The sequence below is a fragment of the Xenorhabdus sp. PR6a genome (genome assembly GCF_028599065.1).
Taxonomy (GTDB): Bacteria; Pseudomonadota; Gammaproteobacteria; order Enterobacterales; family Enterobacteriaceae; genus Xenorhabdus; species Xenorhabdus doucetiae.
In genome coordinates this window covers 1-57671 of the sequence record NZ_JAQRFJ010000005.1, presented here as the reverse complement: position 1 = coordinate 57671, position 57671 = coordinate 1, and the positions used below count along the sequence as shown (strand labels likewise).

At 43.8% G+C, this 57671-nt stretch carries 49 protein-coding genes, 1 tRNA gene, 1 CRISPR repeat array and 1 other annotated feature (1 of these 52 running past the window's edge); of the genes, 24 read left to right on the top strand and 26 right to left on the bottom strand.

Annotated elements, in window-relative coordinates; translation table 11 throughout:
• A protein-coding gene (locus tag PSI15_RS02655; RefSeq protein ID WP_273582177.1) for a YciK family oxidoreductase crosses the window boundary here: on the top strand, positions 1-477 show its 3' portion. The gene continues 288 nt to the left of window position 1, outside the view; 477 of the gene's 765 nt are visible here — the last part of the coding sequence; the start codon falls outside the window, past its left edge; its stop codon occupies positions 475-477.
• A gap of 116 nt (positions 478-593) precedes the next feature.
• On the opposite strand, the gene rluB is transcribed toward PSI15_RS02655, so the two are convergent.
• The 3 genes from rluB to rnm all read right to left on the bottom strand — a co-directional run bounded on the left by rluB (position 594) and on the right by rnm (position 3095).
• Positions 594-1517 carry a 23S rRNA pseudouridine(2605) synthase RluB gene (rluB, locus tag PSI15_RS02650; protein ID WP_045970899.1) on the bottom strand — a complete coding sequence of 308 codons (924 nt, stop codon included), beginning with the start codon at positions 1515-1517 and terminating at the stop codon, positions 594-596.
• 64 nt (positions 1518-1581) lie between these two features.
• Positions 1582-2202 (bottom strand): L-threonylcarbamoyladenylate synthase, encoded by a 621-nt coding sequence (locus PSI15_RS02645; RefSeq protein WP_273582176.1) that lies wholly within the window; start codon positions 2200-2202, stop codon positions 1582-1584.
• Positions 2199-3095, bottom strand: a complete 897-nt coding sequence (gene rnm, locus PSI15_RS02640) for an RNase RNM (RefSeq protein WP_273582175.1) — start codon at positions 3093-3095, stop codon at positions 2199-2201. Before rnm ends, PSI15_RS02645 begins: the two co-directional genes overlap by 4 nt.
• 214 nt (positions 3096-3309) lie before the next feature.
• Positions 3310-3410: a sequence feature (Trp leader region), on the top strand.
• A gap of 55 nt (positions 3411-3465) precedes the next feature.
• On the opposite strand from rnm, the gene PSI15_RS02635 reads away from it, so the two are divergent.
• The 6 genes from PSI15_RS02635 to trpA are packed head-to-tail and all read left to right on the top strand — an operon-like array spanning position 3466 to position 10021.
• On the top strand, positions 3466-5025 hold the full coding sequence (locus tag PSI15_RS02635) for an anthranilate synthase component 1 (protein ID WP_273582174.1): 1560 nt from the start codon (positions 3466-3468) through the stop codon (positions 5023-5025).
• A complete protein-coding gene (locus PSI15_RS02630) occupies positions 5025-5603 on the top strand; it encodes a glutamine amidotransferase-related protein (RefSeq protein ID WP_273582173.1) in 579 nt (192 codons plus the stop codon). Before PSI15_RS02635 ends, PSI15_RS02630 begins: the two co-directional genes overlap by 1 nt.
• Before the next feature lie 26 nt (positions 5604-5629).
• Positions 5630-6634: an anthranilate phosphoribosyltransferase gene (gene trpD / locus PSI15_RS02625; RefSeq protein ID WP_273582172.1), complete on the top strand. Its 1005-nt coding sequence runs from the start codon at positions 5630-5632 to the stop codon at positions 6632-6634.
• Entirely contained in the window at positions 6631-7995 is a 1365-nt protein-coding gene (gene trpCF / locus PSI15_RS02620) for a bifunctional indole-3-glycerol-phosphate synthase TrpC/phosphoribosylanthranilate isomerase TrpF (protein WP_273582171.1), read from the top strand. Before trpD ends, trpCF begins: the two co-directional genes overlap by 4 nt.
• A gap of 29 nt (positions 7996-8024) precedes the next feature.
• Positions 8025-9215 carry a tryptophan synthase subunit beta gene (gene trpB / locus PSI15_RS02615; RefSeq protein WP_273582170.1) on the top strand — a complete coding sequence of 397 codons (1191 nt, stop codon included), beginning with the start codon at positions 8025-8027 and terminating at the stop codon, positions 9213-9215.
• Positions 9215-10021 carry a tryptophan synthase subunit alpha gene (gene trpA, locus PSI15_RS02610; RefSeq protein WP_273582169.1) on the top strand — a complete coding sequence of 269 codons (807 nt, stop codon included), beginning with the start codon at positions 9215-9217 and terminating at the stop codon, positions 10019-10021. The genes trpB and trpA overlap by 1 nt, the downstream gene beginning before the upstream one ends.
• Positions 10022-10143: 122 nt before the next feature.
• On the opposite strand, the gene ompW is transcribed toward trpA, so the two are convergent.
• Positions 10144-10785, bottom strand: coding sequence for an outer membrane protein OmpW (ompW, locus tag PSI15_RS02605; RefSeq protein ID WP_273582168.1), 642 nt, complete (start codon positions 10783-10785; stop codon positions 10144-10146).
• Positions 10786-11285: 500 nt separating this feature from the next.
• Between ompW and PSI15_RS02600 the strand changes: the two genes are divergently transcribed.
• The gene (locus PSI15_RS02600) at positions 11286-12044 is read left to right on the top strand and encodes a YciC family protein (RefSeq protein WP_273582167.1); all 759 of its coding nucleotides are present in this window, start codon (positions 11286-11288) and stop codon (positions 12042-12044) included.
• A 50-nt stretch (positions 12045-12094) separates the two neighbouring features.
• On the opposite strand, the gene PSI15_RS02595 is transcribed toward PSI15_RS02600, so the two are convergent.
• On the bottom strand, positions 12095-13801 hold the full coding sequence (locus PSI15_RS02595; RefSeq protein ID WP_273582166.1) for a SulP family inorganic anion transporter: 1707 nt from the start codon (positions 13799-13801) through the stop codon (positions 12095-12097).
• Positions 13802-13924: 123 nt separating this feature from the next.
• Between PSI15_RS02595 and PSI15_RS02590 the strand changes: the two genes are divergently transcribed.
• The gene (locus PSI15_RS02590; RefSeq protein ID WP_045970922.1) at positions 13925-14461 is read left to right on the top strand and encodes a septation protein A; all 537 of its coding nucleotides are present in this window, start codon (positions 13925-13927) and stop codon (positions 14459-14461) included.
• A gap of 77 nt (positions 14462-14538) precedes the next feature.
• Entirely contained in the window at positions 14539-14976 is a 438-nt protein-coding gene (yciA, locus tag PSI15_RS02585; protein ID WP_045973483.1) for an acyl-CoA thioester hydrolase YciA, read from the top strand.
• 85 nt (positions 14977-15061) lie between these two features.
• Here the strand turns inward: yciA and tonB are convergent, their stop codons facing one another.
• Both tonB and PSI15_RS02575 read right to left on the bottom strand, forming a co-directional pair.
• Positions 15062-15733: a TonB system transport protein TonB gene (gene tonB / locus PSI15_RS02580; protein WP_443256064.1), complete on the bottom strand. Its 672-nt coding sequence runs from the start codon at positions 15731-15733 to the stop codon at positions 15062-15064.
• Between the two features lie 138 nt (positions 15734-15871).
• Positions 15872-16051, bottom strand: coding sequence for a YciY family protein (locus PSI15_RS02575; RefSeq protein ID WP_071827263.1), 180 nt, complete (start codon positions 16049-16051; stop codon positions 15872-15874).
• A 163-nt stretch (positions 16052-16214) separates the two neighbouring features.
• Here PSI15_RS02575 and cls point away from each other — a divergent pair, with 163 nt between their 5' ends.
• Entirely contained in the window at positions 16215-17675 is a 1461-nt protein-coding gene (gene cls / locus PSI15_RS02570) for a cardiolipin synthase (protein WP_273582164.1), read from the top strand.
• A 135-nt stretch (positions 17676-17810) separates the two neighbouring features.
• Positions 17811-18140: an HI1450 family dsDNA-mimic protein gene (locus tag PSI15_RS02565; RefSeq protein ID WP_273582222.1), complete on the top strand. Its 330-nt coding sequence runs from the start codon at positions 17811-17813 to the stop codon at positions 18138-18140.
• A 100-nt stretch (positions 18141-18240) separates the two neighbouring features.
• Here PSI15_RS02565 and oppF read toward each other — a convergent pair whose 3' ends face one another.
• The 6 genes from oppF to PSI15_RS02535 all read right to left on the bottom strand — a co-directional run bounded on the left by oppF (position 18241) and on the right by PSI15_RS02535 (position 25627).
• Positions 18241-19272: a murein tripeptide/oligopeptide ABC transporter ATP binding protein OppF gene (oppF, locus tag PSI15_RS02560; protein ID WP_273582221.1), complete on the bottom strand. Its 1032-nt coding sequence runs from the start codon at positions 19270-19272 to the stop codon at positions 18241-18243.
• Positions 19273-19283: 11 nt separating this feature from the next.
• Positions 19284-20282 carry an ABC transporter ATP-binding protein gene (locus tag PSI15_RS02555; protein WP_045970928.1) on the bottom strand — a complete coding sequence of 333 codons (999 nt, stop codon included), beginning with the start codon at positions 20280-20282 and terminating at the stop codon, positions 19284-19286.
• Positions 20283-20291: 9 nt separating this feature from the next.
• Positions 20292-21200 (bottom strand): oligopeptide ABC transporter permease OppC, encoded by a 909-nt coding sequence (oppC, locus tag PSI15_RS02550; RefSeq protein ID WP_273582163.1) that lies wholly within the window; start codon positions 21198-21200, stop codon positions 20292-20294.
• A gap of 15 nt (positions 21201-21215) precedes the next feature.
• Positions 21216-22136 carry an oligopeptide ABC transporter permease OppB gene (oppB, locus tag PSI15_RS02545; RefSeq protein WP_273582162.1) on the bottom strand — a complete coding sequence of 307 codons (921 nt, stop codon included), beginning with the start codon at positions 22134-22136 and terminating at the stop codon, positions 21216-21218.
• Positions 22137-22218: 82 nt separating this feature from the next.
• On the bottom strand, positions 22219-23862 hold the full coding sequence (oppA, locus tag PSI15_RS02540; RefSeq protein WP_273582161.1) for an oligopeptide ABC transporter substrate-binding protein OppA: 1644 nt from the start codon (positions 23860-23862) through the stop codon (positions 22219-22221).
• A 124-nt stretch (positions 23863-23986) separates the two neighbouring features.
• Complete coding sequence (locus PSI15_RS02535) at positions 23987-25627, bottom strand: ABC transporter substrate-binding protein (RefSeq protein WP_273582160.1); 1641 nt, start codon at positions 25625-25627, stop codon at positions 23987-23989.
• Positions 25628-26645: 1018 nt separating this feature from the next.
• Between PSI15_RS02535 and adhE the strand changes: the two genes are divergently transcribed.
• Positions 26646-29309 (top strand): bifunctional acetaldehyde-CoA/alcohol dehydrogenase, encoded by a 2664-nt coding sequence (gene adhE, locus PSI15_RS02530; RefSeq protein WP_273582159.1) that lies wholly within the window; start codon positions 26646-26648, stop codon positions 29307-29309.
• A gap of 64 nt (positions 29310-29373) precedes the next feature.
• Here the strand turns inward: adhE and PSI15_RS02525 are convergent, their stop codons facing one another.
• Positions 29374-29970, bottom strand: coding sequence for a thymidine kinase (locus tag PSI15_RS02525; RefSeq protein WP_273582158.1), 597 nt, complete (start codon positions 29968-29970; stop codon positions 29374-29376).
• Between the two features lie 643 nt (positions 29971-30613).
• On the opposite strand from PSI15_RS02525, the gene PSI15_RS02520 reads away from it, so the two are divergent.
• A complete protein-coding gene (locus tag PSI15_RS02520) occupies positions 30614-31015 on the top strand; it encodes an H-NS family histone-like protein (protein WP_045970940.1) in 402 nt (133 codons plus the stop codon).
• Positions 31016-31258: 243 nt separating this feature from the next.
• Here the strand turns inward: PSI15_RS02520 and PSI15_RS02515 are convergent, their stop codons facing one another.
• Genes PSI15_RS02515 through galU form a run of 3 tightly spaced genes read right to left on the bottom strand, consistent with a single transcriptional unit; the run spans position 31259 to position 34566 of the window.
• Positions 31259-32269, bottom strand: a complete 1011-nt coding sequence (locus PSI15_RS02515) for an NAD-dependent epimerase (RefSeq protein ID WP_273582157.1) — start codon at positions 32267-32269, stop codon at positions 31259-31261.
• Between the two features lie 8 nt (positions 32270-32277).
• Complete coding sequence (locus tag PSI15_RS02510; protein ID WP_273582156.1) at positions 32278-33627, bottom strand: UDP-glucose dehydrogenase family protein; 1350 nt, start codon at positions 33625-33627, stop codon at positions 32278-32280.
• Positions 33628-33651: 24 nt separating this feature from the next.
• Positions 33652-34566, bottom strand: coding sequence for a UTP--glucose-1-phosphate uridylyltransferase GalU (galU, locus tag PSI15_RS02505; protein ID WP_273582155.1), 915 nt, complete (start codon positions 34564-34566; stop codon positions 33652-33654).
• Positions 34567-34901: 335 nt separating this feature from the next.
• On the opposite strand from galU, the gene PSI15_RS02500 reads away from it, so the two are divergent.
• From PSI15_RS02500 to PSI15_RS02490, 3 genes are all read left to right on the top strand, one after another.
• On the top strand, positions 34902-35363 hold the full coding sequence (locus PSI15_RS02500) for a YchJ family protein (protein ID WP_273582154.1): 462 nt from the start codon (positions 34902-34904) through the stop codon (positions 35361-35363).
• Positions 35364-35446: 83 nt separating this feature from the next.
• A complete protein-coding gene (gene purU / locus PSI15_RS02495; RefSeq protein WP_045970948.1) occupies positions 35447-36295 on the top strand; it encodes a formyltetrahydrofolate deformylase in 849 nt (282 codons plus the stop codon).
• A gap of 133 nt (positions 36296-36428) precedes the next feature.
• A tRNA-Tyr gene (locus PSI15_RS02490) sits at positions 36429-36513 on the top strand.
• Between the two features lie 349 nt (positions 36514-36862).
• Here PSI15_RS02490 and PSI15_RS02485 read toward each other — a convergent pair.
• Entirely contained in the window at positions 36863-37726 is an 864-nt protein-coding gene (locus PSI15_RS02485) for a helix-turn-helix domain-containing protein (protein ID WP_045970949.1), read from the bottom strand.
• 651 nt (positions 37727-38377) lie between these two features.
• Between PSI15_RS02485 and xthA the strand changes: the two genes are divergently transcribed.
• Entirely contained in the window at positions 38378-39184 is an 807-nt protein-coding gene (gene xthA / locus PSI15_RS02480) for an exodeoxyribonuclease III (protein WP_045970951.1), read from the top strand.
• Between the two features lie 62 nt (positions 39185-39246).
• On the opposite strand, the gene PSI15_RS02475 is transcribed toward xthA, so the two are convergent.
• From PSI15_RS02475 to PSI15_RS02465, 3 genes are read right to left on the bottom strand one after another with little or no spacing between them, the layout of a single operon-like run.
• Positions 39247-41193, bottom strand: coding sequence for a DNA topoisomerase III (locus PSI15_RS02475; RefSeq protein WP_273582153.1), 1947 nt, complete (start codon positions 41191-41193; stop codon positions 39247-39249).
• Between the two features lie 4 nt (positions 41194-41197).
• Positions 41198-42256 carry a selenide, water dikinase SelD gene (gene selD / locus PSI15_RS02470; RefSeq protein ID WP_273582152.1) on the bottom strand — a complete coding sequence of 353 codons (1059 nt, stop codon included), beginning with the start codon at positions 42254-42256 and terminating at the stop codon, positions 41198-41200.
• Between the two features lie 27 nt (positions 42257-42283).
• Positions 42284-42835, bottom strand: a complete 552-nt coding sequence (locus tag PSI15_RS02465) for an NAD(P)H nitroreductase (RefSeq protein ID WP_045970955.1) — start codon at positions 42833-42835, stop codon at positions 42284-42286.
• Between the two features lie 167 nt (positions 42836-43002).
• On the opposite strand from PSI15_RS02465, the gene sppA reads away from it, so the two are divergent.
• Together sppA and ansA are read left to right on the top strand one after the other, a co-directional pair.
• A complete protein-coding gene (gene sppA, locus PSI15_RS02460; RefSeq protein WP_273582151.1) occupies positions 43003-44880 on the top strand; it encodes a signal peptide peptidase SppA in 1878 nt (625 codons plus the stop codon).
• A 141-nt stretch (positions 44881-45021) separates the two neighbouring features.
• On the top strand, positions 45022-46041 hold the full coding sequence (gene ansA / locus PSI15_RS02455) for an asparaginase (RefSeq protein WP_273582150.1): 1020 nt from the start codon (positions 45022-45024) through the stop codon (positions 46039-46041).
• Positions 46042-46104: 63 nt separating this feature from the next.
• Here ansA and PSI15_RS02450 read toward each other — a convergent pair whose 3' ends face one another.
• Together PSI15_RS02450 and msrB are read right to left on the bottom strand one after the other, a co-directional pair.
• A complete protein-coding gene (locus tag PSI15_RS02450) occupies positions 46105-46386 on the bottom strand; it encodes a YeaC family protein (RefSeq protein ID WP_045973489.1) in 282 nt (93 codons plus the stop codon).
• Between the two features lie 152 nt (positions 46387-46538).
• Entirely contained in the window at positions 46539-46952 is a 414-nt protein-coding gene (gene msrB, locus PSI15_RS02445; protein WP_045970961.1) for a peptide-methionine (R)-S-oxide reductase MsrB, read from the bottom strand.
• A 342-nt stretch (positions 46953-47294) separates the two neighbouring features.
• On the opposite strand from msrB, the gene gapA reads away from it, so the two are divergent.
• Both gapA and PSI15_RS02435 read left to right on the top strand, forming a co-directional pair.
• Positions 47295-48290, top strand: coding sequence for a glyceraldehyde-3-phosphate dehydrogenase (gene gapA / locus PSI15_RS02440; protein ID WP_273582149.1), 996 nt, complete (start codon positions 47295-47297; stop codon positions 48288-48290).
• Between the two features lie 128 nt (positions 48291-48418).
• Positions 48419-49300, top strand: a complete 882-nt coding sequence (locus PSI15_RS02435) for a D-hexose-6-phosphate mutarotase (protein ID WP_273582148.1) — start codon at positions 48419-48421, stop codon at positions 49298-49300.
• 58 nt (positions 49301-49358) lie between these two features.
• Here the strand turns inward: PSI15_RS02435 and alr are convergent, their stop codons facing one another.
• From alr to fadR, 3 genes are all read right to left on the bottom strand, one after another.
• The gene (alr, locus tag PSI15_RS02430; protein WP_273582147.1) at positions 49359-50426 is read right to left on the bottom strand and encodes an alanine racemase; all 1068 of its coding nucleotides are present in this window, start codon (positions 50424-50426) and stop codon (positions 49359-49361) included.
• 27 nt (positions 50427-50453) lie between these two features.
• Positions 50454-51755: a D-amino acid dehydrogenase gene (locus tag PSI15_RS02425; RefSeq protein WP_273582146.1), complete on the bottom strand. Its 1302-nt coding sequence runs from the start codon at positions 51753-51755 to the stop codon at positions 50454-50456.
• 574 nt (positions 51756-52329) lie between these two features.
• A complete protein-coding gene (gene fadR, locus PSI15_RS02420) occupies positions 52330-53043 on the bottom strand; it encodes a fatty acid metabolism transcriptional regulator FadR (RefSeq protein WP_273582145.1) in 714 nt (237 codons plus the stop codon).
• A gap of 270 nt (positions 53044-53313) precedes the next feature.
• On the opposite strand from fadR, the gene nhaB reads away from it, so the two are divergent.
• Both nhaB and dsbB read left to right on the top strand, forming a co-directional pair.
• Complete coding sequence (gene nhaB / locus PSI15_RS02415; protein WP_273582144.1) at positions 53314-54858, top strand: sodium/proton antiporter NhaB; 1545 nt, start codon at positions 53314-53316, stop codon at positions 54856-54858.
• A gap of 89 nt (positions 54859-54947) precedes the next feature.
• A complete protein-coding gene (dsbB, locus tag PSI15_RS02410) occupies positions 54948-55466 on the top strand; it encodes a disulfide bond formation protein DsbB (RefSeq protein ID WP_045970973.1) in 519 nt (172 codons plus the stop codon).
• Between the two features lie 357 nt (positions 55467-55823).
• A CRISPR array of direct repeats spans positions 55824-57624; the repeat unit is 29 nt; unit sequence GTGTTCCCCGTAGGTACGGGGATAAACCG.
• Positions 57625-57671 lie beyond the last annotated feature (47 nt).

Genomic DNA, 57671 nt, shown 5'->3' with positions numbered 1-57671 from the left:
GTTTTGCACAACGCCGGGCTGCTTGGCGTTGTTGCCCCAATCGTAGAACAACCCGTTCAGCTTTGGCATGACGTGATGCAAGTGAATGTCAATGCCACTTTTATGCTGACTCAGGCATTACTCCCTCTATTATTGAAATCCACCCGCGGCTCTTTGGTATTTACCAGTTCCAGTGTCGGCCGCGAAGGCAGAAGTGGTTGGGGAGTCTATGCGGTTTCCAAATTTGCCACAGAAGGCTTAATGCAGGTTTTGGCACAAGAATATCGGGACACTTCCCTGCGCATTAACTGCATCAATCCGGGTGGAACACGCACCAATATGCGAGCCAGCGCCTTTCCTGATGAAAACCCGGCTAAGTTAAAGACCCCCGCGGATATTATGCCAATCTATCTTTATGTGATGGGAGATGACAGCCGAAATGATTCCGGCATCAGTTTTGATGCCCAACCCGGCCGCAAAGCGGGGCCGGCCGAATAATGAGAAAAGTCGATGCCCGCATTATTGAAGCAAGGCGTTGATTGGTAAATGAATCCGCTGTTTCAATATTGATTAGCATCAATGCTGATACAGACTGAAACAGCGGCTTAAGCGTGTTAACGACCTTTAGCTGTCGTCTTCTTCCCGGCATTCTGACGAGAACTGCTTGCAGGGCGTTTCCCCGCCGGGCGGGATGCAACCTGGGCATGTCGTTTTACTGCACGACGGATCTGGTTAGCCTTGACGCGACGTTGATCGCGTCCAACAGCAACCTTGGTCACCATCTCTTCACCCAAACCTACCAACTGACGTAAATAGTTAGTCTGTTCCAACCCCAACTCAGTCCAGCCACCACGCGGCAGACCTTTCGGCAGATCAATATCGCCATAACGCACCCGGATCAGACGGCTAACCTGCACACCAACCGCTTCCCATAACCGTCTGACTTCGCGGTTACGACCTTCTGTCAACGTGACGTTGTACCATTGGTTGATACCTTCCCCACCTTTAAACGCGATAGTTTTAAATGAAGCCGGACCATCTTCCAGTTGTACACCTTGCGTTAATTGACGAAGTTTTGCACTATCCACTTCACCAAACACACGAACAGCATACTCACGTTCAACTTCCTGGCTTGGGTGCATCAAACGGTTAGCCAATTCCCCATCGGTCGTAAACAGTAACAACCCGCTGGTATTGATATCCAAACGCCCTACCGCAACCCAGCGTGCGCCTTGCATTTTGGGCAGACGATCAAACACCGTCGGACGACCTTCAGGATCGTGGCGGGTACACAATTCACCTTCCGGTTTGTAATAAGCCAAAACACGGCAAACGGTTTTCTGTGGTTCCTTGATATTTAAGACTCGCCCATCCAGACGAACTTTAATTGAGGGCTTAACTTCGATTCGATCACCCAACGTTGCGATCTTACCATCAACGCTAATACGTCCTTGTTGGATATACCCTTCGATTTCGCGACGGGAACCATGACCAGAACGCGCGAGAACTTTTTGTAACTTTTCTGTTTTATCGCTCATTGAGCAACCTCTACTGTCGCCTTCACAGGCGTCGTGATATTAAATAAAAATTAAATCGTATGCTTTATAAAAACGGGGTTACATCCCCTTCGCCTTCGCGAAGAATGACGGGTGAATCCCCGGTTAAATCCACTACCGTCGTCGGTTGCTGCCCAAGATAACCACCGTGAATAATTAAATCAACTTGTTTACCCAAGGTATCCTTAATCTCTTCAGGATCAGACTCCGCAAAATCATTGCCGGGTAGAATCAAGCTACATGACATCAGTGGTTCACTCATCTTTTCCAATAGTGCCAACGCGATAGGATTGGAAGGAACACGCAGGCCGATGGTTTTGCGTTTTTCATTCATTAAGCGACGCGGAACTTCTTTTGTCGCCTGTAAAATAAAGGTGTAATTGCCCGGCGTATTATTTTTAATCAACCTGAACGCCTGATTATCCACATGGGCATAAGTGGCAATTTCAGACAAATCACGGCACATCAATGTAAAATTGTGGCGCCCTTCCAATTGGCGAATACGGCATATACGGGTCATAGCCTCTTTATTTTCAAGGCAACAACCGATGGCATAACCTGAATCCGTAGGATAGATGACAGTTCCGCCCTTTTTCAGTACCTCCACACTCTGGTCGATAAGGCGAGCTTGTGGATTGTCAGGGTGGATATAAAAAAACTGACTCATAACATAACCTCTACACTTCTATGCAGTCCAATCCGTGACCAATCGTGCCATATCGGTACAACATCACCGGGTAACCACAAATTGCGTCCAAGTTCTATCCATGAACAAGGTTGGTGAAAATCCGATCCTAATGATACCCTCAATCCATATTCTCTTGCCAATTGACCAAGTTGCTGCCTTTCATTAGGGGCTTGCTGGCACTGTGCAACTTCCATTGCATCACCGCCATGTTGTTTAAACCAGGCTGTTAATCGTTTCAGCCATTTCATAGACAAATCATATCTGCCCGGATGAGCAATGACAGCCTGCCCTCCTGCTTGGTGAATGGTTTCAATCGCCTGCTCAATTGTACACCATTGCGGTGGGACATAACCGATTTTTCCCTTTGCCAGATATTTTTTGAACACTTTCTGGATCGTGGGTTCAATGCCGGCTTCTATCAGATAACGGGCAAAATGGCCGCGAGTGACTTGCCCACCATTAGCTAATTGAGATGCCCCTTCCCAAGCGTCAGGTATCCCTGCTTTGGCTAATCGACGCCCAATTTCAATGCCACGCTGTTTTCTTAAATCAACCTGATTAGCCAAAAGCTTTCTTAAGGAGATAGCATTGATATCAATATCTAAACCAACGATATGAATTTCCAGATTTTGCCATAATGTCGAAATTTCAACGCCGGATACCAACGTCAACGGCAAATTATTTTGCTGAATGTGGTTTAAGGCAGGTGGAATACCTGCCGTCGTATCATGGTCGGTGATTGCTAACACATCAACGCCCATAGCAATAGCTCTATCCACGAGTTGCTCAGGTGATAAAACGCCATCTGAAGCTGTCGTATGGCTATGCAAATCATAGCGTTTTGTCATTTCACTGGCGGCTTCAGTAGTCATTGTTTTTTACCTGTCTTAAGCACAAAGTGGCGATAATAACCCTCACCTTATTTCATTGCTACAGACATAAGACATAAAAAATCATTGACAAGTGAATATCGATCCAGTTTACTAGTACAAGGGGTTAACTAAAACACCCTTCATCTTTCATCAAAAAAACATTGAACAGGCAGGGCACTCAAAAATGCGCGTATTTATGCAAACTCTACAAGTCAGTCGTTGGTGGCACAACTTCCCATTCCGGGCGGTTGGCTCACGCACATAAATGCAGATACGCAAGTGCCAAAACCCGCCCAAAGAGGCGGGTTTTTTTATAACGGTTTTTCATAACGTAAAGTTTGCGGATAAAATTAAAAACGGGATTATGAAGATGACTGACAAAGAATTCAATATCACTATAAATCAGATAAATACTCGCTATCTGACAGATCCAACACTACTTTTTCACCAACTTTGCAGTGATCGTCCAGCTACGTTATTGCTGGAGTCGGCTGAAATTCGCAGTAAAAATAATATCAAAAGCATCCTGGTCATTGATAGTGCCATGCGTATTACCGCCAACGGGCGTCAAGTGACTTTTGAAGCGCTCACCGAAAATGGCCAGAACCTGATCCCTATGCTCGCTAAATTACTTTCAGGCAAAGCCCAATTAGTTGAAGAATCGCAAGTTATGCGAGCACAATTTCCTGCTGTTGAGCATAATCTGGACGAAGACAGTCGGCTAAAATCTGATTCCATTTTTGACGCCTTGCGTGCTCTGGCAGCATTGGCATCCTTCTCGACATCACCCGATGCCATTTTTGTAGGTGGACTGTTTGCTTATGATTTAGTCGCCGGATTTGAACAATTACCCACCGTAAAAAATCACCAAAGCTGCCCCGATTTCTGTTTTTATCTCGCCGAAACGCTATTGGTGATCGACCATCGGAACGAACATTCACGTCTGCAAACGACATTATTTGGCACAGCCGATTCAGAAAGAGAACGCCTTAAGGAACGTTTAGCCACCTTAGCCTCAGCTATTTCAGACCCCCTTCCGCCACTCTCATCGGCCACATTGCCCGACGTCATAATTGATTACAATCAAAGTGATGAGCAATACGCCAATATCGTGCGGAAACTACAGCAATCTATCCGTCAAGGCGATATTTTTCAGGTGGTGCCATCACGTCGCTTCACCTTGCCATGCCCTTCACCACTGAACGCTTACCATGCTTTGAAGCAACAAAATCCAAGCCCTTATATGTTTTTTATGCAAGACCAGGATTTTTGTCTGTTTGGTGCTTCACCGGAAAGCGCGCTTAAATACGATGCCAGTAACCGCCAGATTGAAATCTATCCGATAGCCGGGACTCGACCGCGCGGGCGAAATGACAATGGGGAATTGGACGCCGATCTCGATAGCCGAATTGAGTTGGAAATGCGAACAGATGCCAAGGAAATGTCTGAACACGTGATGCTGGTTGATCTGGCCCGCAACGATTTGGCGCGTATCTGTGAACCGGGCAGTCGATATGTTGCCGATTTAACCAAAGTCGATCGCTATTCATTTGTTATGCATCTGGTTTCCCGTGTTATCGGTACACTTCGCCATGACTTGGATATTTTTCACGCCTATCAAGCCTGCATGAATATGGGCACGCTGACAGGGGCACCTAAAGTTCGGGCGATGCAGCTTATCGCAGAATATGAAGGCGAACGGCGTGGCAGCTACGGCGGAGCCGTCGGCTACTTCACTGGCAAGGGAGATTTTGATACCTGCATTGTGATCCGTTCTGCTTATGTGGAAAACGGTCAAGCGACAGTTCAGGTCGGTGCTGGTGTGGTCTTGGACTCCGTTCCCCAGTCAGAAGTTGATGAAACTCACAGCAAAGCCAGAGCCGTTATTCACGCGATAGTCCAAGCCCACCATGTGGAGGTGACATTCTAATGGCTAATATTCTCCTGCTCGATAACATCGATTCTTTCACTTATAACCTCGTGGATCAGTTACGCACTCATGGCCACCATGTCGTTATTTACCGTAATACCGTGCCGGTAAACATCATTATTGCCAAGCTGAGCGAAATGGAATCACCGCTTGTAATGTTATCCCCTGGTCCGGGAAAACCCTCAGAGGCTGGCTGTATGCCTGCATTGATCAAACAAGTCACAGGCCAGATGCCTATCATCGGCATCTGTCTTGGGCATCAGGCGATTGTTGAATCTTATGGAGGAAAAATCGCTGCCGCCCAAGAGATCCTGCATGGCAGAGCGACGCCGGCTATCCATGATGGAAAAAGAATGTTTTCCGGCCTGCCAAATCCTTTGCCGGTCGCTCGTTATCATTCCCTTACGGCGATGGACGTTCCTGCCACGTTGACGGTCTCAGCATCATGTGGTGATACCGTAATGGCGGTGCGCCATGATGAACACAAAGTCTGTGGATTTCAGTTCCACCCCGAATCTATTTTGACGACACGGGGCGCCAAACTGCTTGAACAAACACTGACATGGGCTTTGAGCTAATCATGTGAATTTAAAGGAATAGCAAAATGCAGTTGATTTTTGACAAATTATTCAGTGCCCAGCCACTGACCCAACAAGAAAGCCAGCAGCTATTCACCGCCGTAATCCAAGGGGAATTGAGCGATGCACAATTAGCCGCGGTATTAATTAGCCTGAAACTGCGGGGTGAACAGCCACAAGAAATTGCCGGCGCAGCCCAAGCGTTCTTGGCGAACGCCGCCCCCTTCCCTCGTCCTGATTACCCATTTTGTGATATCGTCGGCACCGGTGGAGATGGCACAAATAGCATCAATATTTCAACGGCCAGCGCTTTTGTTGCTGCTGCCTGTGGCCTTAAAGTGGCAAAACATGGCAACCGCAGTATTTCCAGCCGATCCGGATCATCTGATTTATTAGCCGCATTCGGCATTGCCTTGGATGCCCAAGCGGAAGCATCACGCCGGGCTCTGGATGATATTGGTGTCTGTTTTCTGTTTGCCCCGCAATATCACAGTGGATTCCGGCATGCGGTGCAGGTTCGCCAGCAATTAAAAACGCGAACCTTATTTAATGTACTTGGCCCGTTGATCAATCCAGCCCGCCCTGCGGTGTCACTGATTGGGGTCTATAGCCCTGACTTAGTTAAGCCTATCGCCCATACTTTACAAGCCTTGGGTTATCAGCGTGCCGCTGTGGTACACAGCGGTGGCATGGATGAAGTTGCCTTACACGCCCCCACCTTGGTTGCAGAACTTAATCAGGGTGAAATTAGCCAATATCAGTTAACGGCAACCGATTTTGGTTTACCGAGCCACCCCATCTCTTCACTGAAAGGCGGAACACCGGAAGAAAATCGCAATATGTTGGCGATGTTATTGCAAGGTCACGGTAACCAAGCCCATGCCCATGCCGTCGCCGCCAACGTGGCTCTGTTGATGAAAATGCACGGGCAAGAAAATCTACGGGAAAACACTCAATTGGCACTCAATACTATTGACAGCGGTCAGGCTTATAAAAAAGTAACCGCTTTGGCAGCAAGGACCCAATCATGAAACCCAGCGTGTTACAAAAAATTGTTGATGATAAGGCGACGTATCTGATCACTCGTAAGGCAGAGCAACCGCTGGCGAGTTTTATTGATACTATTGTTCCCAGTCACCGCCGTTTTTATCAGGCGTTAACCCATCAGCAAACGGTGTTTATTTTAGAATGCAAAAAAGCGTCCCCGTCAAAAGGGGTCATTCGTGAAAATTTCGATCCAGTTCGCATTGCTAAAACTTATCAACCTTATGCTGCCGCCATCTCTGTCCTGACCGATGAAAAATACTTTCAGGGCAGTTATGATTTTCTCGCGATGGTCAGTTCTGCCGTACACCAGCCTGTTCTGTGCAAAGATTTTATTATTGATGCCTATCAGGTTTATCTCGCGCGTTATTATCAAGCCGATGCCATTTTATTGATGCTTTCCGTCCTCGACGATGATACGTATCGCGAACTGTCATCACTGGCGCATAGCCTTGAGATGGGTGTTCTTACCGAAGTCAGCAATGAAGATGAGCGGCAACGGGCGATAGCACTGGGAGCAAAAGTGATCGGTATCAATAATCGGGATTTACGTGATTTGTCCATTGATTTAGAACGTACGCGCAAACTGTCTGTGGGTTTGCCGGAAGGGACTATCATTATCAGTGAATCCGGCATTCAGCAGCATCGCCAGGTGCGGGAATTAAGCCGATTTGCCGATGGTTTTCTTATTGGCAGCGCTTTGATGGCACAACAAAATTTAGACCTCGCTCTACGTCGTCTGATTTTTGGGGACAATAAAGTTTGTGGCCTGACTCGCCCACAAGATGCCAAAGCGGCGTTGCAGATGGGGGCCGTTTATGGCGGTTTAATTTTCGCCGAGAAATCACCACGCAGGATCAGCCTGCAAAAAGCCCAACAGATCATCAATGAAGCTTCTCTGCAATACGTTGGTGTATTTCAAAATCAATCCCTCGATTTTGTCCAGGATACCGCCCAAGCCCTTTCACTCACCGCCGTTCAACTGCATGGGCATGAAGATGAAAATTACATCAACGCCCTGCGTTCCGTATTACCTGAACATTGTGAAATTTGGCAAGCCATTGATATGTCCAGAGCCACGAAATTTTCCGACCTTCCTAATGTGGATCACTTATTGCTGGATAACGGTTCAGGAGGAACGGGAAAACCGTTTGACTGGCAGTTAATCAATCCACAAATTCAACATAACAGCCTTTTGGCTGGTGGCCTGAATGCTGAAAATTGCCAACAAGCGGCAACACTTGGTTGTTATGGACTGGATTTTAATTCAGGGGTGGAAGTGTCTCCCGGCATTAAAAGCCGCCAAAAACTCAAGCAGGTATTTCAGCAACTACGCTGTTATCACTAATCTTTCAGACAAAATGGATGAGTAAAATAATGAGTCAATTGAATCCTTATTTTGGCGATTTTGGTGGGCAATTCGTTCCACAAATTTTGGTTCCGGCACTTAACCAGTTAGAAGAAGCCTTTATTGATGCACACAAAGATCCTGAATTTCAGCGTACTTTTCAGGATCTCTTAAAAAATTATGCCGGCAGACCGACCGCCTTAACGCTGTGCCAAAACCTGACTAAAGGGACAAAAACACGTTTGTACCTAAAGCGTGAAGATTTGCTCCACGGGGGTGCCCATAAAACCAATCAGGTGTTAGGGCAAGCCTTGTTGGCAAAACGCATGGGAAAAAATGAGATCATTGCTGAAACCGGTGCAGGTCAACACGGTGTAGCAACCGCGCTGGCTTGTGCCCTGTTGGGGCTGAAATGCCGTATTTATATGGGAGCGAAAGATATTGAACGACAATCACCCAACGTCTTCCGTATGCGTTTAATGGGGGCTGAAGTGATCCCTGTCCACAGCGGTTCAGCAACCCTGAAAGATGCGTGTAACGAAGCCATGCGAGACTGGTCTGGTTGTTATGAAAAAACCCACTACTTATTGGGAACCGCTGCCGGCCCTCACCCATATCCGACCATGGTACGGGAGTTCCAGCGCATGATTGGGGAAGAAGCCAAAGCGCAAATTCTGGAAAAAGAAAGTCGTCTGCCCGATGCCGTCATTGCCTGCATTGGTGGTGGTTCAAATGCCATCGGTTTGTTTGCTGAATTTATTCCAGAAGAGCGTGTTCGTCTGATCGGTGTTGAACCTGCGGGGCATGGCATTGAAACAGGAAAGCATGGCGCGCCATTGAAACACGGAAAATCAGGCATTTACTTTGGCATGAAAGCGCCAATTATGCAGACAGAAGACGGCCAGATTGAAGAATCTTATTCTATTTCGGCGGGTTTGGATTTTCCTTCTGTTGGCCCTCAGCACGCCTATTTAAATAGTATCGGCAGAGCCGATTATGTTTCAATCACTGACAATGAAGCGCTGGAAGCCTTTCAAGCACTTTCCCGCAATGAAGGCATTATTCCTGCCCTGGAATCCTCTCATGCGTTGGCTTACGCTTTGAAAATGATCCGTCAGTCTCCAGACAAAGAGCAATTATTGATCGTCAACTTATCTGGCCGTGGTGACAAAGACATCTTTACCGTTCACGATATTTTAAAATCAAGGGGAGAAATCTGATGGAACGTTACGAACATCTGTTTAAAAAGCTGCAAAACCAACATCAAGGCGCTTTTGTTCCTTTTGTGACTCTCGGCGATCCTCACCCTGAACTGTCGTTGGACATTATTGATAGCTTAATTGCCGGGGGTGCCGATGCGCTTGAATTGGGTATTCCATTCTCAGATCCCCTTGCCGATGGCCCAACGATCCAAAATGCCAATCTGCGTGCGTTATCATCGAAGGTGACGCCCACATTATGTTTTGACCTGCTGGCTAACATTCGGGCTAGACATCCCGATACACCGATTGGCCTGTTAGTGTACGCTAATCTGGTCTTTCACAATGGCATTGATGAGTTTTACCGCCGCTGCCAAGAGGCTGGTATTGACTCCGTGCTTATCGCGGATGTGCCATTATCCGAGTCATCACCTTTCCGTTCCGCCGCCATAAAGCATGATATTGCGCCGATCTTCATTTGCCCTCCCAATGCAGATGATGATTTACTGCGTGAAATCGCTTCGTTTGGACGTGGATATACGTATCTGCTATCAAGGGCGGGAGTTACCGGTAGTGAAAATCGCGCCAAACAGCCATTAAATCATATTGTCAATAAACTCAAAGAGTATCACGCAGCCCCTGCACTGCAAGGTTTTGGCATTTCAGAACCTGAACAGGTTATGACCGCTCTCAATAGCGGCGCTGCTGGTGCAATTTCAGGTTCAGCCATCGTCAAAATCATTGAAGATAACTTGCATCAACCGAAAATCATGCTGGAAAGATTAATCGATTTTGTGCATACCATGAAAAACGTCACGCAATTATGACCCTGCGGAGGTCTTATACAAAAAACAAAAATGGGGCAGTCACGCCCCATTAGTTCTCTCTTATGTCAACGTCAAACACACACGTCGCTTTCTGTTAGAAGCTATATATCAAAAACTATATATCAAAAACTATAACCAACACCAAACATAAAGACCCATGGATCAAGACGGGTTTTATATTCTTTATTGACATCACCGGCTTTAAATTTCACATCCGTTTCAATATTCATCCACCAAAGTGAAGTATTCAACATCCAGTTTTTGTCCAGTTTATAATCCAGACCAACCTGTCCGGCGATCCCCCAGGAATCTTTCAGATCCAGACTATTTAAATCAGCCGCTTTTACCGTTGCATTATTATTAAATTTTTCACTAAAGAATGTCGTGTAGTTTACACCAATGCCAACATAAGGACGTAAATTATCCTCTGTAGCGCCAAAATAATATTGTGCCATTAGCGTCGGTGGTAGATGTTTAACTTCAGCAACTTCACCCACGCCCGGCAAACTGACTTTATGTTGGAATGGTGTCGCCGCCAATAACTCAACACCAATATTGTCGGTGATCATGTAACCAAAAGTTAAACCCAGCTGGGTATTATTATTGACATCAAAAGATCCCAACCCCAATACATTATCAGAACCGGCATGTGGCCTTACCGTTGCGGTACCTGCCCGAAGCAGGAAGTCACCTGCTTCATGAGCAAAAGTCAATGACGGAGCTAACGTCGCAGCAGCCAATACAAGCGCAGAAATCTTTTTCATTATCCATCCCATTTATGTGGTTTTAGAACAGTCAGAAATATACCCGTTTGTTTACTGTTGTGATCTAAGACAGATCACATCTTTTAAAGATTTTTGGCAAAGTAAGGTATTTACTCTTTTATTATTCCATTTGCTGGATATTTTAAATTGATCCAAGTCAAAATTCGCTGTGTATTAATTTTACTGCCAACCATGATTTATATTCTGATATCAAATTTTGAATGGCTAACGACAAGTAATAATAGCAATCCTATGCTAATAACTTTTATTTAACACTCCCATCCATTATCAGTTTATTAACACAAAATTAATGAATTATTCATTTTTATAAAATCCACCATCAGGGCTTTTAGGCAAGATTTTTTTACTCCCTGCCGGTCTCAGAATGCAAGATCAGGTGCAGAAGTAAATCTTAGGTATCCAACAATCCGTCGGACAAGGTACAATTGCGTGCTATTGTTGTTCTATTTGTGTTGTTTTATTTGATAGGAGCCATTTTCATGCCCATCACGGCAAATACCCTGTATCGTGACAGCATCAACTTTTTAAAGCATCAACTGTTGAATATTGTCATCCTCTCTGTTTTGGCCGCGTTGGTAACAACCCTGCTAGGGCATGTATTCATGCCGAACGATGAACAACTCAATTTATTGGCCGAGATGCAAAATATCGTCAGAGAGTCAGGCAATACCGGAATCCAACGTTTTGTGGGGCAATTAACGCCAGATGAGATATCAATGTTAGTACACACAGTGTTTGGGATTTTCTTTATCAACGTCTTTGGTAATGCCTTGCTGGCAGCCAGTATATTGGTACTCATCAATGCCATCTCTGGCGGTCAGCAAACTAATGCGCTGCATGCCTGCACTTCATCAGTCACCCTACTGCCTAAAATGTTTTTGTTAATGTCCATCTGTACTCTGTTGGTTCAGATTGGTTACGCTTTAATGGTCTTACCCGGGATACTCTTTTCTATTGCATTTGCACTGGCTCCTGTTTTTTTGTTTGAAAAAAGCAAAAGCATTTTCGCAGCCATGCAGAGTAGCTGGAAGCTGGCATTCAATAATATGCGCTTGTTAATCCCGGCTATGCTGTTATGGCTGGCCGCCAAGCTAATACTGGTTCTGGTGCTGGCAAAAATGCCGGATATGTTGCTGTCCATGCTGGACAACCTACTATCATCCTTGTTGCTGATTTATCTATTCCGTTTGTATATGTTGGCCAGACCACAAAATAAAACCGCAAACGGTATGCAATAAACATCCCTCAAGAGTTCACCTCGCTGCATAGGCGGCGAGATGAACGGCAATTACCCTTCCTGTCTTTCCTCAACTTGCTGCTTACTTTGAATTAAACGAATGGCAAAATAGAGATCCGGCACCACAATCAAATCTTCATCGCTGCGACTCAGTTTATTTTGTTTAATCCACCGATTCAGTTCTGTTCTGCGCCCCGCCAAGACTAATGTCACACCTCTCTTTTTTAATTCTGTGATTAACTCATCCAGCACGGCAAAAACACTGACATCATCGTAAGTAAAACTGACTGTCGCATCGACAACTAACCAGACCGGGCTAATGGCAGCATTGTTCACATGCTGTAAGACCCGCCTTTTGAAATACCCGGCGTTAAAATAGGTGAGGGGGGAGTTAAAGCGATACATCATAATGCCATCCGCAGGTTTGATATCATTATGTTGATGGATGGAACGCACCATGCCTTGATCATTCACGCCCAGCAATTGATCCGAAGGCCGGAAAACGACCTGCAAAAATTGCAATAGCCCCAACAAAACAGCAAAACCGATACCATCGATCACGCCCACCAGCAGGACGGCGATTAAGGTGAACATTGACAGGATAAAAGCCTGCCGGTTACGTTTTCGATAAGCCCAAAGATTCTTCAAACCCAATAAAGACCATGCGGAAAAAATTAAGACAATACCCAGTGATGACAGCGGGATATAGACCAGAAATTCTGTCATAAACAGCAAAACCAGCAAGATGGTGCAACCCGCAATCACAGACACCATTTGCGTTTTACCACCCTGTGCATCATTGACGGCGGTACGGCTGCCGGCAGCACTGACAGCAAAGCCTTGTGATAATGACGCCGCGATATTAGCAATTCCCAATGCCCTGAGTTCTAAATCGGCATCAACTTGATAGCCATTTTTACTGGCAAAGCTACGGGCAGTCATCATAAAGCTGACGAAGCTGATCACCGCTAAATTAATGGAAGGAACAACCAAATCACGGATGATACCAAATTCAAATTCAGGCATTGGCACAATGGGCAAACCGTTCCCCATACTCCCCACAATCTGGATACCATATTGGCTGAGTTCAAATTGCCAACTGAGATAAGTCGATACGATCATTGCCACCAGCGGTGCAGGCCAACTTGGGCGGAGGAAGTGTATACTAAGCAGCACCAGCAACGTTATCACTGACATCACCACCGTTGGCCAATGAGATGCTAATAACGTATGGGGAAGTGCAATTAATCGTTCAATCAATTCCGCAGGCAAACCAGACAACCCAAAAACTTTAGCCAACTGATCCGCCATAATGGTAATTGCAACACCATTAATGAAGCCTTTCAAAATGGGGCGGGATAGAAAATCAGCGAAGGCGCCCAGTCGAAAATGGCTGGCCAAGATGCACCAAAACCCGGTCATTAGGGTCATAATAATAGCAAGCTGCCAGCGAACATGTTCATTTCCCAATGCCAGCGGTGTCACAACCGCAGCAATCACAGCACAGGTTGCTGCATCGGGTCCAACGATCAACTGCCGCGAAGTACCGAACAGCGCATAAGCGAACATGGGTAAAATACAGGCATATAAGCCAATAATGGCGCTAATTCCCATTAATTCGGCATAAGCAATCGCAACAGGCAGTGCGACCGCGGCGACAGAGAGTCCTGCCCGCATATCATGGCTAAAATAATCTCTACGATAATGACAGATATTCCCCAAGCCTGGCATCCAGCGATGCAATCTTTCCCACAACATGGCTTTTATGTCCTTTTGTGAAAATGTTTTTTACCTGATAAATAAACCATTTCATTAAGATCTGATACACTCTGGCACAAATTCAGAAACATGCCATCATTGACTTCACAATGGGTTCAACTTATGAAACAACTTTTAGACTTTTTGCCGCTAGTCATTTTCTTTGTCGTCTACAAAATGTATGACATTTTCTATGCATCCGGCGCGTTGATTGCAGCAACCGGGTTAGCTGTTGTCATCACTTACCTCATTTATCGTAAAGTTGAGAAATCCTCCTTAATTACCTTTGTTATGGTTGCTGTTTTTGGCACGCTGACGCTGGCCTTCCATAGTGATTTATTTATTAAATGGAAAGTCACTGTCATTTACGCCATTTTTGCTCTGGTTCTGCTTATCAGCCAATGGGTGATGAAAAAACCCCTGATTCAACGGATGCTAGGCAAGGAATTAGTGTTACCGGATTTTGTCTGGAACAAACTGAACATGGCCTGGGCCATCTTCTTTATTGCCTGTGCGTTGGCAAATATTTATGTCGCTTTCTGGCTACCTCAGGATATTTGGGTAAACTTTAAAGTGTTCGGGTTAACGGCATTGACACTGGTCTTTACGGTATTGAGTGTGGTATATATCTACCGTCATCTGCCTCGCGAACAAGAATAATATCATGACCTTCATATGGATACCTGCCGATGCAGCGGCAGGTATTGTTGTATTCACCAAATAAAGCAAGTTTTCTAATGACACAACAACAATGCTTACCAAACGGAGAATTGGTTCTCCGTACACTGGCCATGCCTGCTGATACTAACGCTAATGGGGATATTTTTGGGGGCTGGCTGATGTCTCAAATGGATATTGGCGGCGCAATTTTGGCAAAAGAGATTGCTCTGGGGCGTGTAGTCACTGTTAGCGTGAATGGCATCAGTTTCCTGAAACCGGTTGCGGTAGGTGACGTCGTATGCTGTTATGCCCGTTGTCTTAAAACGGGAAATTCATCGATCACTATCCATATTGAAGTCTGGGTGAAAAAAGTCGCTTCTGAGCCAGTCGGCCAGCGCTACTGTGCAACAGAGGCCGTTTTCACGTATGTTGCCGTGAATGAAAATAATACTTCCCGCCCTTTGCCTGAAGATAAAAGGAATTTTAAATTGGAGAGCAGTGATCCAACGTTATGATTCATTAGAAAAATAACTCACTCAAAAATTAAAGGGTATCTCTTTTGAGTACCCTTTTTTATTCAGTCAAATACCGTTTAGTGCGTTAAGATTGCGAAATACCCGTCGTTCGAAACTCAATCGTCGTTATATGCCCGGTAGCAGGGATCTTTTCATAACGCCATTTTCTCATGGCATTTCTCACTTCACGCTCAAAGAGATTTCTGGGTGTTGCCGAGATAACTTCAATATTTTTAACTCGGCCATTTTCATCAATATCAAATTTCACCTTTACCGTCCCTTCTGTTCCCAACTGTAGCGCTCTGGATGGGTAGACGGGGTTTGGCCTGCTCAGTGCTTTGGGTCCCTTTTGTACGTGACCTTTCTCACTAATGGCAAGCTGCTCTGATTTTTGATCGTCCAAGTTCTTTGCCATCTGAGGTTCCTGATCAGAAATAGATTTCAGCGGTTGTTCTGAAACTTTTTCTGCTTTTTTCTCTTTTGGCTTCAGTTCCTTTTTAACAATTTTTTTCTTTTCAGGTTTGGGTTTAGGCAGAGCAATTTCCGCAACAGGTTCGGGCTCTGGTTCAGGTTCAGGTTCTGGTTCAGGCATGGCAGGTTTAGAGACAGGTGCCTCTTCAGCAGCCAACTGGATCATAGCAACAGATATAGGGGCGGCTTGCACCTGCTTTTCAGGTTTAATGACATGGAAGAGCGCCGCAGCAATAGAAACATGTAAACAAACGGAAAGTAATATCGGCCAATGTATCCAACGCATAAGAGAATTCTTGCTTAACAGCATGATAGTCAGTTTTCAGATAATATTAGTTTAAATGCAAATGACTATCATATTCAATAAAGATTCAAAAACATCTCTATTTTTACCTTTCAGATACCTATCATGCTGAACATCAGGTTAAATCCATTCTGCATTCTGGGCGAATAGAATCGATCGACGACGTTTATGGGCATCAACCTTACGTAGTGCGTAGATGCGTAAATTACGGCGTGACTGCCCTTCCAACCAACGACGGCGACGACAAATACCTTGACGGAGCATTCTCCAGCGCCCTACTTCCCTTCTGCTGTGTTTCATAAGATATTCCAGGCTACCTTTCCCATTAATGAATGGCATTATTCTTAATCGTCACTATTAGCAATGTCAACCAATTGCCAATCCGGTTTGCAATTTTGCTAAAATTGTTCTCTATTCAATTAATGATATTAATTACTTAAATAAACAGGATTGATTGCCACGTATGACAACTTTCTACTCTGTACTGAGCTGGCTGGCGATTTTTTTCTACTGGCTGATTATTGCCGGTATCACCATTCGAGTTTTGATGAAACGTCGTCCTGTGACATCAGCAATGACTTGGTTACTCATTATTTATATCTTTCCTTTAGTCGGCATCGCTGCTTATTTGTCATTCGGCGAATTGCACCTTGGTAAACGCCGGGGTGAACAAGCCAGACAAATGCGCTCATCTGTCGCCAAGTGGTTAGCAGAGTTAAAAAAATCCCCGCAAATTTTTGCCGATGAAAACAGTGAAGTGGCTACCCCACTGTTTCAACTGTGTGAACGACGACAAAAGATTAAAGGTGTCAGAGGCAATAAAATGCAATTAATGACATCTTATGACAATTCGCTGAAAGCGATTGTGCATGATATTGAAAACGCCAAGTACAATATTGAGATGGTGTTTTATATCTGGCAATCCGGCGGGTTGGTTGATCAGGTCACGGATGCCCTGATGCGCGCGGCCAAACGCGGTATTAAATGCCGGATTATGGTGGATTCGGCAGGAAGCTGGCAATTTTTCCGCAGCCCTTATCCTGATATTATGCGCAAAGCAGGTATTGAGTTTGTCGAATCGTTAAAAGTGAATATCTTCCGTTTATTCCTGCGGCGCATGGACTTACGCCAGCATAGAAAAATTATTCTGATCGATAATCATATTTCATACACCGGCAGTATGAATATGGTTGATCCCCGTTTTTTTAAACAAAATGCCGGGGTCGGTCAGTGGGTCGATATCATGGTGAGAATGGAAGGCCCGGTGACGACAACACTGGGGATTATTTATGCCTTTGACTGGGAAATGGAAACCGGGCAACGTCATCTTCCTCCCCCGCCTGACAGTGTTACTATACCGTTCGAGCAAACCAGCGGTCATACCGCTCAAGTTATCGCTTCCGGGCCAGGGTTCCCTGACGAATTGATCCAACAATCCTTAATGACCGCTATTTTTGCGGCCCGCAAACAGCTTACCCTTACTACGCCCTATTTTGTTCCCAGTGATGATTTAATGCATGCGATTTGCACGGCGGCGATGCGCGGAGTGGATGTCAGTATCATCGTGCCAAGTCAAAACAACTCATTTCTTGTTCGCTGGGCCAGCCGTGCATTTTTTGCAGAATTGCTGGAAGCGGGAGTGAAAATTTATCAATTTGAAGATGGCTTGTTACATACCAAGAGTGTCTTGGTCGATGGGCAATTGAGTATGGTCGGTTCTGTCAATTTGGATATGCGCAGCTTGTGGCTGAATTTTGAAATTACGGTTGTGATTGATGATGAACTTTTTGGTCAGGATTTAACTCTGGTTCAGCAGGACTATATTATGCGTTCCACATTGCTGGCAAACATTCAATGGGAAAAACGCCCGATGTGGCACCGTATCCTTGAGCGTATCTGTTATTTTTTCAGCCCGCTTTTATAATTCATTTATCATGAATAAAAGGGCATGAATAAAAGAGCACGAATAAAAGTATTCATTCAATACAGAACATGTTTTAATTTCACCCAGTGATTAATATTGGATATTGCCACCATGGAAAATCAATCGACACATCCTATGCAATTGGACTTAAACAACCGAATGACTGAAGATGAAGCGCTTGAAAAGGCTTACGATATCTTTTTGGAACAAGCACTCTCTCATCTCGATCCGGCTGATAGCTTGTTGTTTAACCTGCAATTTGAAGAGCGCGGCGGTGCTGAATTATGGGAACCTTCAAACGTCTGGTTTGAACATGTTGATTTTGATTTAGATCCAGACTTTTTTTCGGAAGTTATTATTGGATTGGCAGCATCAGACGATGCCGAAATTGATGATATCTTTGCCCGTATTTTGATCTGCCGGGAAAAATCTCACCCTATCTGCCAGATATTGTGGAAAAAATAATCATCCCGCCCTGCCTTTAATCTCGATTAAAATGCCCTCATAATGGTGAGGGCATTGAATTTAAATTCGTGACGGTGTCACATTGGCCACATATCATTGATTAGAGTGGATCAACCTTAAGGCAAGACACTGCATGTTTAAAACTGCCCTCAAGTAATGGCCGGGTTCTGGCGCATTCAGCATCTGCCATTGGGCAGCGCGTGCGGAATACACATCCGGACGGAGGGTTAATGGGGGAAGGCAATTCGCCCTCTAACAATTCGATATGTTTGTTGCGCTCTTTGTCTGGATCAGGGATCGGCACCGCCGACATAAGCGCTCTGGTATAGGGATGCAACGGATTATGATAAACCTCGTCGTAAGTGCCCAGTTCTACCGCATTGCCCAAATACATGACCAATACGCGGTCCGATATGTGTTTTACGATCGACAAGTCATGTGCAATAAATATCAGGGAAAGCCCCATTTCCCGCTGCAATTCCTGTAATAAATTAACAACTTGTGCCTGAATGGAAACATCCAGCGCTGAAACCGGTTCGTCACAGATAACCAACTTAGGTTCGAGGATCAAGGCGCGGGCAATCCCGATACGCTGGCACTGACCGCCAGAGAATTCATGAGGGTAACGGTTGATCAGGTTCGGTAATAACCCTACCTTCATCATCATCTTTTTGACTTTTTCTTTTATTTCCCCTTCTTTCATTTTGGGGTAATACGTTTTCAACGGCTCTGCGATAATATCGCCAATGGTCATACGCGGATTCAGTGATGCCAACGGATCTTGGAAGATCATCTGAATATCATTGCGAATATCCCGCCATTGTTTGTCATTCATATCCAACAAGTTTTGACCAAGCCAAGTCACTGCACCACCAGACGCTTTCACTAACCCAATTACTGCCCTGGCAAGCGTTGACTTCCCGCAGCCAGATTCGCCCACAACACCCAGTGTCTCACCTTCATAAAGCCTTAAGGTTACGCCATCTACCGCTTTTAAGCTTTTTGCCGGCTGCCAGAACCACTGTTTTCCGTCTTTAATATCAAAATAAACTTTGAGATCGTCAACTTCCAATAAGACCCGCTTTTCAGCTATTGTCTTCACATCAATTGTCTTCACATCGCTCGTGTTCATGCTAGTTGTGTTCATACCAATTCCTCCTGGCGTTTAAAGCAGGCACGCAAGCGCCCAAGGCCAAATTTTTCCAACTGGGGTTCCTCGCGAACACAATGCTCAGTGGCAAATTGACAACGTGGCTGGAATGGGCACCCCTTTGGCAAACGCAATAAATTGGGAGGATTGCCTTGAATCGTTTCCAAGGCTTCCTCATCACCGTCCAGACGAGGAACCGCATTCAATAATCCAATAGAGTATGGATGGGTAGGATGATAAAACACGTCACGCGCTGTACCATATTCCATCGTCCTTCCCGCATACATCACTAATACCTTGTCACAAATACCTGCAACCACTCCCAAATCATGGGTAATCATGATAATCGCGGTGTTAAACTCTTTTTTTAGCTCATTAAGCAGCGTCATGATTTGTGCCTGAACGGTGACGTCCAAGGCCGTTGTCGGTTCATCGGCAATCAATAACTTAGGCTGACACAACAACGCCATAGCAATCATCACCCGTTGACGCATTCCCCCAGAAAATTCATGTGGATACATTTTCATGCGTTTACGCGCCTCTGGCATCTTAACCGCATCCAACATACGGACGGCGCCCTCAAAAGCCTCGCTTTTACTGATGCGCTTATGCAGCATCAAGACTTCCGTTAATTGATCACCCACTCGCATATAAGGGTTAAGGGACGTCATGGGATCTTGAAATATCATCGAGATTTCTTGTGCCCGCATCCGGTTTAACTCTTTTTCTCGCAGGTTAAGAATTTCTCGTCCGTTAAACGTGGCAGAACCACTGACAGAACCGTTACTGGCCAGTAATCCCATTAACGCAAATGCGGTCTGTGATTTACCCGAACCCGATTCTCCCACGATCCCCAGTGTTTCTCCGGCCTGTAAGTCAAAATTCAATTTATTCACGGCAGTCACATTGCCGTCAGGTGTGTTGAATACCACATTCAGGTCTTTGACCGATAAGAGTGACTCAACATTTTTCGACGTTTCTACGTTGTTCATAGGCTCTCCTTAACGGTCTTTCGGGTCGAGGGCATCTCGCAGGCCGTCACCAATAAAGTTAAAACAAAACAGGGTCATGACCAGAAAGCCGGCCGGAAATAACAATAACCACGAGGCCACTTCCATTGAGTTGGCACCATCACTTAACAGAGCGCCCCAACTGCTCAGGGGTTCCTGAGTTCCCAAGCCAAGGAAGCTCAAGAAAGATTCAAACAGGATCATACTCGGTACAAGTAATGAGGCATAAACCACCACAACGCCCAAGACGTTTGGCACGATATGGCGCAAAACAATATGGCGGGTGGAAACACCGCAAACCAACGCGGCTTCAATAAACTCCTTGCGTTTTAAACTCAATGTCTGACCACGGACAATACGTGCCATGTCCAGCCATGACACCATGCCTATCGCAACGAAAATCAGCAGGATATTTTGACCAAAGAAAGTCACCAAAAGAATAACGAAGAACATGAATGGGAAAGAGTTAAGGATTTCCAGCAAACGCATCATCACCATGTCCGTTTTGCCGCCAAGATAACCTGACATCGCACCATACAACGTGCCAAACAGTACGGCAATCAGGGCCGCGGCAATCCCGACCATTAATGAAATACGCCCGCCAATGGCAACTCGCACCAGCAGGTCACGCCCTGATGAATCGGTGCCGAAATAGTGTTTGGATTCAAAATCCGGCGGCATCGTCATCATATTCCAATCGGTATCATCGTAAGCAAATTGGGACAGCATCGGCGCTAAGATAACAAAGAGTGTGATCAGGAGGAGAATACATAAACTTGTAATCGCTGCCTTGTTGTGTATAAAACGACGGCGTGCATCCTGCCACAAACTGCGGCCTTCAATTTCCAGTTGCTCAGAAAAATTTTCCAGAGCTTCGCTATTTTTTTTATTCAGTAACATTGCGTGCTCCAAGTTTTAATAACGAATTTTCGGATCAATGACGGCATACAGCACATCAACGATAGCATTAAACATAATGGTTAAGCCCCCGACCAGGATCGTCAGACTCAGTACCAGTGAGTAATCACGGTTTAATGCGCCATTCACAAACAATTGCCCCAAACCCGGTAAACCGAAAATCGTTTCAATCACCATTGAGCCTGTAATAATGCCGACGAAAGCAGGCCCCATATAGGAGATAACCGGTAATAAGGCGGGTTTTAACGCATGACGGAAAATAATCGTTCGCAATGGCAAGCCTTTGGCCCGTGCGGTACGAATAAAGTTGGAATGTAAGATTTCTATCATGGAACCGCGGGTGATACGGGAGATACTGGCAATATAAGCGAGGGAAAGTGCCACCATTGGCAAAAGCATATATTTAGGTGCCCCGCCATTCCAGCCTCCTCCCGGCAACCATTTTAGGGTAATGGCGAATATCAACACTAATAAGGGGGCGACTACGAAACTGGGGATAACAACCCCGGTCATGGCAAACCCCATCACCGTGTAATCCCATTTGGTGTTCTGGTTCAATGCCGCAATCACCCCGGCACTGACACCAAAAATGACTGCCATAATAAAGGCAGCAAATCCCAATTTAGCCGAAACTGGCAGCGCTTCTGCAACCAGATCATTGACGCTGTAGTCTTTGTATTTGAATGAAGGACCAAAATCCCCTTTGGAGAGTTGAATTAAGTAATTGAAATATTGTTTATAGATAGGATCATTCAAGTGGTATTTCGCTTCAATATTTGCCATCACTTCCGGCGGTAGTTTCCTTTCCCCGGTAAACGGGCTACCCGGCGCAAGCCGCATCATAAAAAACGAAATTGTAATCAGGATAAAAAGTGTCGGGATCGCCTCTAAGCAGCGGCGTAAAATAAATTTTAGCATTGCCCGTTCCTACTGTTTAGCCAAGCCGTGGCTTTTAATTATTTGACAAGCGGGTGACCCCTATCGGATCACCCTCTCATTCCTAGTGTTTTATGATGTAGAGATCTTTGGTATGAAAGTTATCCAATGGATCTTTGCCGGTGTAACCCCCTACATAAGGTTTTACTAAACGGGCGTTGACATAGTAATAAATGGGCACAATCGCCGAATCTTTATCCAATTGCGCATTGGCTTTGGCATAAATTTCAGCACGTTCTGCATCAGTTTTGACTTGCAGCGATTGTTTCATCAAAGCATCAAATTCTTTGCTCTTATAGTGAGAGGTATTATTACTACTGTTGGATAACATGGGATTCAAGAAGGTCGAAGCTTCGTTATAATCAGCACACCATCCGGCACGGGCGATGTCATAGTTGCCTTGGTGGCGAGAATCGAGGAAAGTTTTCCACTCTTGGTTTTCGAGAGTCACTTCAATGCCGATATTCTTTTTCCAAAGGGAAGCCGCGGCAATGGCCAGCTTTTTATGCAGATCAGACGTATTGTACAGTAGGGTAATTTTCAGCGGATTATCTTTGGTAAATCCAGCCTCCGCCAAAAGTTTTTTCGCTTCTTCGTTGCGCTGCTGCTGATTTAGTTTGGTATACCAATCGGGTTTTTCATCTTTAAAATCGGCGATATAAGGCGGGGTATAGCCATAGGCAGGTGTATCCCCCTGATTTTTTACCTTATTGGCCATAATATCCCGATCTATCCCCAGTTTTAGTGCGGTACGTACACGGGGATCATTGAATGGGGGTTTCTGATTGTTTATTTCATAATAATAAGTGCATAAATACGGACTTACACGCAACTGATCGGGGATCTCTTTTTTCAGTTTTTGGAATAGTTCGACGGGTAAGTTGTTATAAGTCATCTCAATTTCGCCCGCACGATAACGGTTAACATCCGTGACCTCGGAAGAAATAGGTAAAACAGTGACTTGGTTAATGACGGTGTTTTTATTATCCCAGTAGGTCGGACTCCGTTCGAAAACCAGCCGTTCATTGATCACCCAACTTTTCAGTTTATAAGCCCCATTACCAACAAAATTCTGTGGCTGTGTCCATCTCTCACCGTATTTTTCAATTGTTGCACGATGGACGGGTGATGTCGTTGGATGAACGAATAACCTGACCAAATAAGGGACGGGTTCGCTGAGGGTTAATTGTAATGTATGGTCATCTAATGCTTTGACACCCAATGTTTCCGGTTTCTGTTTACCTCTGATGATATCGTCAACATTAAGCAAATGGGCATATTGGAGAAAACTGGCATAAGGGGAGGCGGTATTGGGATCGACTACACGGCGCCAACTGTACACAAAATCCTGCGCAGTGACAGGGTCACCATTGGACCATTTGGCGTCTTTACGCAAATGGAATGTCCAAACTTTAAAATCCTTATTCTCCCAGCTCTCTGCCACGCCCGGTATAATTTTGCCGTCAGGATCATTGATCACCAGCGTTTCAAACAGATCACGAGCGATATTCGATTCGGGTACGCCTTCGATTTTATGCGGGTCCAGGGATTGCGGTTCAGAGGCATTATTGCGAACCAGCACCTGTTTTGCCGCGTCTGCCAGTTGCACGCCAGCAGGCACTTGCGCGGCAAAGGCCTGCCATCCTACCATCATGCCTAACGCTACCGTAATACCAGTAGCCAGTTTTTTCTTTGTTGTGTTTATCATCTTATACTTACTCCAATTGATATCATTTGACCCATAAAAGTCATATTCACGCATTAGGATGGTTATTATCCGTATCCAAAAGGAACTATTTTGTTTACGGTAAGACAATATTTTGTGACGGTGATCAGTTATTCACCTTTTTAATATACAGATTTTTTAAATCAACATAATCCAGGGGATCTTTTCCGGTTATTCCGCCAACCGTCGGGCGAATGAGGCGCACGCTGACACGGTAATAAACCGGTATCAAGCCTGAATCTTTATCAAGTTGGGCTTCAGCTTGCTGATAAAATTCTTTACGTGTCGCGTCATCTTTAGCAATCAGAGTCTGCTTAAGGGCATGGTCAAAAGCCGCACTCTGATAAAAACCGGTATTATTGCTACTATTTGACTGCAATATATTCAAGAAAGAAGAAGGCTCGTTATAGTCGCCACACCATGTTGCTCGCGCGACATCATAATTTCCCTGATGGCGGTTTTGGGTAGAGGTTTTCCATTCCTGGTTTTGCAAAGTGACTTGGGCGCCAATATTTTTCTGCCACATAGAGGCTGCGGCGATGGCTTGTTGTTTATTTTGCTCGGATGTGTTGTACAACAAGGTAAATTTGAGAGGATGACTGGCATCAAAACCCGCTTCTTGCAACAATTCCCTTGCCCGTTGATTACGCTGTTCCTGTGTCCAACTTGCCCATGCAGGGTTAATGGTCAAGCCCCCGTCAATATAAGTCGGTGTAAATCCATACGCCGGTATTTGCCCCTGCCCCATAATCTTTTCAGTGATAATATCGCGGTCAAGGCTCAGTTTTATGGCTTCACGCACCCGTTTATCTTTAAACAGTGGCTTCTGGTTATTAATTTCGTAGTAAAACGTGCACAGAAAAGGTGAAACTCGCAATTGCTCAGGAATATCTCGTTTCATTTTTTTGTATAGATCGGGGAGAATGGCATTGCTAGTGATATCAATTTCCCCACTACGATAACGGTTAACATCACCAATGCCTGAGACAACTGGCAGAAAAGTGCCTTTTTCAATGATGGATTCTTTATCATTCCAATACTGAGGATTACGCGTTAAAACAATTCGCTCATTGACCACCCAGTCTTTCAATCTATAAGCGCCATTGCCGATATAATTTTCGGGTAATGTCCATTTATTCCCCCATTTCTCCACCACATCTTGCCTGACAGGTTTCATCGATGTATGGCTCAACATGTCAACCAGATAAGGAAGCGGCTGACTAAGTGTGACCTGGAGACGGTGATCATCCAGCGCCTTAACGCCCAATTGTTCTGGTGACTTTATTCCTTTCAGAATATCGTCAGCATTCTGAATATAAGCATATTGCAAATAACTGATATAAGGCGACCCCGTGCCTGGATCAGCGAGACGACGCCAACTGTAGACAAAATCTTGCGCAGTAACAGGCTTACCATCACTCCATTTAGCATTGTTACGTAAATAGAATGTCCAGACTTTATAACCTTCATTTTCCCATCTTTCTGCCACGCCAGGCACGGTTTCACCATTTGGCCCAGTGGTGACCAGCCCTTCCAGCAAGTTGCGGATAATGTTAGTTTCTGGAGCACCTTCAACTTTATGAGGGTCTAATGAAGTGACTTCGACACCATTGTTAACGGTGATTTCTTGTTTTTCAGCGAGCGTAACACCTGCCGGAACAGTTGCAGCAATACCCTGCGCAGCAGGAAAAGAGAGTAAAATGATACACGAAATCAACTGGCCTGACTGTGATGTTTTTTTTCTCATTCTTTACTCCAAGTTATAAACAGTAAATAAATCGTTTTTAATCTACTGACTCGAATAATTTACTTATCACGTTAACAAAGGTCATTAACCTACTAAAAACCTCTGCCTGCATAATAATTGTTATTTGATTTTTATAATAAATTGATTAAAACATTAATATTACTCATTACCCTTGCATACAATAAATTTACAAAATCAATGTAACATAGTGATAGCATTAGATTTTACTCTATTATCCCAAGGCAATATTCATGAAGTATGACAAAAGAGAAAATAAACATTATTTTAACAAAATGCAATCACCACAGAGTAAAACTCCACCTTTATCACAAAATAATGATAAAGGCTGCCAGTCGCAGACAAGATGATGAAAAGCAAAACAGTGTGAAAAACCACAGTATTATTTTGAGAAAATGACAGACCAAAAAGGAATAAAATATGAACAATGGTTTCAAGAACATGGCGCAAAAATGATGTTATGAACCCATTATTTTTTAAATTGGTCATTTATGAGTTAATCTTTGGCTAATTGACTCCCTTCTCATCCCCATAAATAACACGGGCAGCATTTCTGAAAACAGTCAAGCGCGATTATTTCATTTAAGTGATATCAATTAACCCAGTCACTCCTGCCAAGCAAACCATAGCCACCTATCTATAAGAGATACAACAAAAACAAAGTGAATAAATTGTATTTCTAACGTTAAATAAGTACTTAAACTTACTCTGCTATCAACGGTTTCTCATCGCCCAGAAACAATAGCTGAATTGAGTCAGCTTAATGTTTTTATGATCTAAATCACAATATAGATGTCTGTAAATGGTAAGCTGTATTCAGCGTAGAATTTCAAGGAAAGAAACTATTCCTATATCAATCATTTTGTTAAGCAATTTTTTAAAGTAATTAGCGGTATTCACGATTAAATCCAACTGATTAATATCACAATATTATTCGATAACTCGATAATCTCGTCGTTAATTGCCCCAAAAGATTTAACATTTATCAGGAGTAATTTTTATGGCTGTCACTCAAGTCGCAGAACTTAATGAATTAGTTGCTCGCGTAAAAAAAGCCCAACAGGAATTTGCTCATTATTCTCAGGAGCAAGTTGACCGAATTTTTCGCGCGGCTGCTTTTGCGGCTGCTGATGCCCGCATTCCACTGGCTAAACTCGCTGTGTCTGAATCCGGCATGGGAATTGTGGAAGATAAAGTAATCAAAAACCACTTTGCTTCTGAATATATCTATAACGCCTATAAAGACGATAAAACTTGCGGGATCTTATCGGAAGATAATACCTTCGGGACGATGACTATTGCTGAACCTATTGGCTTGATTTGCGGTATTGTTCCAACAACAAACCCAACCTCTACGGCCATTTTTAAAGCCCTTATTAGCCTGAAAACCCGCAATGGCATTATTTTCTCCCCTCATCCACGTGCCAAAAACGCGACTAACAAAGCGGCAGAAATCGTCTTAAAGGCGGCGGTTGAAGCAGGCGCTCCAAAGGATATCATTGGTTGGATAGATGAGCCTTCCGTTGAACTTTCAAATGCCTTAATGCACCACCCTGATATTAATCTGATTCTGGCAACAGGTGGCCCAGGCATGGTAAAAGCCGCCTACAGTTCAGGCAAACCCGCCATTGGTGTCGGTGCTGGCAATACGCCAGTTGTGATTGATGAATCCGCCGATATCAAACGTGCCGTTGCATCTATCTTGATGTCTAAAACATTTGATAACGGCGTGATTTGTGCATCAGAACAGTCTGTTATCGTTGTTGATTCTGTTTACAAGCAAGTCCGTGAACGCTTTTCAACTCACGGCGGGTATCTTCTCCAGGGAAAAGAACTCAAAGCCGTTCAGGATGTTATTTTGAAAAACGGCAACTTAAATGCGGCGATTGTCGGGCAGCCGGCAATAAAAATTGCTGAAATGGCCGGTATCAATGTTCCTGAAAGCACAAAAATTCTTATTGGTGAAGTGACGCTGGTGGGTGAAGCAGAACCCTTTGCCCATGAAAAATTATCACCACTGCTTGCTATGTACCGCGGCAAAGACTTTGAAGATGCGGTCGAAAAAGCCGAGAAATTGGTCGAAATGGGCGGTATCGGGCATACATCGTGTCTCTATACTGAACAAGATAATCAGGCAGAGCGTATCAAATATTTTGGCGACAAAATGAAAACCGCGCGCATTTTGATCAACACACCTGCATCTCAGGGCGGTATCGGAGACTTGTACAACTTTAAGCTCTCCCCTTCTCTGACGCTGGGTTGTGGTTCCTGGGGAGGCAACTCGATTTCTGAAAACGTTGGGCCAAAACACCTGATCAATACAAAAACTGTTGCCAAAAGAGCCGAAAATATGTTGTGGCATAAACTTCCGAGATCAATCTATTTCCGCCGTGGTTCCCTGCCCATTGCTTTGGAAGAAGTCGCTACCGATGGGGCTAAACGTGCCTTTATTGTGACAGACCGTTTCTTATTCAATAACGGCTACGCCGATCAGGTTATTAATGTCTTGAAATCTTATGGCATCGAAACTGAAGTGTTTTTTGAAGTCGAAGCCGATCCGACATTGGGCATCGTCCGCAAAGGTGCTGAACAAATGCACCTGTTTAAACCTGATATCATCATTGCCCTTGGCGGGGGTTCTCCCATGGATGCGGCCAAAATTATGTGGGTGATGTACGAGCATCCTGAGACACATTTTGAAGAACTGGCTCTGCGTTTCATGGATATCCGTAAACGTATTTATAAATTCCCGAAAATGGGTGTGAAAGCGAAATTGGTTGCCATCACCACCACTTCGGGCACAGGTTCAGAAGTCACACCTTTCGCGGTGGTTACCGATGACATGACTGGGCAGAAATATCCTTTGGCAGACTACGCACTCACTCCCGATATGGCGATTGTCGACGCAAATCTGGTCATGGATATGCCAAAATCGTTGTGTGCTTTTGGTGGCCTGGATGCAGTGACCCACGCATTGGAGGCCTATGTTTCTGTTTTAGCCAATGAGTATTCTGATGGACAAGCCCTGCAAGCATTAAAGCTGCTGAAAGATTTCCTGCCTGCCAGTTACCACGAAGGGGCAAAAAATCCCATTGCCCGCGAACGTGTCCATAATGCAGCGACCATAGCCGGTATTGCTTTCGCCAACGCATTCCTGGGAGTATGCCACTCCATGGCCCACAAACTTGGCTCTGAGTTTCATATTCCACATGGTTTAGCTAATGCCCTGCTAATCTGTAATGTGATCCGCTATAACGCTAATGACAATCCAACAAAACAGACAGCATTCAGCCAATATGACCGCCCGCAAGCGCGGCGCCGCTATGCGGAAATTGCAGATCACTTGGGATTAACTGCCTCAGGTGATCGTACTGCTGCCAAAATTGAAAAACTATTGGCCTGGCTGGAAGAAATGAAAGCCCAACTAGACATTCCGGCTTCGATTCGCGAAATAGGTGTGCAAGAAGCGGACTTTCTGGCGAAAATCGATAAGCTCGCCGAAGATGCCTTTGATGATCAATGCACTGGTGCAAATCCGCGCTACCCATTAATTTCTGAGTTGAAACAGTTATTGCTCGATTCTTTTTATGGGCGTGAATTTACCGAACAAAACCAGCCTCAGGAGACAGCCAAATCAAATAGAAAAAATAATAAGAAAGAATAATAAATGATAAGCTGATTGAGGTAACTTAAAAGGCGTCAGGGTAACCCTACGCCTTTTTATTATTTTATTTCCTAATGGCCTTAGTTTCTCGAACAACGTCTGTATAGTGCCTGCGACACACTGAGACGTATTTTTCATTACCACCAATATCAACCTGAGCCCCATCGTAAACAGCGTTACCATCGCTGCCAAAACGAAGTACACGGCTGGCTTTTCTTCCACAATGACAAATGGTTTTTAACTCCACCAATTTATCTGACCACGCGAGGAGATATTCACTTCCACTGAATAACTCACCTTGAAAATCGGTTCTTAAACCATAACAAAGGACAGGGATATCGTCATAATCTACAATTTCACAAAGTTGCTCAACATGCTCTTTCGTCAAGAATTGACATTCATCAATCAAAACACAATGGATTTTTTCTGCCTCATTTTCACGTCTGATAAGCTCAGCAAGATTTGTTTTTGGTGAAAACAACAAAGCTTCGGCGGATAAACCAATACGGGAACTGACCTTTCCTTTACCGAATCGAGTATCAATATCTGCTGTAAAGATCAGCGTTCTCATTCCTCTTTCGTTATAGTTATAGGAAGACTGCAATAAGGAAGTTGATTTCCCTGCGTTCATGGCAGAATAATAAAAATAAAGCTGAGCCATTGGCCCGTCCATCCTCTTGTCAAATTTAATCAGGCGATATAACGGTGCCAGTTTACCACAAACTCTACTTGAGATTATCTTTGTTATTGTCAAATGTGGGGTAGCAGAAACAAATTAGAATGAATAAGAGAAGATTATTTTCATGATAATCATCACACTTGCGCATATAAAATCAGCATCATAAGGACCTCTTGCATACCAAATGAACAAAATTAACATCAGAAGGAAATAGCTAATTTTATTCCCATTCTTTGAATATTAATAATCATATTGGTTTACTTTCGCTCAATTTAGCCATTGTAATCATAACTAATGGATTACCCATAAAAAACTTTCACCCCACACTAACTCTTCAACTTATTTCTAACAAAACAGTTAACGTTACTTACTGATTGTCTATAAATTAGTTTTATCTCCTCTGGTTTATCCCTTACTCATCTTTACAGTAATCCCCTTCCTGCTTATTGAAAAATGGTAAGTTCAATAGCAGGATTAAAACGCAATATATCGATTAGCAAAAAAATTGCATTTTAAAATGACATGTTTTAGCCTGAGAAAGTAAATTCACTATTGCAGAAAATAAAATAGCATTCTATTATTATCCCTACATCAGCTATCATCATTATAATTTGAGACCAGGACAATGAGCGAAAATTTAAAATCCTTAAATAACATCCGTACCTTGCGCGCACAAGCAAGAGAATGTGAACTTAGTACTTTAGAAGAAATGTTGGAAAAACTGACGACTGTTGTTGAAGAACGTCGTGATGAAGAAAACCACGTTCGTGCACAATTAGAAGAGCGTACACGTAAGCTTGAAGAATACCGTGAAATGTTGGAGAAAGACGGTATTGAATTAAGTGATTTAATGGATGCTTTTAGTGGTAAATCTACGGGTAAATCTAAACGTGCTGCACGTCCGGCTAAATATTCATACGTTGATGACGGTGAAACTAAAACCTGGACAGGCCAAGGCCGTACACCGGCTGTAATCAAAAAAGCCATTGAAGAAGAAGGTAAAAAACTGGAAGACTTCCTGATCTAATCAGTTTTTTTAGTAAACCTGATAACAAAAATACCCTATCAAGGGTATTTTTATTTTATGCTTAATAAACTAACTCGGTTAATTACGGGCTGATGTAGAAACACAGAGAGCGGTATTAATGGCCAAGTCGCCTGCATATTCTCGACGTGATAAAAAAGAATTTAACACTAACTTAGTTTTTTATTAACATAAGCTTATAAAAAAGGAGCGATTAGCTCCTTTTTCTATTTCTCACATTCTCTGTCACAGCTTCAGATAAAAGCCCAAATACCAATCGGTAAATCGTTTCACCCCTTCCTTTACCGGAGTGTTAGGTGAAAAGCCAATCTTATTATAAAGCGTACTTGAATCTGCACACGTTGATAATACATCGCCATCTTGAATTTCCATAAAGTTTTTCTTTGCCTCAATCCCTAATGAAACTTCAATGGCTTCAATAAAATCACCCAGTTTTGTCGGTTGCCCATTACCAATATTGTAAACTCGATATGGCGCAGAGCTGGCAGCTATCTGACCCTCTTCAACTGTCCAGTCTTTATTGGCGGTAGGAATAACACCCTGCAATCTGATTATAGATTCGACAATGTCATCAATATAAGTGAAATCTCTCACCATATTGCCATGATTATAAACATCGATTGGCTTATCTTCTAACATGGCTTTCGTGAATTTAAATAAAGCCATATCAGGACGACCCCACGGTCCATATACAGTAAAAAATCTCAATCCTGTCGTGGGGAGTTGATAAAGATGTGAATAGCTATGAGACATTAGCTCATCCGCTTTTTTCGTTGCGGCATATAAAGAAACAGGATGATCAACCGAATCATCAGTCGAAAAAGGCTGCTTTTTATTTAAACCATATACTGAACTGGAAGAGGCATATAATAAATGTTCTACACAGTGGTGGCGGCAACCTTCAAGGATATTGATATGACCGACGATATTGGCATCTATATATGCCATAGGGTTTTGTATTGAGTAACGTACGCCTGGCTGCGCTCCCAAATGGATCACTCGCTGAAATTGATGTTTAGCGAACAATGCAGGTATTGCAACTCTGTCGGCGAGATCTAATTTTTCAAATTTGAAATTTGCATGGGGGAGTAATAAATTTAATCTTGCCCGTTTCAGATTAACATCATAATAATCGTTGAGGTTATCAATACCGACAACCTCATGTCCCATATTCAATAACCGTTGACTAACATGGAAACCGATAAAACCAGCAGAGCCTGTAACTAAAAATTTCATATATTAACTCAAATGACGGGTTTGATTGAGGCGCCGCGACCAATACCATAATACGTAAAACCACGTGCTTGCAGGCGTTCAGGATCATAAAGGTTGCGTCCATCAAAAATGACAGGCGTTTTTAATGAACCCTTAACCACATCAAAATCAGGCGCTCTGAAATTTTGCCATTCTGTACAGATAATCAAAGCATCAGCGTCTTTTAATGCCGCTTCTTTTGTTCCCATTAAAGAAAGATCATCACGCTGTCCATAAATACGTTGGGCTTCCTGCATCGCTTCAGGATCGTACGCCTGAACTTTGGCACCACATTTCCATAATGTTTCCATCAATACCCGGCTTGATGCCTCACGCATATCATCTGTATTAGGTTTAAATGACAGTCCCCAAATAGCAAATGTTTTGCCCATTAAATCATCACCAAAATGCTGTTTTACAAAAGTAGGTAATTTACTTTTCTGTTTATTGTTAACCTGCTCCACGGCCTGGAGAATTTTTGGTGTATATCCAATTTGTTCAGACGTCCGAATCAATGCTTGAACATCTTTAGGGAAACATGACCCCCCGTATCCACATCCTGGGTAAATAAAGTGATATCCGATGCGTGAATCAGAACCAATTCCCTGACGTACATTTTCAATATCCGCGCCCAACATTTCTGCCAAATTAGCAATTTCATTCATAAAGCTGATTTTAGTTGCCAACATGCAGTTGGCTGCATATTTAGTCAATTCAGCACTGCGAATATCCATGACTATCATACGATCATGATTACGATTGAATGGTTCATACAGTTCACGCATGACATCAACCACATTATCATTATCATTATCACAGCCAATAATAATACGTTCAGGTCGCATACAATCAGCAACAGCCGCTCCTTCTTTTAAAAACTCAGGATTGGAGACGACATCAAATGGCAGTGCTATGTTGCGCTCTGCCAATGTTGCCTGCATCACTGCCCTGACTTTATCAGCCGTACCTACCGGCACCGTTGATTTATCAACAACGACTTTATGACCATCCATATTTTCTGCAATCGTTCTGGCTACGGCAGTGACATATTTAAGATCAGCAGAACCATCTTCATCAGGAGGTGTACCTACTGCAATAAACTGTAATTTGCCATGAGCAATGCCGGCTTTGGCATCCGTTGTAAAATTCAGCCGTCCTTCAGCATGATTTTTCTTTACCAGAGGCGTCAAACCCGGTTCAAAAATAGGAATTTGACCATTTTTCAGGTTCTCGACTTTATTTGCATCAACATCAACACAAAGTACATCATGCCCAACTTCCGCAAATACGGTTGCTTGCACTAAGCCTACATAGCCAATACCAAATACAGTAACTTTCATATCACACCTTAAAGTACGAGTAGATTATTTTTCAATCTGATTTTGCAAGGTCATGACCCAATCCGTGAATGACTTGCCCAATTCCTTATGTTTCATGCCGTATTCAACAAATGCCTGCATATAGCCCAATTTATTACCACAATCATGGCTACGGCCGTGCAAGTGATAAGCCTCAACGGGCTCTTTTTCCATCAATATGGCAATGGCATCTGTCAGTTGTATTTCATCACCTGCCCCTGGTGCGGTTTTTGCCAATAATGGCCAGATTTTTTCGGATAAGACATAACGGCCAACAATGGAAAGATTCGAGGGTGCTTCTTCTGGTTTTGGCTTTTCAACAACACGGACGATAGGTTTGCTATCACCAGGTTGCAAATTTTCACCTAAACAATCGACAATGCCGTAATCCGAAACACTCTCGGTAGGAACAGGTTCAACCAAAATCTGGCTTGTGCCACTGCTGTTGAAGCGCGATAACATGTCGCTCAAATTATATTTTGACAGGTCAGTGCTGTACTCATCCAAAATGACATCAGGCAGGATAACCGCAAATGGCTCGTCACCAATAAGGGGTTTAGCACATAACACGGCATGTCCCAATCCTTTGGCAATTCCCTGACGGGTTTGCATGATCGTCACATGATTTGGGCAGATAGACTGTACTTCATCCAATAATTGGCGCTTAACCCTTTTCTCAAGAATCGCTTCCAATTCAAAGCTGGTATCAAAATGGTTTTCTATCGAGTTTTTGGAGGAATGTGTAACCAGAATGATTTCATTAATGCCTGCCTTAATACATTCATTAACGACATATTGAATAAGCGGTTTATCTACCAAAGGGAGCATTTCTTTCGGGATGGCTTTCGTGGCCGGCAACATCCGAGTTCCCAAACCAGCAACGGGTATAACAGCTTTTTTTACCTTTTTTATTACTGACATTACATCGTCTCCTACTGCTATGTATTCACTGAAAAACTCCTTTACAGCTTAAACAATAGCATTAACTCTCAGAAAAAATTGTATGTGTGAAGAAAATCGCACTCGCCAAAAAATAACGCGCACGAGTATACCAGTTAATTCGACCAGATATACAGTGCGCTAGCTTTTAATCACATTTCAATGATTAGATGTCAGACATTGCGACTTTTGCCCATATTCGAGTATCATCGCTTGATGATCGCCCAATGGTTTGTTTTATTGATACTCTTACAAATCTTTGCAATATCGCTGATAGCCGATATTAGCAGCAACCACTTTGACTAACTGGAGTTATTTTGACAAAAATGTGTCCCTGCGGCAGTGACTCATCTTTCGATCTTTGCTGTAGCCCCTATCTTGAAAACCATCACCCTGCCCCAAATGCTGAATCCTTGATGCGTTCCCGGTATAGCGCTTATGTTACACAAAATGCAGACTATCTTATCGCCACCTGGTACCCTGATTGCCAGGCGGAAAATTGGCGTGCAGAAATAGAACAAGGTTTTGCTGGCGTACAATGGCTGGGATTAAATGTCCTCGGAACCCATCAGGGACGAAATAATGACGAAGCCTATGTCGAATTTTCAGCTTGCTTTATTGAACAAGGCAAGCAAGATAAGCAATTGATTCATGAGCGCTCACGTTTTTTACGCATTGATCAACGTTGGTTTTATATAGAGGGTATCCGTCCTCAAGTCGGCCGGAATAACCCTTGCCCGTGCGGTTCAGGTAAAAAATATAAGAAGTGCTGTGGTTAAAAGTGCTGTGATTAAATCAGCATCTAAATATCAAAACACAACAATTCACACACAGTGAAGAATATTTGAGGTTCTCGTCATCCATGCAACACGCAAATATACAAAGAAAAATCTTGCGTACAATTTGTCCTGATTCCAAGGGATTGATCGCAAAAATCACCAACATTTGTTATAAGCATCAATTAAATATCGTTCAGAATAATGAGTTTGTTGATCATCGTACTGGGCGATTTTTTATGCGCACCGAGCTGGAGGGTATTTTTAATGATGAAACGCTTCTGGCCGATTTAGATGATGCCCTGCCAGCAGGGTCAAGCCGCGAATTAAATACGGCTGGCCGGCGTCGTATCGTTATCATGGTGACAAAAGAAGCGCATTGTATTGGCGATATCTTAGTAAAAAGCGTCTATGGCGGACTGGATGTCGAAATTGCGGCGGTCATCGGCAATCATACTACCCTGCAAAAATTGGTTGAGCAGTTTGATATCCCATTCCATTACATCAGTCATGAGGGTTTAACCCGCGAACAACATGATGCAGCGTTGATGGCTCAGATTGATCAATATCAGCCCGACTATGTTGTACTTGCCAAATATATGCGAGTCTTAACGCCGGCATTTGTTCAGCATTACCCGAATCAAATAATCAACATTCACCATTCATTCCTACCCGCATTTATCGGTGCTCGTCCCTACCACCAGGCTTATGAGCGAGGGGTAAAAATTATTGGTGCGACAGCCCATTACGTCAATGACAATTTGGATGAAGGGCCAATTATCACTCAAGATGTCATCAATGTGGATCATACCTATACGGCTGAAGAGATGATGCGAGCAGGACAAGATGTTGAGAAGAATGTGTTGAGCCAAGCATTACACTGGGTATTTTCTCAGCGCGTCTTTGTCTATGGTAATCGTACCGTGATTCTTTGAGTAGATTACAACTCGATCATCGAGATTAAAAAGACAGCACTCGAGACGTTATTTTCAATTATCTACTTTACAGCGGCGGCTTATCTGATATTATGCCGTCCGCTGCTAACGACAGCGTACAATTCAAAAATCTGGTGGGGTTCCCGAGCGGCCAAAGGGAGCAGACTGTAAATCTGCCGTCACAGACTTCGAAGGTTCGAATCCTTCCCCCACCACCATCAAAGATTCAAGTTTCATTACATTCAAGTCAAAAACCATCACATTAATTTCTGCTAAACAACAAGTTGTAACGAAAAAATGCGTCCAATGTATCATGCATCCAATGTATTGGCTTGAAATTAATAGTCGCAGACAGGGTACAAGTCTTTGCTAGTGGGATGACAAGATGGGGAATATCGGCATAAACCAAAGGTGAGGAACGAAACGACACATCAATCCTTCCTCACCACTATCAAAAATCCACTCCAAGCTCTCAATGCATTATGAAATTGTCAAAATTAATGCATTTGGATAAACACTCATGGCGGAGCAGGAAAATCGGGTAGTTTGCTCCGCTCATGCAATCAGCTATTCCATATCGCTGACGGAATCAATGAAACGATTTAATACGCTTGAATGAGATTTTGATTTGTAGACATAACACTGATTAACTGCATCAGGCCGTGATATTGGAATGAAGCCTAGGCTTTCTCCCTCTTCCAATGCACCAGAGTGGGAATCGGTAATAAAAATATAATCGGTTGACTGAATAAAATTGAGACAGCATTCTACATTATCCATCTGTCGAATATTAACTTTTTCTCCATTTTTTATCATTTCCTCTTCCAAATGCTTTATCAAATTACCTTTATAGAGTACGGGATCACATAACCACGTTCTCTTTTTCAGCAATTGAGTAAAGTCCCCATTAACTTCATCTAACAACTCTTTACGGCAGCAGATACCCAAATTTGGTCCATCAATTTTCCGCACCAGACTGAATCGATCACTCAGTATTTTCTCTGAACTTAAAATTATTGTATTGCCCTCATAGTCAACTATTTCATCAATGTTATCATAACTGAAGCGTAATATATTCACTTGAGCATTATTTCTGTCCGCAGCTTTATAAAGCGAAATCAAATGCTTTTTCTTACCCCAATCATGGTATATATTTACCACATTACAAATACTCCCGCTGATGTGTTTCTTTGTAATTTCTTTCTCTTTCAAATAGAGCTCTTTTAGGTCATTATATAACTCCACGCCGTCTTTGGTCAGAATCATCCCAAACTTCTCCCTTTTAAATAAGCGCTTTCCTAACGTCGCTTCAAAGTCTTTAATTGATTTAGCGACTGGGGGAGTCGTACGGTTCATCACTCTTGCCGCTTTGCTTAAAGAACCCATTTCCACCACCGCCATGAATGCTTCTAATTTACGAGAAAAAAACATAATTCACCGTTCCTATGTAACTTGTGGCTAAAAGAATTTCCTTGAAATGGCCTTCTCATCAGGTAACCGCTAAATCAAACTTGATATTGTGAAGGTATAATTTTGTACAATAAAAATAGATATTTTTCAAATGGCATTTATATAAAACGCCAGTCCCTGATGCAATAATGCGGTCTAGATGAACTTTATTATTCATCTATGTCATGATGAATATTCCACCGTGATTGTAATCCATTAATATATATAACTATGGTCTACAAGTTCAAATTTCTATCAGAGATTGATTAACTCTTCTACTTTTTCATTACTTATTTTTTGTAACGCATTACATAAAATAAATTCTAAGAATAAAAACTCTAACGGAAAATGACAATATCTAATGTTTAATATTACATATTAAAATTAGTGAATTATTATAAATCCATTAATTTACTATTTATTGATTTGGCTTTTTTTATTATTTAAAAATCGATTCGGCACTCTAAATTTAGGATAACGAGAGCATTATACTCGATATAGTATTACATATAAGAGTAAAATAGCGAGTTATCAAGGTAGTTAGGTAAAATTTATTATTTAATAAGTGGTTACATCTTTATTTATATCTGTTAACATGAAGAATAAGCATATTCTATAGGTGATTATAACGATATGAAATTTATATCATTCAATATCAATGGGCTAAGAGCACGTCCTCATCAACTCACTGCCATTGTGGAACAACACCAACCTGATGTTATCGGATTACAAGAAATAAAAGTTCATGATGAAATGTTTCCCCTCGAAGAAGTCAGCAAACTGGGTTATCACGTCTTTTATCATGGCCAAAAATCACACTATGGTGTCGCCCTGCTGACCCGTCAACAACCCGTCAATATTCGTAAAGGTTTTCCCACTGATGACGATGATGCACAGCGCCGCATTATTATGGCCGATATCGAGACTTCCCTTGGTTTATTGACGGTAATCAATGGCTATTTTCCGCAGGGAGAGAGCCGTGATCACCCCATTAAATTTCCTGCAAAAGAAAAATTTTATCAGGATCTCTTGTCTTACCTGGAAACTAACCACTCCCCGCAGTCAAATATTCTGATTATGGGTGACATGAACATTAGTCCCACTGATTTTGATATTGGTATTGGAGAAAACAACCAGAAGCGCTGGTTAAAGACCGGAAAATGTTCTTTCTTGCCCGAAGAAAGAGAATGGATGGAACGCCTGAAAAACTGGGGTTTCATTGATACATTCCGGGCACAACACCCCGAAGTTAATGACCAATTTTCGTGGTTCGACTATCGTTCAAAGGGATTTGATGATAATCGTGGGCTACGCATTGATTTGCTGCTTGCCAGCCATCCATTGGCAGAAAGATGTATTTCTTCGGGTATCGATTATGCTATCCGTGGCATGGAAAAACCGTCTGATCACGCCCCTGTTTGGACAGAATTCAACCTATAAGCAGCAGCGATCATAAAACACAGCACCACTCATTATATTATGGTGCTGTGTCAGCATGTGGGTTACCCCTGATGGGTTTGATCTTTCTTTGCCCTGCTTTTACCGGATTTTGCCTGCTTTCCCTTCCCTTTTTTGGCATTCACGGGAACCGGAGGCAAGTCTCTGAAAGCCTTCAAATTACGATACTGTTTTGCCTGCCAGATCAACTGCTGTAACGTTTCCTGAAGCGGTAACATAAAATCCTGATAACGGAATTGCTTTTCGCTAATTTGCGTCAGCCGGGATTCCCAATGGGCGGTCATATCTGGCAATACCGCCATATCCGGCAAGACATGGATCAACGCCCTGCCCGCCGGAGTCGCATGAATATGACGCCCTTTTTTGTACAGAAAATCGCGTTTGAATAGCAGTTCAATGATCCCCGCTCTGGTCGCTTCCGTCCCCAAACCATCAGTTGCACGAAGCACTTTTTTCAACGCCTTATCTTGTACAAATCGAGCTATGCCCGTCATTGCAGACAATAATGTGGCATCAGTAAAAGGCCGTGGCGGTTGGGTCTGCCTTTCCACCACTTCCCCTTTTTCACACAACAACTCATCCCCTTTAGCCACAACCGGCAGTGGAGTACCTTCATTCTCTTCATCCCGCTCCTTGTTGCCAAGCAGCGTTCTCCAACCCGCTTCGGCCAGAAAACGCGCCTTAGCGATAAATTTCCCGCCGGCAATATCCAGTTCAATCGTGCATTTGCGGAATACGGCATCAGGAAAGAACTGCATGAGGTACTGGCGGGCAATCAAACCGTAAACATGGCTTTCGTTTTCGGTTAAATTGATTTGGCTACTGCGTGCCGTCGGAACAATGGCATGGTGGGCGTCAACCTTCTTATCATCCCAACAGCGGTTCTTTTGCTCCACATCCAAAGCCTCTTGCGGAAGTAAATGGGCAGCATGAACGGAGATGGCATTCAAAACCGCATGACGCCCCACAAAATGTTCTTCCGGCAGATAACGACAGTCAGAGCGTGGATAGGTGATCAATTTATGGGTTTCATAAAGCCGCTGACAAATATCAAGGACATCCTGCGCACTTAAACCAAAACGCTTGGCCGCTTCAATCTGCAAGGATGAAAGGGAGAAAGGCAATGGCGCTGTTTCTGATTCACGTTTGTCCTGATAGGCAGAAACAGAAGCAGGCTGACCGGTAATACGTGCCACAACGTGTTCAGCCAACGGCCGGTGAATAATCCTTCCCTCTTCATCCTGAAAATCAAGGCAAGATTCACTCGGTTGCCATAACGCCGTAAATCGCTCTTCATTCGGGGTAACAATATGGGCTTTAACTTCAAAAAAGTCTTTCGGCACGAAATGTTCTATCTCTTCATCACGGCGCACAACCAACCCTAAAATGGGGGTTTGGACACGTCCAACCGATAATACGCCCTGATAACCTGCATTTTTACCCAACAAGGTATAAGCCCGGGTCATATTGATGCCATACAGCCAGTCCGCTCTGGCTCTGGCAAGAGCAGAAACACACAAGGGGATAAATTCCCGATTGTCCCTCAGCCGCTCAACCGCTTTTGTCACCGCCTGAGGATTAAGGTCATTAATCAGGCATCGCTGGACATGATGTTTTTTCGCGGTATCCAGGTTTAAAAAATCCAGCACTTCATCTACCAGTAATTGACCTTCGCGGTCAGGGTCACCGGCATGGACGATTTCGTCCGCCCTCTCCAATAGGGATTTTATGGTGTTAAGCTGCTTAGCCACGGCTGCCCGTGGCCTTAACTGCCATTTTTCAGGAATGATCGGTAAATCAGACAATACCCAACGGGCATAACGGCTATCGTAGGCATCGGGTTCAGCCTGTTCCAATAAATGGCCAACACACCAAGTCACAAATTGGTTATTACCACATTCAATAAACCCATCCCCACGTCGATGGGGCTTTGGTAAAACATCCGCAATCGCTCTGGCGAGGCTGGGTTTTTCTGCAATAAAAAGACGCATGGAATTATTCAAAAACTTCAATGAGTGCCCTGCCTGAATAGAGTTCAGTCAGTTCACCAATAGCAACAAAATCAATGTCGTGGCTGCGTGCAACGGCTTTCGCCTTTTCCACGGCATCCGGCAAAATCGCCAGCAATAAACCACCCGAGGTTTGTGGATCACACAAGAGATGACGTTGAGGCAACGTCATCTCTCCAATTAAGTGCCCATAACTGTCAAAGTTGCGCCCTGTGCCACCCGGTACGCAACCTTTTTCGATATAAACATCAACATCTGGCAGTCTTGGGACTTGTGAAAATTTGACCGTCGCCTGAACGCCAGAACCTTCACAAATTTCACTCAAATGCCCTAACAGACCAAAGCCTGTGACATCCGTCATCGCTGTCACACCCTCAATTTCTGCAAAATCTGCCCCTGCTTTATTCAACTGACACATAATATCTTTCGCAATACCCTGATGTTCAGGTTGAAGCACACCTTTCTTTTCCGCCGTCGTCAATACGCCAACGCCTAAAGGTTTAGTCAGAAACAGAAGGCTTCCCGCTTTGGCCTGATTATTGCGCTTAACCCGTTCAATATTGATAATTCCGGTGACTGCCAAACCAAATATCGGTTCAAGGGCATCAATAGAATGCCCGCCAGCCAGAGAAATACCTGCTGCCTGGCAAACAGCCCGGCCTCCCTCAATAACTTGTCGGGCAATTTCCGGCGCCAGCGTATTAATTGGCCAGCCTAGAATCGCAATCGCCATGATCGGCTTTCCGCCCATCGCATAGATATCGCTGATGGCATTTGTGGCCGCAATACGGCCAAAATCAAATGGATCATCAACAATAGGCATAAAGAAATCCGTCGTACTGATGATGCCTGTACCATTACCAATATCATACACAGCAGCAGCATCACGGGTTTCATTGCCGACTAAAAGGTTAGGATCGAAAAATTTTGCCTGTTCACTGTGCAATTGTTCACTATGTAAAATAGTTTCCAGCACTTTGGGCGAAATTTTGCAGCCACATCCGGCACCGTGGCTGTATTGAGTCAGACGGATTTCAGTTGACATTAGTCGCTCCAGTTATTGACTGACAAATTAGAAATAACTGACAAAATTTGTCATATCTGGGGTTGCGACTTTTGCCGGCGCCCTGAGTTCTGGTGTTCCTAAATAGAGGAATCCAACGATTTTGTCGTTTTCCCCACATCCCAACCCTGCCCTGACAGTGGGATCTTCTGTCCATGAACCTGAACGCCATATACCGCCAAAACCTTGGGCAACGGCGGCCATCTGCATGGCGTGAACGGCACAACCCGCGGCAACGACTTGTTCCCATGCCGGAACTTTTGCATGTTCAACGACTTTAGCAATAACAGTAATAATCATGGGAGCCCGGTAAGGGGCATTTTTCGCTTTCTCTTCAACCTCTTCGCCTAATCCCGCTTCAATAGCGGCTTTTTCAAGGAGCTTGCTGAATTTATCAATGCCTTCTCCCTGCATCACAACAAATTGCCAAGGACGCAAAGCCCCATGATCAGGTGCTCTCATCCCTGCGGCTAAAATATATTGCAACTCATCTCCCTCTGGGGCGGGGGTGGTTAAACGTGAAACTGAACGGCGATTTAACAAAAGTTCCAAGGCATTCATTATTTTCTCCTAAATAAGATAATCTGTCACAAACCAACATTCTCTGTTTATTCGTTAATGAATGAAAGCACATAAACTGTTTTTTCAATCCTTAACTGATTTCTGGCTGACATTTCCAGACGAGCTGATTAGGATAACTCCATTTGATACCCTAGCCCGGAGCCAATATGCGTACTTTATGGAATTTCACGGCAGCATTATTTAAATGGAGTTGGAAACTCCTAAATTTTGTTCGCCAATTTATTTCCAATCTTATTTTTATCCTGTTGACCGTGGTGGTTGTCGCTGGCGTCATCATTTACCAGCAACAATCCAAATCTGACGATAACTATGACGGAGCATTGTATGTTGACCTGTCTGGTATTGTTCTTGATCATGTCGCTGCCCGCAGTCCGTTTGATCAATTCGGAAAAGATCTTTTTAACCCATTCAGTAGTAATAATAGAGAAACTTCCTTGTTTGACGTTGTTGACAGCATTCGTCGCGCAAAAAGTGATCCAAAAATTAAGGGCATGGTATTAAAGCTGAATGAATTCATCGGCGCAGACCTGACTTCCATGAGATATATTGGCAAGGTTATCAACGAATTTAAAGCAACAGGTAAACCTGTTTTTGCCATTGGTGATACCTACAGCCAGTCACAATATTATTTAGCCAGCTATGCCGATAAAATATATCTATCTCCATTAGGTATGGTTGATATCCACGGTTTCTCCACCAACCATTTATACTACAAGTCGTTGTTGGATACGTTGAAAGTCTCCACCCATATTTTTCGTGTCGGCACCTATAAATCAGCCGTTGAACCCATGTTGCGTGACAATATGTCACCCGAAGCGCGTGACGCTGACAGTCTCTGGCTCAACGAACTTTGGAACAATTACTTAAATACCATTGCAGTTAATCGGCATATCCCCGCCGATCAAGTCTTCCCCGGTGCAACAAACTTTGTCGAGAAATTCCGTAAAGCGGGCGGAGATACTTCACTGTATGCATATCAAAATAAACTGGTAGACGCTATTGAGCCACGCAGTGCCGTTGAAAAAATAATGCGGGATAAATTTGGCTGGAATGAAGAACAAAAGCATTTCAATTACATTAGCATCTATGACTACATTGACCAAAAACCCGTCCAAGATACCGACGATAAAGGCAACATTGCCGTCATTGTTGCTGAAGGGGCGATTTTAGAAGGTAAGCAATTACCCGGTATCGTTGGCAGTGACACTCTGGTTGAACAACTGCGTGAAGCGCACCATAATCCCAATATAAAAGCGATTGTATTGCGCGTTAACAGCCCAGGTGGCAGCATCGGCGCATCTGAAATTATTCGTAATGAACTGGCCGCTATCCGCAATGACAAAACAGGAAATGCGAAACCTATCGTCGTTTCAATGGGCGGGGTCACTGCTTCAGGCGGTTACTGGATATCCACCCCGGCTAACTACATTATTGCCGATCCGAATACCTTAACCGGTTCCATTGGTGTTTTCGGTGTGATTCAAACCTTTGAAAAGAGCCTCAATTACCTTGGCGTGAATACCGACGGCGTTTCAACAACCCCACTAGCCGATATCTCCGCAACCAAAGGGATCAACCAGACAGTCTCCGATGTCATACAGCTCTCTATTGAAAATGGTTACAGTAAGTTTATTGGACTGGTTGCCACTGCCCGCAATAAATCTCTGGACGAAATTGATAACATTGCCCAAGGACGTGTTTGGAGTGGCATTGATGCTAAAAAACACGGTTTAGTGGATCAGTTGGGTGATTTTGATGATGCGGTGACAAAAGCGGCTGCATTAGCCGGAGTCAAAAATGCGTCATTGAATTGGATGCAACCTGAGCCTTCATTCTCTGAAAAACTCATGCTGGGACTGACTGCATCAGCACAAGCACTATTGCCAAATACCTTGCAGTCAATGTTGCCGGCGCCACTTGCCGACGTTGCCCAAGATATGAAAAAACAAGCCGTGTTTTATAAGAACATGAACGATCCGCAGAATATCTATACATTCTGTCTGAACTGTGTCGATATCCGTTAAAAACAGATACCCGTTAAAAACCATTGACTGGTTTTCTGACAGTAAGTTTCTGGCAAACTGAAAGCCTGATTTTACCATCAGGCTTTTTTTCTTCCTGATACTCCCTATAATCCAGCTAACTGTTTTTAGTGAGGCGTTATCATGCAGAAGAAATCCATCTATGTTGTTTACACTGGCGGCACAATTGGGATGCAGCACTCCCCCAATGGGTACATTCCCGTTTCCGGTCATTTACAGCAACAACTCGCAAAAATGCCAGAATTTCACCGTCCAGAAATGCCAACATTCACGATCCGTGAACATCAGCCCCTGATTGATTCTTCTGATATGAGTCCTGACGACTGGAGCGTTATCGCAAATGATATCGATCAGAATTACCATGACTATGATGGCTTTGTTATTCTGCACGGTACGGACACCATGGCTTTCACGGCGTCAGCACTCTCTTTCATCTTCGAAAACCTCAATAAACCGATTATTGTGACAGGGTCACAAATTCCGCTGGAAGCACTGCGTTCCGATGGGCAAACTAATCTCCTTAATGCGCTGTATCTCGCAGCAAATTACCCCATCAACGAAGTCAGCCTGTTTTTCAACAATAAATTATTTCGTGGAAACAGAACAATTAAAGCCCATGCAGATGGTTTTGATGCCTTTTCATCCCCTAACTGTTCACCCCTGATGGAAGCCGGAATCAATATCCGCACCTTTAAAACCAATCCCCTGCCTGTCAGCCACGGCGAGTTTGTTGTGAATCCAATCACATCACAACCCATTGGGGTGGTGACCATCTATCCGGGGTTATCCAGTCAAGTGGTAGAAAATATTCTGATGCAGCCCGTTAAGGCATTGATTTTGCTATCATACGGTGTAGGTAATGCGCCTCAACGTGCTGATTTGTTGCAAACATTAAAGAAAGCCACCGAGCGAGGCATTATTGTGGTTAATTTGACGCAATGTATTTCTGGCCGGGTCAACATGGAAGGCTATGCAACAGGTCATTCTCTGGCTGCATCAGGCGTTATCAGTGGTTATGACATGACTTTCGAGGCCGCTTTAACGAAATTGCACTATTTACTGAGCCAAGCTTATACCCCTGAAGAGATCCGCTACTTGATGCAACAAAATCTGCGGGGAGAATTGAGTTATGCGGATGAATAATCAGTGATCTAAACCTGCCTCGCCCTGCTTTCTGCAAGGGCGAGGTTGCAAATTCACCCTCTTTCACTCTTCCGACTGAGGTTTTAATTTCGCGACCATTTCAGACTGAAATATCGCCTTTAACTCCTGTTTGCTTTTTATGGCAATTTGGCCATTTGTACCAATCGTCATATGGTCAGGATCATGATTATTTTTTGCCTGCCAAAGCATCACTGCTTGTAAACTGTACTCCTTCTGCTCTGGCGTGAGGGGAACACCATCCTGCCACTTTCCCAGTTCAACAGCCTGAACTAATCGCTGATAAATTTCAGGCGTCATGGCGGAGAGTAAATCATCCAACTTCATCGAGATTTCCTTAATGGCTTTAATGGCTATATGCGCTATTTGCCTGTATACACGACATGTTTTATTAAAAATAGGCTGAATCGTTTCTTTTTCAACTGTCCAATCCCAAATTCTATCGAGATTATTTAAATTCAAAGTATGCAGGCATAACATTAACCCGCTGTTTCTTCGCCGGTTTCTTTATCAATAAAACACAGTGATGCTGAATTGATACAAAACCGTTCTCCTGTCGGTTTGGGGCCATCAGGGAAAACATGCCCTAAATGTGCCTGACATTGACTACAACGTACCTCTATCCGATGGATATTATGAGAATAATCATCAATATAGGTGATAGAGTCATCACTGATCGGTTGGTAGAAACTCGGCCATCCACACCCTGAATCAAATTTCGTCTCAGAAATAAATAGTGGCTGGCGGCAACACAGGCAATAATAAATACCACTTTTCTTGTTGTGCAGTAGTTTTCCGGAAAATGGCGGCTCAGTCCCTGCTTCTTGTGTAACATGGTGCTGCATTTTACTAAGCTGTTCTATAGAAAGGAAAATATTTTGACTTTTAGTCATAATGACCACCTTTTAAGGCCAATATTTTCAATAAAGAATCATCGAAAACAACAAAAAATTAACAACAAAATGTCAAAATGCATTCTAACCCATTCAACATAGCAATTTACTTTACTAATTGTGATAAGTCTCACATATCTAACCAATGGTAACTTTAAATATCTCCTTATACCCCGATAATGTGGTGCGTAGAGCTTGTTCCAGTTGTATAGCAAGCGTCCAGATGGTGATTGTTAAGTTGATCTTTTTCAATGGTTGACACGATTCCGCTTGACGGCTGGCAAGATTTTGGTAACTTTAGACACAACTTTTAATTCACTAAAAAATAGCTGGTGGAATACTATGACTATCAAAGTAGGTATTAACGGTTTTGGTCGTATCGGCCGTATTGTTTTCCGTGCTGCTCAAGAACGTTCAGACGTTGAAATCGTTGCGATCAATGATCTGTTGGATGCAGAATACATGGCTTACATGCTGAAATACGATTCAACCCACGGCCGCTTCAACGGCACTGTTGAAGTTAAAGACGGTCAACTGGTTGTTAACGGCAAAACCATCCGCGTTACATCTGAAAGAGATCCAGCTAACCTGAAATGGGATGAAGTGGGTGTTGATGTTGTTGCAGAAGCAACGGGTATCTTCCTGACCGACGAAACTGCACGTAAGCACATCGCGGCTGGCGCGAAAAAAGTGGTTCTGACTGGCCCATCCAAAGACAATACGCCAATGTTCGTTATGGGTGTTAACCACAATGCCTATGCAGGCCAGGATATCGTTTCCAACGCATCCTGCACCACTAACTGCCTGGCGCCACTGGCTAAAGTTATCAATGACAAATTCGGCATCGTTGAAGGTCTGATGACTACCGTTCACGCAACAACGGCTACCCAGAAAACGGTTGACGGTCCTTCAGCAAAAGACTGGCGTGGTGGCCGTGGTGCGGCACAGAACATCATCCCATCTTCCACTGGCGCAGCAAAAGCAGTAGGTAAAGTTATCCCAGAACTGAACGGCAAACTGACCGGTATGTCTTTCCGTGTTCCTACGCCTAACGTCTCTGTGGTTGACCTGACTGCACGTCTGGCTAAACCAGCGACTTACGCAGAAATCTGTGACGCAATCAAAGCAGCAGCAGAAGGCGAGCTGAAAGGCATTCTGGGCTATACTGAAGATGACGTGGTTTCCACTGACTTCAACGGCGAAAAACTGACTTCTGTATTTGATGCTAAAGCGGGTATCGCTCTGAACGATAACTTTGTAAAACTGGTTTCTTGGTATGACAACGAAACTGGCTATTCCAACAAAGTTCTGGATCTGATCGCTCACATCTCCAAATAATTGCGCTTTTATCCACGTTCAAAAGCCATCTGTTTACAGATGGCTTTTATATTTATCTATCTAAAATATTGAGCTATTCTTGTCCCTTGGTTCCACTGCCAATTCAAGGTTACATAAGGTCGTGACAGATGCTTGATAAAATTTTCTCATTACCCGTTGTAGAACAGATCTCCCCTTATATCAGCCAGCGAAATATTGATGGTTTTCCGTTAATTGTAGTTTCCCATCCTAAAGCTCGTGGGGTGATCAGTATTCAAGGTGCTCACCTAATTACATGGCAGCCCAATAACGAAAAACCCGTATTATGGGTAAGCGATAACACGCTTTTTAATGCCGGCACGGCCATCCGCGGCGGTATTCCCATCTGTTGGCCTTGGTTTGGTTCGTCCGCAGCGCCCAGTCATGGATTTGCACGGATATTGCCCTGGGAACTCAAAGCGCATAATGAGAATGAAAACGGGGTTATTTTGACGTTCACATTGCAGGATAATGCCTATACCCGTAAGCTATGGCCACATGAATTCACGCTGATTGCCCGCTTTAAATTAGGGGAAACTTGCGAAATAGAATTAGAACCCCACGGTGAATATCAGGCTACTTGCGCCCTTCACTCTTACTTCAATGTCAGTGACATCGATCAAATTCGAGTGAGCGGACTTGGCGCTCATTTTATTGATACCCTCTCCGATAGAGAGCAAGTTATTGATGAAGATTTAGTCTTTCACGGCAGAACCGACCGTATTTATACCGAGCCAGACGATTTTAGCCTGCTCAGAGATCCTTTATGGAAACGAACCATTGAAATACACCACTATCACCATAGTGATGTCGTATGCTGGAACCCCGGCGCTGCACTTTCCAGTAGCATGAAAGATATGAGTAAAAATGGTTATAAGAATATGGCTTGTATCGAAACAGCCCGTATCAATAATCCATTACGGTCTAAGAATGGCATCCCTGACCGACTTTCTGTCATTATCCGCTGCCGTAAGTTTTCAGATAATAGATAAAACAGGCATTTTTTCCAAACCAAGGTAAAAATGCCTGCATGTCTGAATATAGAAAGGATTAAACCACAGTGACAGGAACCCGCTTCGCTAACGCGCACAAAAGTTCATAACCAATGGTTCCGGCCGATTCTGCAACTTCATCTACAGGTAGATTTTCTCCCCATAACTCAACAATACTGCCTACGTTGGCTTCAGGGCATGGCGTTAAATCAACCGTCATCATATCCATTGATATCGCGCCCAATAATCGGGTGCGAATACCACCAACCATAATCGGTGTTCCCGTTGGAGCATGTCGCGGATATCCATCTGCATAACCACAGGCGATTGTACCGACACGCATCGGCTTCGGGGTTGTATAACGACTGCCATAGCCGATCTTTTCTCCTTTGGGAAGTTCATGCACGGCAATCACTTCACTTTGCAATGTCATGGCTGATTTCAACCCAATATCAGCAATATCACGCCACTTTCCACTTGGGGATGCGCCATAAAGAATAATACCCGGCCGTACCCAATCTCTATGTGTTTTCGGATGCCACAACACGGCACCCGAATTCGCCAGGCAATGAGGCAATGAACGCATTTGCAGATGTTCAACAACCGCAAATTGTCCACCAACACCCACTTCATTATCTGAATTAGCAAAATGGGTCATCAAAGTGACTGAATGAATATTTTTAATCCTGCTCGCCATTGAAACTACCTGTGAATACTCTTCTGAGGTGAATCCCAACCGATTCATACCACTATTGAGTTTTAAATAGATATCAATGGGATTATCCAATTTGGCTGTTTCTATCTCATCAAGCTGCCAATGGCTATGTACTGCGGTTGTCAGACGGTACTGATTGATCATCTGCAAATCCGCGGGCTTGAAAAAACCTTCCAATAGCAAGATTGGCCCTTGCCATCCCTGCTCCCTTAAATAAATAGCTTCATTCATATCAAGCAGTGCAAATCCATCTGTCTGAATGAGTGATTGCCATATTCTGTCCAACCCATGCCCATACGCATTCGCTTTGACTACCGACCAAATTTTACTGTTACCCACTCTTTGGCGAATAACCGACAAATTATGGCGGAATGCATCGAGATGGATCGTTGCCAAAATAGGACGTGGCATGACGACCCCTTCTTATCGTTTATTAATTTATGCAGTGTGTAAATGAGGTTTCATTGGAAACACTTTTATATTGAAACCGTCAATATATCTGAATACAGAGAGATCCTCTGCCGCAATATCAGGATTTTTGCCAGAAATTAAATCCGCCAGTAACTTCCCTGAACCACAAGCCATTGTCCATCCCAGTGTTCCATGCCCAGTATTTAAATAAAGATTCGCATACTTCGTTGGCCCCACGATAGGGGTACCATCCGGCGTCATAGGACGCAAACCTGCCCAGAATGACGCCTCCGCGATATTACCCCCATTGTGATAAAGATCCTGAACAACCATTTTTAATGTTTCACAACGATTCTGAGGAACATTCAAATTAAATCCGACGACTTCCGCCATGCCACCAACACGAATACGATTATCAAAACGGGTAATCGCAATCTTGTAAGTTTCATCCAATACAGTTGAAACAGGAGCTTTTGCTTCGTCCACGATTGGCATCGTCAATGAATAACCTTTCATTGGATAAACCGGAATTTTGACTAAATCTTTCAATATCTCCGTGGAATAAGATCCCATCGCTACCACATAGTGATCCGCTGACATCACGCCATCATTACATTGAATACCCGTGATTTTATTTCCATCCACCAAAATCTGTTTAACGTGCTTGTTGAAGATAAACTTCACACCAATATCTTCTGCCATTTTAGCCAGAGTCTTGGTAAAAACCTGACAATCACCCGTTTCATCATTGGGTAATTGCAATCCGCCTGTCAGTTTATGGGAAGTATTGGCGAGCGCAGGCTCTACGGTAGCTAATTGCTCGGCAGTCAATAATCGATAAGGAACGTCTTCTTGCTCCAGCACTTTAATATCATTAGCGGCATTATCAAATTGCTTGGTAGTTCTAAACAATTGCAGGGTTCCCCCCTGACGTCCCTCATATTGGATCCCGGTATCGGCTCTTAATTGTTTAATGCAATCCCGGCTATATTCTGCCAAGCGTACCATTCTGCTTTTATTCATCGCGTAATGGCCTGCATCGCAATTGCGCAGCATTTGCCACATCCAGCGCAACTGGAACAGAGAACCATCAGGATGGACTGCCAAAGGTGCATGACGTTGAAATATCCACTTCATTGCTTTCAGCGGGATACCTGGTGCGCCCCAAGGGGTTGAATATCCTGGTGAGATTTGACCAGCATTAGCGGCACTGGTTTCTTCCGCAGCACTATTCTGGCGATCAATAACGATAACTTCATGGCCTGCCTGCGCAAGATACCATGCACTGGTTACACCAATAACACCGCTGCCTAAAATAAGGACCTTCATTTTACCCCCTACTGATAAGTGATATTGGCAAGCATAATATGCTAAACACAAAAATCCAATACAGAATAATAGACTACAACACAATTAATTAACTTTTAGGATTTAAGTCACATTTCAATTACAAACTACAAGTGATGATTTTCTTCAAAAAATGAACAATATTTATTAAAATAACTAAAAATCAATCAATTAAAATAGATAAAAATTCTATTTACCCCTTTAATTTTCCACCTGCTAAAGAAGTTTTTACGGAAAAAAGAAACATTAAATTCACAAATGCGGAATTTGTATAATTCTGCACAAATAGAAATTTATAGTTTTTTATATAATATCAATCTTGGTTAAATAGGATAATAGTTTAAAAAACTGAATTACACAGTTGGAAGGGAGGTTAATGAGTGATTAGAGGAATACCCCAGAAACATAGATAATCCTGCATCATATAATTGGATATTATATGACCGAACTATGATATAACCACATATCTGGGGTAAATTAAATAAAGTGCAACTGACAGCGGGGTAATCAAAAAACGAAGAGTTTAACTAACCAAGACGTGCTTACGTTAATTCATTTATCTTTCCGCTAATTCATTAAACATAATGCTTTGCATGCTATGCCAGATAGTCCCACTTTCTTTACCATAATTACGCACACAATCCATGATTTTGTCGTAGGATTTTTCCTGACACAGTGAACTTAATTGCTGATAGAAATTCAATGCCAGATTACGCGCTTCAGGACTGGAGAAATAATAACGGCCAACACGGGTATACAACCCTTTCAGCCCGTTAATAATCAAACCATAAATAGGGTTTCCTGACGCAAAAGCCAGACCGCGGAAAATGTCATAGTCCACAGAACTGAAAGATTCAGCCGTATCTTCCACATGTTCTTTTTCTGCCAGAACTTCCAGTGATTTTTCAGGGTTGTTCCTGAATGCAGTACGGATAAAGATGGCGGCAATATTCGTTCGCACGGCCAATAAGTTATCAACCAACTGGGGAACGCGATCATGATCAAGGCGCGCCAACGTTTCCAGAATATTAAGACCGGATGTTTCCCAGAAGTTATTAACTTTGGTTGGCTTTCCATGCTGAATAGTCAACCAACCATCACGGGCAAGGCGCTGCAACACTTCTCGCAAGGTCGTACGGGTGACACCGATCAATTCAGATAATTCACGTTCTGCTGGCAGTATGGAGCCGGGTGGAAAGCGATTATTCCAAATACTTTCAATGATATACTCTTCCGCGAAACTCGCAGGACTTTGAGCCTTAATTACCATAATTTTAATTATTCCAAAGCAGTTTTCTTGGCTAATAATAGCGATTGATCATACCAGAATGTGCTTGTTCGATATAGTTACCCGATAAATAAACCGTGAAAGAGTGAAAGGGCTCATAAAAAATGCCATCATTCGTAGATTAACTATGCGCCAATGCCCTTAAATTGCTATCGCGTTGAGCGTACTATCCCCTATATTCCTATAGGGTTGTTTAGATATATAGTTGCTTGGATTTGTTCCAAGTATTCACAAAGAGGAATGTTAATAATAATGGAAATCAGTATGCAACGTGCAGTGGTGAAAAACTTTCTCGGCAACTCGCCGGATTGGTACAAACTGGCGATCATTGTTTTTCTCATCATCAATCCACTGGTCTATTTCTTTGTCAGCCCCTTTGTTGCTGGCTGGATGCTGGTTGTTGAGTTTATCTTCACACTGGCAATGGCATTAAAATGCTATCCCCTGCAACCCGGTGGATTACTCGCCATTGAAGCCATCATTATCGGGATGACTTCACCCAAACAAGTCGGTCATGAAATTGCCAATAATCTGGAAGTGATTTTATTGCTGATTTTCATGGTTGCGGGCATTTACTTCATGAAACAATTACTGCTGTTTGTTTTCACGAAACTGCTGTTAAGTATCCGCTCCAAGAAAATGCTGGCACTGGCATTTTGTCTGGCCAGTGCTTTTTTATCCGCTTTTCTTGATGCCCTGACCGTCATTGCTGTAGTTATCAGTGTCTCAGTCGGGTTTTACGCTATCTATCACCAGTTTCTTTCCCAAGATGGCAACGCTGAACTGAATGATGATAAGTGCTTTGACAGTGAGGATAAAAGGCAGTCACTGGAACAGTTCCGGGCATTCTTACGCAGCCTGATGATGCATGCAGGAGTTGGCACCGCGCTGGGCGGCGTGATGACAATGGTCGGTGAACCGCAAAACCTGATCATTGCCAAACACGTCGGTTGGGATTTTGTCACATTCTTTATTCGTATGTCTCCGGTCACCCTTCCCGTGTTTATTTGCGGCTTGCTGGTCTGTTTGCTGGTCGAACATTTTAAATTGTTTGGTTACGGCGCTGAATTGCCTGAGCGTGTTCGCTCTGTCCTGAAAGATTATGACCAAAAAGCCAGTGAAAAACGTACCCGCCAAGAAAAAGCCCAACTTGTCGTTCAGGCATTGATCGGCATTTGGCTGATTGTGGCACTGGCTTTTCATCTGGCCGAAGTGGGTCTGATTGGTCTGTCAGTCATTATCTTAACAACGGCCTTCTGTGGGATTACCGAAGAACATGCGCTGGGTAAAGCCTTTGAGGAAGCCTTGCCGTTTACTGCACTGTTAACGGTGTTCTTCTCTGTCGTTGCCGTGATTGTTGACCAACAACTGTTTACGCCATTTATCCAATTTGTCTTGCAGTCTTCACCCGCTTCACAGCTTTCCTTGTTTTACTTGTTCAACGGGTTACTCTCTACGGTTTCTGATAACGTCTTCGTCGGTACGGTTTACATTAACGAAGCGCTGTCCGCCCTGAAAAACGGTTTGATTTCACAACAACAGTATGAATATTTGGCCGTTGCCATTAATACAGGCACGAATTTGCCATCCGTGGCAACGCCTAATGGGCAGGCGGCTTTCCTGTTCCTGCTGACTTCGGCCTTATCTCCGCTGATCCGTCTCTCGTATGGCCGTATGGTCATGATGGCGCTGCCTTATACCATTGTGATGACCTTAGTCGGCCTGTTATGTGTTGAATTTTGGTTGGTGCCTGCGACTGAATATCTGATCAGGCTCGGTTTGATCACGCCACTATAATGGTTCAGTTGATTTTAATTTTATTTTTTTATGGCGGATGACACGGCACAATAAGCCAATTCATTTTGAAAAGATGGGAAGAAAAGAAAATGTTTCAATTTTTAAAACAGAGTTCCCAAGGGCGAGGCGCATGGTTATTGATGGCGTTAACCGCTCTTATCCTGGAAGCGACAGCGCTTTATTTTCAACATGTCATGCAATTACAACCCTGCGTAATGTGCATTTATGAGCGTGTTGCATTACTTGGTATTTTAGGCGCTGCGCTGCTTGGCGCAATTGCCCCTAAAACACCTTTACGCTGGTTAGCGATCCTGCTGTGGATTTACAGCGCATGGCAAGGATTGCAACTGGCATGGGATCACACCATGATGCAGTTATACCCTTCCCCGTTTAATACTTGTGAGTTCTTTGTCCAATTCCCATCTTGGTTACCCTTAAATGATTGGCTACCCTCGGTATTTCAGGCGCTTGGGGATTGTTCAATAAAACAGTGGGAATTTTTAACGTTGGATATGCCGCAATGGCTGATTGGCATTTTTGCCGCTTATCTGTTAGTGGGCATATTAGTGCTGGTGAGCCAGTTTTTTCGGGTTCAGCGTAGATTTTAACGGTAAAACTCCCCTCGCCTGATAGAACGGGCATTGATATTACCCCCAAAGGAGCCGACTAAAGGCTCCTTTAATGCCTTTCCATATTCAGTCTAACTCTTCATCACAATAATAAAATATGCCCTTTTTTATGCGACCTGACTCTCAAATGCCAGCAGGTAATGATTGGCACTACTGTGTGATGGAGATCCCATAATTTGATAGATAAACATGAAGGATATGAATGAAATGCGATCTGCATTACAGATAATAAATCAGGAAAGATGAACAGAAGAATTTCACTGATTTATAGGCTGAAAAAATGGTAGAATTTTTTCGCCCTAAAAAGGGTTTATAAAACAGTTGGATATAATTGGGGTGTTCCCCGTAGGTACGGGGATAAACCGGCAAGATAAGCCACCTCCCCAGACACCCCAGTCGTGTTCCCCGTAGGTACGGGGATAAACCGGCCTGCTGGCCTACGGCAGTGACGCACTGGGGGTGTTCCCCGTAGGTACGGGGATAAACCGAAAAAATGATTACTAAATCCGATAGGGACGGACGTGTTCCCCGTAGGTACGGGGATAAACCGGCTGTACCGGTTAGGAGGGGTATATCCATGTAGTGTTCCCCGTAGGTACGGGGATAAACCGGTCAGCCTGAATGACGCGTTGATTGAATGGGGGTGTTCCCCGTAGGTACGGGGATAAACCGTTTATCAAATATATCTTTAGCTCTAGCGCCCAGTGTTCCCCGTAGGTACGGGGATAAACCGCGTTGTATGAGTCGAATGATATCGCTATTCCGGTGTTCCCCGTAGGTACGGGGATAAACCGTTATTGATGTTTGATCAGTTTATGACGCTGTTGTGTTCCCCGTAGGTACGGGGATAAACCGCTAAAGAAGTATATGACATTCGTAAATCTGAAGTGTTCCCCGTAGGTACGGGGATAAACCGCCCCATTCTGCAACACGCCGAAACCATCGGTAGTGTTCCCCGTAGGTACGGGGATAAACCGCGTCTGGTTGAACGTTATGCGGACTTTGACCAGTGTTCCCCGTAGGTACGGGGATAAACCGCAATCAATATATTGACTGGATGAAGAACGTGCGTGTTCCCCGTAGGTACGGGGATAAACCGCCAGCCGCCGGAGGTGAAACAGGCTCTGGATGGTGTTCCCCGTAGGTACGGGGATAAACCGCGCAAACGGCGTAAAACCACGCCAGCCACACCGTGTTCCCCGTAGGTACGGGGATAAACCGGCGCTCGGCGAAGTGGTGGAGTTATTGCCCCTCGTGTTCCCCGTAGGTACGGGGATAAACCGTTTTTAGGGTTATCCGGTTATTGTGATTTTGTGTGTTCCCCGTAGGTACGGGGATAAACCGGTTGATATGGATGAATTACTGGAAATGCTGCCGTGTTCCCCGTAGGTACGGGGATAAACCGGTAGGACAGATAGTGCTGACGCCCTTCGTTACGTGTTCCCCGTAGGTACGGGGATAAACCGGGGAAAGTGTGGTTAAAATGAAATTTCTTATTGTGTTCCCCGTAGGTACGGGGATAAACCGCGATCTGCTCCAGTAATTATTGTCGAAAAATTGTGTTCCCCGTAGGTACGGGGATAAACCGCTGCTGGCCCCGCGCTGAGGCGGCTGCGGCATGTGTTCCCCGTAGGTACGGGGATAAACCGGTGAGGGGTTCGCCGCAGTGTTATTCTTTTCAGTGTTCCCCGTAGGTACGGGGATAAACCGCATACACGGTGCTTGAGCAAAGCGAAAGTGCCGTGTTCCCCGTAGGTACGGGGATAAACCGCGTTGGAAAAGAAGAATTTCGCTTTATCAATCGTGTTCCCCGTAGGTACGGGGATAAACCGCAATAAAGGAAAACTCCAGCAGGCATACTCAGGTGTTCCCCGTAGGTACGGGGATAAACCGGTTCTAAATCCAAAACAATTCCCATCACTTTAGTGTTCCCCGTAGGTACGGGGATAAACCGCTATTTGCAGGGTTATATCAAAACACAGTGTCGTGTTCCCCGTAGGTACGGGGATAAACCGACCAGCATAATAATTCCAGATTGGATAACGCAGTGTTCCCCGTAGGTACGGGGATAAACCGCTACATTACTTATAACTTACATGAGGAACAACGTGTTCCCCGTAGGTACGGGGATAAACCTATGCCACGGCAATTCAGTGAAATCGCATTGTGCGTGTTCCCCGTAGG

Bases quoted from the DNA above. Each gene is read 5' to 3' on its own strand.
- nhaB (WP_273582144.1), top strand. From the start codon at position 53,314: ATGGAAATCAGTATGCAACGTGCAGTGGTGAAAAACTTTCTCGGCAAC.
- fadR (WP_273582145.1), bottom strand. From the start codon at position 53,043: ATGGTAATTAAGGCTCAAAGTCCTGCGAGTTTCGCGGAAGAGTATATC.
- gapA (WP_273582149.1), top strand. From the start codon at position 47,295: ATGACTATCAAAGTAGGTATTAACGGTTTTGGTCGTATCGGCCGTATT.
- alr (WP_273582147.1), bottom strand. From the start codon at position 50,426: ATGCCACGTCCTATTTTGGCAACGATCCATCTCGATGCATTCCGCCAT.
- PSI15_RS02475 (WP_273582153.1), bottom strand. From the start codon at position 41,193: ATGCGTCTTTTTATTGCAGAAAAACCCAGCCTCGCCAGAGCGATTGCG.
- oppC (WP_273582163.1), bottom strand. From the start codon at position 21,200: ATGTTACTGAATAAAAAAAATAGCGAAGCTCTGGAAAATTTTTCTGAG.
- oppF (WP_273582221.1), bottom strand. From the start codon at position 19,272: ATGAACACGAGCGATGTGAAGACAATTGATGTGAAGACAATAGCTGAA.
- rnm (WP_273582175.1), bottom strand. From the start codon at position 3,095: ATGACTACTGAAGCCGCCAGTGAAATGACAAAACGCTATGATTTGCAT.
- PSI15_RS02465 (WP_045970955.1), bottom strand. From the start codon at position 42,835: ATGAATGCCTTGGAACTTTTGTTAAATCGCCGTTCAGTTTCACGTTTA.
- yciA (WP_045973483.1), top strand. From the start codon at position 14,539: ATGACACAACAACAATGCTTACCAAACGGAGAATTGGTTCTCCGTACA.
- PSI15_RS02510 (WP_273582156.1), bottom strand. From the start codon at position 33,627: ATGAAAGTTACTGTATTTGGTATTGGCTATGTAGGCTTAGTGCAAGCA.
- PSI15_RS02435 (WP_273582148.1), top strand. From the start codon at position 48,419: ATGCTTGATAAAATTTTCTCATTACCCGTTGTAGAACAGATCTCCCCT.
- sppA (WP_273582151.1), top strand. From the start codon at position 43,003: ATGCGTACTTTATGGAATTTCACGGCAGCATTATTTAAATGGAGTTGG.
- selD (WP_273582152.1), bottom strand. From the start codon at position 42,256: ATGTCAACTGAAATCCGTCTGACTCAATACAGCCACGGTGCCGGATGT.
- PSI15_RS02515 (WP_273582157.1), bottom strand. From the start codon at position 32,269: ATGAAATTTTTAGTTACAGGCTCTGCTGGTTTTATCGGTTTCCATGTT.
- PSI15_RS02630 (WP_273582173.1), top strand. From the start codon at position 5,025: ATGGCTAATATTCTCCTGCTCGATAACATCGATTCTTTCACTTATAAC.
- trpCF (WP_273582171.1), top strand. From the start codon at position 6,631: ATGAAACCCAGCGTGTTACAAAAAATTGTTGATGATAAGGCGACGTAT.
- oppB (WP_273582162.1), bottom strand. From the start codon at position 22,136: ATGCTAAAATTTATTTTACGCCGCTGCTTAGAGGCGATCCCGACACTT.
- PSI15_RS02520 (WP_045970940.1), top strand. From the start codon at position 30,614: ATGAGCGAAAATTTAAAATCCTTAAATAACATCCGTACCTTGCGCGCA.
- purU (WP_045970948.1), top strand. From the start codon at position 35,447: ATGCAACACGCAAATATACAAAGAAAAATCTTGCGTACAATTTGTCCT.
- PSI15_RS02565 (WP_273582222.1), top strand. From the start codon at position 17,811: ATGCAATTGGACTTAAACAACCGAATGACTGAAGATGAAGCGCTTGAA.
- PSI15_RS02595 (WP_273582166.1), bottom strand. From the start codon at position 13,801: ATGTTGTGGGAAAGATTGCATCGCTGGATGCCAGGCTTGGGGAATATC.
- PSI15_RS02575 (WP_071827263.1), bottom strand. From the start codon at position 16,051: ATGAAACACAGCAGAAGGGAAGTAGGGCGCTGGAGAATGCTCCGTCAA.
- trpB (WP_273582170.1), top strand. From the start codon at position 8,025: ATGAGTCAATTGAATCCTTATTTTGGCGATTTTGGTGGGCAATTCGTT.
- xthA (WP_045970951.1), top strand. From the start codon at position 38,378: ATGAAATTTATATCATTCAATATCAATGGGCTAAGAGCACGTCCTCAT.
- PSI15_RS02635 (WP_273582174.1), top strand. From the start codon at position 3,466: ATGACTGACAAAGAATTCAATATCACTATAAATCAGATAAATACTCGC.
- trpD (WP_273582172.1), top strand. From the start codon at position 5,630: ATGCAGTTGATTTTTGACAAATTATTCAGTGCCCAGCCACTGACCCAA.
- oppA (WP_273582161.1), bottom strand. From the start codon at position 23,862: ATGATAAACACAACAAAGAAAAAACTGGCTACTGGTATTACGGTAGCG.
- PSI15_RS02590 (WP_045970922.1), top strand. From the start codon at position 13,925: ATGAAACAACTTTTAGACTTTTTGCCGCTAGTCATTTTCTTTGTCGTC.
- ansA (WP_273582150.1), top strand. From the start codon at position 45,022: ATGCAGAAGAAATCCATCTATGTTGTTTACACTGGCGGCACAATTGGG.
- PSI15_RS02600 (WP_273582167.1), top strand. From the start codon at position 11,286: ATGCCCATCACGGCAAATACCCTGTATCGTGACAGCATCAACTTTTTA.
- PSI15_RS02645 (WP_273582176.1), bottom strand. From the start codon at position 2,202: ATGAGTCAGTTTTTTTATATCCACCCTGACAATCCACAAGCTCGCCTT.
- rluB (WP_045970899.1), bottom strand. From the start codon at position 1,517: ATGAGCGATAAAACAGAAAAGTTACAAAAAGTTCTCGCGCGTTCTGGT.
- dsbB (WP_045970973.1), top strand. From the start codon at position 54,948: ATGTTTCAATTTTTAAAACAGAGTTCCCAAGGGCGAGGCGCATGGTTA.
- trpA (WP_273582169.1), top strand. From the start codon at position 9,215: ATGGAACGTTACGAACATCTGTTTAAAAAGCTGCAAAACCAACATCAA.
- msrB (WP_045970961.1), bottom strand. From the start codon at position 46,952: ATGACTAAAAGTCAAAATATTTTCCTTTCTATAGAACAGCTTAGTAAA.
- galU (WP_273582155.1), bottom strand. From the start codon at position 34,566: ATGTCAGTAATAAAAAAGGTAAAAAAAGCTGTTATACCCGTTGCTGGT.
- PSI15_RS02450 (WP_045973489.1), bottom strand. From the start codon at position 46,386: ATGAAGTTGGATGATTTACTCTCCGCCATGACGCCTGAAATTTATCAG.
- PSI15_RS02485 (WP_045970949.1), bottom strand. From the start codon at position 37,726: ATGTTTTTTTCTCGTAAATTAGAAGCATTCATGGCGGTGGTGGAAATG.
- tonB (WP_443256064.1), bottom strand. From the start codon at position 15,733: ATGCGTTGGATACATTGGCCGATATTACTTTCCGTTTGTTTACATGTT.
- PSI15_RS02555 (WP_045970928.1), bottom strand. From the start codon at position 20,282: ATGAACAACGTAGAAACGTCGAAAAATGTTGAGTCACTCTTATCGGTC.
- PSI15_RS02535 (WP_273582160.1), bottom strand. From the start codon at position 25,627: ATGAGAAAAAAAACATCACAGTCAGGCCAGTTGATTTCGTGTATCATT.
- PSI15_RS02525 (WP_273582158.1), bottom strand. From the start codon at position 29,970: ATGGCTCAGCTTTATTTTTATTATTCTGCCATGAACGCAGGGAAATCA.
- adhE (WP_273582159.1), top strand. From the start codon at position 26,646: ATGGCTGTCACTCAAGTCGCAGAACTTAATGAATTAGTTGCTCGCGTA.
- PSI15_RS02425 (WP_273582146.1), bottom strand. From the start codon at position 51,755: ATGAAGGTCCTTATTTTAGGCAGCGGTGTTATTGGTGTAACCAGTGCA.
- cls (WP_273582164.1), top strand. From the start codon at position 16,215: ATGACAACTTTCTACTCTGTACTGAGCTGGCTGGCGATTTTTTTCTAC.
- ompW (WP_273582168.1), bottom strand. From the start codon at position 10,785: ATGAAAAAGATTTCTGCGCTTGTATTGGCTGCTGCGACGTTAGCTCCG.